General features: G+C 56.6%; 49 protein-coding genes (2 of these 49 cut by a window edge). 30 read left to right on the top strand and 19 right to left on the bottom strand.

Annotated features, from left to right (window positions below):
- The 15 genes from yaaA to AO242_RS22605 all read left to right on the top strand — a co-directional run.
- Window positions 1-176, top strand: partial view of a peroxide stress protein YaaA gene (gene yaaA, locus AO242_RS22535; RefSeq protein ID WP_099270420.1) — the final stretch only. The gene continues 604 nt to the left of window position 1, outside the view; only the last 176 of its 780 coding nucleotides appear in the window; its start codon lies off the left edge, out of view; it ends in the stop codon at window positions 174-176.
- A 933-nt stretch (window positions 177-1,109) separates the two neighbouring features.
- Window positions 1,110-2,426, top strand: coding sequence for a nucleotide sugar dehydrogenase (locus tag AO242_RS22540; protein WP_027898936.1), 1,317 nt, complete (start codon window positions 1,110-1,112; stop codon window positions 2,424-2,426).
- A 106-nt stretch (window positions 2,427-2,532) separates the two neighbouring features.
- Window positions 2,533-4,014 carry a mannuronan synthase gene (gene alg8 / locus AO242_RS22545; RefSeq protein ID WP_099270421.1) on the top strand — a complete coding sequence of 494 codons (1,482 nt, stop codon included), beginning with the start codon at window positions 2,533-2,535 and terminating at the stop codon, window positions 4,012-4,014.
- Window positions 4,015-4,056: 42 nt separating this feature from the next.
- Window positions 4,057-5,226, top strand: coding sequence for an alginate biosynthesis protein Alg44 (locus tag AO242_RS22550; RefSeq protein ID WP_027898938.1), 1,170 nt, complete (start codon window positions 4,057-4,059; stop codon window positions 5,224-5,226).
- A gap of 1 nt (window position 5,227) precedes the next feature.
- Window positions 5,228-6,646 (top strand): alginate biosynthesis TPR repeat lipoprotein AlgK, encoded by a 1,419-nt coding sequence (algK, locus tag AO242_RS22555; RefSeq protein WP_099270422.1) that lies wholly within the window; start codon window positions 5,228-5,230, stop codon window positions 6,644-6,646.
- On the top strand, window positions 6,643-8,124 hold the full coding sequence (locus AO242_RS22560; protein WP_099270423.1) for an alginate export family protein: 1,482 nt from the start codon (window positions 6,643-6,645) through the stop codon (window positions 8,122-8,124). The genes algK and AO242_RS22560 overlap by 4 nt, the downstream gene beginning before the upstream one ends.
- A 26-nt stretch (window positions 8,125-8,150) precedes the next feature.
- Window positions 8,151-9,773 carry a mannuronan 5-epimerase AlgG gene (algG, locus tag AO242_RS22565; protein WP_099270424.1) on the top strand — a complete coding sequence of 541 codons (1,623 nt, stop codon included), beginning with the start codon at window positions 8,151-8,153 and terminating at the stop codon, window positions 9,771-9,773.
- 13 nt (window positions 9,774-9,786) lie between these two features.
- Complete coding sequence (locus tag AO242_RS22570; protein WP_099270596.1) at window positions 9,787-11,226, top strand: alginate O-acetyltransferase AlgX-related protein; 1,440 nt, start codon at window positions 9,787-9,789, stop codon at window positions 11,224-11,226.
- A gap of 8 nt (window positions 11,227-11,234) precedes the next feature.
- Window positions 11,235-12,356 (top strand): mannuronate-specific alginate lyase, encoded by a 1,122-nt coding sequence (locus AO242_RS22575; protein ID WP_099270425.1) that lies wholly within the window; start codon window positions 11,235-11,237, stop codon window positions 12,354-12,356.
- A 203-nt stretch (window positions 12,357-12,559) separates the two neighbouring features.
- Window positions 12,560-14,137 (top strand): MBOAT family O-acyltransferase, encoded by a 1,578-nt coding sequence (locus AO242_RS22580; RefSeq protein ID WP_027898944.1) that lies wholly within the window; start codon window positions 12,560-12,562, stop codon window positions 14,135-14,137.
- A gap of 9 nt (window positions 14,138-14,146) precedes the next feature.
- Window positions 14,147-15,334: an alginate O-acetyltransferase gene (locus AO242_RS22585; protein WP_027898945.1), complete on the top strand. Its 1,188-nt coding sequence runs from the start codon at window positions 14,147-14,149 to the stop codon at window positions 15,332-15,334.
- A gap of 13 nt (window positions 15,335-15,347) precedes the next feature.
- The gene (locus AO242_RS22590) at window positions 15,348-16,016 is read left to right on the top strand and encodes an alginate O-acetyltransferase AlgF (protein WP_027898946.1); all 669 of its coding nucleotides are present in this window, start codon (window positions 15,348-15,350) and stop codon (window positions 16,014-16,016) included.
- Window positions 16,017-16,132: 116 nt separating this feature from the next.
- A complete protein-coding gene (locus tag AO242_RS22595) occupies window positions 16,133-17,584 on the top strand; it encodes a mannose-1-phosphate guanylyltransferase/mannose-6-phosphate isomerase (protein ID WP_099270426.1) in 1,452 nt (483 codons plus the stop codon).
- A gap of 344 nt (window positions 17,585-17,928) precedes the next feature.
- Window positions 17,929-18,393: a hypothetical protein gene (locus AO242_RS22600; RefSeq protein ID WP_027898948.1), complete on the top strand. Its 465-nt coding sequence runs from the start codon at window positions 17,929-17,931 to the stop codon at window positions 18,391-18,393.
- Between the two features lie 17 nt (window positions 18,394-18,410).
- Window positions 18,411-19,223 (top strand): SDR family oxidoreductase, encoded by an 813-nt coding sequence (locus tag AO242_RS22605; RefSeq protein WP_099270427.1) that lies wholly within the window; start codon window positions 18,411-18,413, stop codon window positions 19,221-19,223.
- Between the two features lie 189 nt (window positions 19,224-19,412).
- Here AO242_RS22605 and AO242_RS22610 read toward each other — a convergent pair whose 3' ends face one another.
- The 4 genes from AO242_RS22610 to AO242_RS22625 form a co-directional block, all read right to left on the bottom strand.
- Window positions 19,413-20,180: a hypothetical protein gene (locus tag AO242_RS22610; protein ID WP_141562237.1), complete on the bottom strand. Its 768-nt coding sequence runs from the start codon at window positions 20,178-20,180 to the stop codon at window positions 19,413-19,415.
- A 427-nt stretch (window positions 20,181-20,607) separates the two neighbouring features.
- Window positions 20,608-21,387, bottom strand: coding sequence for a hypothetical protein (locus tag AO242_RS22615; RefSeq protein WP_099270429.1), 780 nt, complete (start codon window positions 21,385-21,387; stop codon window positions 20,608-20,610).
- 227 nt (window positions 21,388-21,614) lie between these two features.
- The gene (locus AO242_RS22620) at window positions 21,615-22,394 is read right to left on the bottom strand and encodes a hypothetical protein (RefSeq protein ID WP_099270430.1); all 780 of its coding nucleotides are present in this window, start codon (window positions 22,392-22,394) and stop codon (window positions 21,615-21,617) included.
- A gap of 434 nt (window positions 22,395-22,828) precedes the next feature.
- Complete coding sequence (locus AO242_RS22625) at window positions 22,829-23,041, bottom strand: DUF6124 family protein (RefSeq protein WP_099270431.1); 213 nt, start codon at window positions 23,039-23,041, stop codon at window positions 22,829-22,831.
- 617 nt (window positions 23,042-23,658) lie between these two features.
- Here AO242_RS22625 and AO242_RS22630 point away from each other — a divergent pair.
- The gene (locus AO242_RS22630) at window positions 23,659-24,063 is read left to right on the top strand and encodes a hypothetical protein (protein WP_099270432.1); all 405 of its coding nucleotides are present in this window, start codon (window positions 23,659-23,661) and stop codon (window positions 24,061-24,063) included.
- Window positions 24,064-24,305: 242 nt separating this feature from the next.
- Entirely contained in the window at window positions 24,306-26,414 is a 2,109-nt protein-coding gene (locus AO242_RS22635; protein ID WP_099270433.1) for a hypothetical protein, read from the top strand.
- 245 nt (window positions 26,415-26,659) lie between these two features.
- On the opposite strand, the gene AO242_RS22640 is transcribed toward AO242_RS22635, so the two are convergent.
- The 5 genes from AO242_RS22640 to AO242_RS22660 are packed head-to-tail and all read right to left on the bottom strand — an operon-like array spanning window position 26,660 to window position 32,337.
- The gene (locus AO242_RS22640) at window positions 26,660-27,532 is read right to left on the bottom strand and encodes an efflux RND transporter periplasmic adaptor subunit (protein ID WP_099270434.1); all 873 of its coding nucleotides are present in this window, start codon (window positions 27,530-27,532) and stop codon (window positions 26,660-26,662) included.
- Between the two features lie 16 nt (window positions 27,533-27,548).
- Entirely contained in the window at window positions 27,549-27,749 is a 201-nt protein-coding gene (locus AO242_RS22645) for a DUF1656 domain-containing protein (RefSeq protein ID WP_099270435.1), read from the bottom strand.
- Window positions 27,739-29,913, bottom strand: a complete 2,175-nt coding sequence (locus tag AO242_RS22650; RefSeq protein ID WP_176560687.1) for an FUSC family protein — start codon at window positions 29,911-29,913, stop codon at window positions 27,739-27,741. The genes AO242_RS22645 and AO242_RS22650 overlap by 11 nt, the downstream gene beginning before the upstream one ends.
- 4 nt (window positions 29,914-29,917) lie before the next feature.
- Window positions 29,918-30,829: a hypothetical protein gene (locus tag AO242_RS22655; protein ID WP_141562238.1), complete on the bottom strand. Its 912-nt coding sequence runs from the start codon at window positions 30,827-30,829 to the stop codon at window positions 29,918-29,920.
- Entirely contained in the window at window positions 30,826-32,337 is a 1,512-nt protein-coding gene (locus AO242_RS22660; protein WP_099270438.1) for an efflux transporter outer membrane subunit, read from the bottom strand. The genes AO242_RS22655 and AO242_RS22660 overlap by 4 nt, the downstream gene beginning before the upstream one ends.
- A gap of 182 nt (window positions 32,338-32,519) precedes the next feature.
- Between AO242_RS22660 and AO242_RS22665 the strand changes: the two genes are divergently transcribed.
- Both AO242_RS22665 and AO242_RS22670 read left to right on the top strand, forming a co-directional pair.
- A complete protein-coding gene (locus AO242_RS22665; protein WP_027900201.1) occupies window positions 32,520-33,467 on the top strand; it encodes a LysR family transcriptional regulator in 948 nt (315 codons plus the stop codon).
- 193 nt (window positions 33,468-33,660) lie between these two features.
- Window positions 33,661-34,635 carry a 2-hydroxyacid dehydrogenase gene (locus tag AO242_RS22670; RefSeq protein ID WP_099270440.1) on the top strand — a complete coding sequence of 325 codons (975 nt, stop codon included), beginning with the start codon at window positions 33,661-33,663 and terminating at the stop codon, window positions 34,633-34,635.
- Between the two features lie 99 nt (window positions 34,636-34,734).
- On the opposite strand, the gene AO242_RS22675 is transcribed toward AO242_RS22670, so the two are convergent.
- Entirely contained in the window at window positions 34,735-35,634 is a 900-nt protein-coding gene (locus AO242_RS22675) for a DMT family transporter (protein WP_099270441.1), read from the bottom strand.
- Window positions 35,635-35,754: 120 nt separating this feature from the next.
- On the opposite strand from AO242_RS22675, the gene AO242_RS22680 reads away from it, so the two are divergent.
- The gene (locus AO242_RS22680; RefSeq protein ID WP_099270442.1) at window positions 35,755-36,636 is read left to right on the top strand and encodes an AraC family transcriptional regulator; all 882 of its coding nucleotides are present in this window, start codon (window positions 35,755-35,757) and stop codon (window positions 36,634-36,636) included.
- Between the two features lie 154 nt (window positions 36,637-36,790).
- Here the strand turns inward: AO242_RS22680 and AO242_RS22685 are convergent, their stop codons facing one another.
- The 3 genes from AO242_RS22685 to AO242_RS22695 are packed head-to-tail and all read right to left on the bottom strand — an operon-like array spanning window position 36,791 to window position 39,032.
- On the bottom strand, window positions 36,791-37,123 hold the full coding sequence (locus AO242_RS22685; RefSeq protein ID WP_099270443.1) for a DUF3325 domain-containing protein: 333 nt from the start codon (window positions 37,121-37,123) through the stop codon (window positions 36,791-36,793).
- A complete protein-coding gene (locus tag AO242_RS22690) occupies window positions 37,123-38,694 on the bottom strand; it encodes a PepSY-associated TM helix domain-containing protein (protein ID WP_099270444.1) in 1,572 nt (523 codons plus the stop codon). Before AO242_RS22690 ends, AO242_RS22685 begins: the two co-directional genes overlap by 1 nt.
- Entirely contained in the window at window positions 38,691-39,032 is a 342-nt protein-coding gene (locus AO242_RS22695; RefSeq protein WP_027899588.1) for a DUF3649 domain-containing protein, read from the bottom strand. Before AO242_RS22695 ends, AO242_RS22690 begins: the two co-directional genes overlap by 4 nt.
- Before the next feature lie 224 nt (window positions 39,033-39,256).
- On the opposite strand from AO242_RS22695, the gene AO242_RS22700 reads away from it, so the two are divergent.
- From AO242_RS22700 to fecA, 3 genes are all read left to right on the top strand, one after another.
- A complete protein-coding gene (locus AO242_RS22700) occupies window positions 39,257-39,760 on the top strand; it encodes a sigma-70 family RNA polymerase sigma factor (protein WP_099270445.1) in 504 nt (167 codons plus the stop codon).
- A complete protein-coding gene (locus tag AO242_RS22705) occupies window positions 39,757-40,734 on the top strand; it encodes a FecR domain-containing protein (RefSeq protein ID WP_099270446.1) in 978 nt (325 codons plus the stop codon). The genes AO242_RS22700 and AO242_RS22705 overlap by 4 nt, the downstream gene beginning before the upstream one ends.
- Window positions 40,735-40,937: 203 nt before the next feature.
- Window positions 40,938-43,292: a TonB-dependent Fe(3+) dicitrate receptor FecA gene (fecA, locus tag AO242_RS22710; RefSeq protein ID WP_099270447.1), complete on the top strand. Its 2,355-nt coding sequence runs from the start codon at window positions 40,938-40,940 to the stop codon at window positions 43,290-43,292.
- Between the two features lie 408 nt (window positions 43,293-43,700).
- Here fecA and AO242_RS22715 read toward each other — a convergent pair whose 3' ends face one another.
- Entirely contained in the window at window positions 43,701-46,199 is a 2,499-nt protein-coding gene (locus tag AO242_RS22715; protein ID WP_099270448.1) for a TonB-dependent siderophore receptor, read from the bottom strand.
- A gap of 250 nt (window positions 46,200-46,449) precedes the next feature.
- On the opposite strand from AO242_RS22715, the gene AO242_RS22720 reads away from it, so the two are divergent.
- On the top strand, window positions 46,450-46,878 hold the full coding sequence (locus AO242_RS22720) for an HPF/RaiA family ribosome-associated protein (protein WP_027899583.1): 429 nt from the start codon (window positions 46,450-46,452) through the stop codon (window positions 46,876-46,878).
- Between the two features lie 85 nt (window positions 46,879-46,963).
- Here AO242_RS22720 and AO242_RS22725 read toward each other — a convergent pair whose 3' ends face one another.
- Window positions 46,964-47,926, bottom strand: a complete 963-nt coding sequence (locus tag AO242_RS22725) for a FecR family protein (RefSeq protein ID WP_099270449.1) — start codon at window positions 47,924-47,926, stop codon at window positions 46,964-46,966.
- Window positions 47,923-48,468: a sigma-70 family RNA polymerase sigma factor gene (locus tag AO242_RS22730; protein WP_099270450.1), complete on the bottom strand. Its 546-nt coding sequence runs from the start codon at window positions 48,466-48,468 to the stop codon at window positions 47,923-47,925. The genes AO242_RS22725 and AO242_RS22730 overlap by 4 nt, the downstream gene beginning before the upstream one ends.
- Before the next feature lie 165 nt (window positions 48,469-48,633).
- Here AO242_RS22730 and AO242_RS22735 point away from each other — a divergent pair, with 165 nt between their 5' ends.
- Window positions 48,634-48,969 (top strand): DUF3509 domain-containing protein, encoded by a 336-nt coding sequence (locus AO242_RS22735; RefSeq protein WP_027899580.1) that lies wholly within the window; start codon window positions 48,634-48,636, stop codon window positions 48,967-48,969.
- 314 nt (window positions 48,970-49,283) lie between these two features.
- The gene (locus tag AO242_RS22740; protein ID WP_099270451.1) at window positions 49,284-49,613 is read left to right on the top strand and encodes a YXWGXW repeat-containing protein; all 330 of its coding nucleotides are present in this window, start codon (window positions 49,284-49,286) and stop codon (window positions 49,611-49,613) included.
- Between the two features lie 61 nt (window positions 49,614-49,674).
- Here the strand turns inward: AO242_RS22740 and AO242_RS22745 are convergent, their stop codons facing one another.
- Window positions 49,675-50,124: a phosphate-starvation-inducible protein PsiE gene (locus AO242_RS22745; protein WP_027899578.1), complete on the bottom strand. Its 450-nt coding sequence runs from the start codon at window positions 50,122-50,124 to the stop codon at window positions 49,675-49,677.
- Between the two features lie 356 nt (window positions 50,125-50,480).
- Here AO242_RS22745 and AO242_RS22750 point away from each other — a divergent pair, with 356 nt between their 5' ends.
- The 3 genes from AO242_RS22750 (at window position 50,481) to AO242_RS22760 (ending at window position 52,622) form a co-directional block, all read left to right on the top strand.
- Window positions 50,481-50,735 (top strand): YebG family protein, encoded by a 255-nt coding sequence (locus AO242_RS22750; protein ID WP_027899577.1) that lies wholly within the window; start codon window positions 50,481-50,483, stop codon window positions 50,733-50,735.
- A 386-nt stretch (window positions 50,736-51,121) separates the two neighbouring features.
- Complete coding sequence (locus AO242_RS22755) at window positions 51,122-51,697, top strand: sigma-70 family RNA polymerase sigma factor (RefSeq protein WP_241154061.1); 576 nt, start codon at window positions 51,122-51,124, stop codon at window positions 51,695-51,697.
- Window positions 51,690-52,622 carry a FecR family protein gene (locus AO242_RS22760; RefSeq protein WP_099270452.1) on the top strand — a complete coding sequence of 311 codons (933 nt, stop codon included), beginning with the start codon at window positions 51,690-51,692 and terminating at the stop codon, window positions 52,620-52,622. Before AO242_RS22755 ends, AO242_RS22760 begins: the two co-directional genes overlap by 8 nt.
- Window positions 52,623-52,707: 85 nt before the next feature.
- Here the strand turns inward: AO242_RS22760 and AO242_RS22765 are convergent, their stop codons facing one another.
- On the bottom strand, window positions 52,708-53,730 hold the full coding sequence (locus tag AO242_RS22765; RefSeq protein WP_099270453.1) for a Glu/Leu/Phe/Val dehydrogenase family protein: 1,023 nt from the start codon (window positions 53,728-53,730) through the stop codon (window positions 52,708-52,710).
- 171 nt (window positions 53,731-53,901) lie between these two features.
- Here AO242_RS22765 and AO242_RS22770 point away from each other — a divergent pair, with 171 nt between their 5' ends.
- Window positions 53,902-54,705, top strand: coding sequence for a SirB1 family protein (locus AO242_RS22770; protein ID WP_099270454.1), 804 nt, complete (start codon window positions 53,902-53,904; stop codon window positions 54,703-54,705).
- Here AO242_RS22770 and AO242_RS22775 read toward each other — a convergent pair.
- Window positions 54,702-57,671 carry the 3' portion of a dermonecrotic toxin domain-containing protein gene (locus AO242_RS22775; protein WP_099270455.1) on the bottom strand. 468 nt of this gene lie beyond the right edge of the window, so the window shows 2,970 of its 3,438 coding nt (coding positions 469-3,438); its start codon lies beyond the right edge, outside the window — the gene reads right to left on this strand; its stop codon occupies window positions 54,702-54,704. The two genes, AO242_RS22770 and AO242_RS22775, sit on opposite strands and share 4 nt — an antisense overlap.

Here is a 57,671-nt window from a genome sequence, read left to right on the forward strand (position 1 = left end):
AGATCATCAGCTTCTACGCCAAGAAGGCGCGGGGCATGATGAGCCGCTTTGTTATATCGGAAAAAATCAATACACCGGATGCACTGAAACAGTTCGACGTCGGGGGTTATCGCTTCAGCAAAGAGCAGTCAACGGCAACCCGTCTGGTATTCCTGCGAGACACGCCCGAATCGTAGCTCTTGGCTCCGCAGGAGGACCCGCTTTGACCGGGCAAGACGCTGGCGCTTTCGCGGCATTTTCACTGCCTGAAATGCTGCTTTTCCGGTCAAAGGCATTCCACAACATTCGTATTAACCCGTTTAAGGCAAGTTTATCCCCGCCACTATGCTATTTATCCCCTTATAAACGTCATGCAAATTGCACTTTGACAATTTACTGTCGCCAACTAACAGTCACCTTTTTTTAGTTAGTGTTTTTCTCAAAAAATTAACAAATTTTTTGTGTAGTAGCATTTGGCTTGTTCACAGTAGTAGCATCCTCACACCGACTCGGCGGCAACCCTTGCCCGACAAGGCCTGCAGCCCATATGACATCACCGTGCAATCACCTCATCCGAGCCTTCAAAAAGAAAAATTCTCAAAAAGAGGACGAGTGGCCCGGAACTTATCCCGGAATCAAACGCTCCTACATCCCGTAACAATTCTCGCCTTCCTTGTGAGAGATCACTTACAAGGGGTGTAGAAAATGTGGAAGTTGCCGTTCATCACACTGATCTCAGGATCAGCGACGGTAGGCAGTCGGGAGATTGGCTCACACTTACAAAGTTTTAGTCGTATGGCAAAGCACTGTTCAAGTGCAGAGCGCGACATTGAGGCATGGCAGCCCAAGGCTCTGGTCCGGGTCTGTCGGTATCAAGACAGCGTCAGCACCTAAAGGAGTGGTTTACCACATCCCAGAGCGAGGCCCTGTCGCTGTCACAGCCAGGTTACTTGCCGTTCAAGACTCAGCAGTATTTGAGATTGCCTTAGTTACTTCTGGCACTCGTCTTTTTTAAATATGCCTGTACTTGTTGTGAGACTTCTTTAAGTCCCACCTCCGAGTGCGCGATACCTGCTGGCCAAAATTCAATATCCAGCCAACTTAATGGCGTGTAAATCGAGGAGAGTACGATGCGTATCAGCATCTTTGGTTTGGGTTACGTCGGTGCAGTATGTGCCGGTTGCCTTTCTGCGCGGGGTCATGATGTTGTTGGTGTTGATATCTCCAGCGCCAAAATCGACCTTATCAATAACGGCAAATCGCCAATCGTAGAGCCTGGTCTGGGCGAGCTTCTGGACAAGGGTATTCGCACTGGCAAACTGCGTGGCACCACGGATTTTTCCGAGGCCATCCGCGCCACTGACGTGTCGATGATCTGCGTGGGTACTCCAAGCAAGAAAAACGGCGACCTGGAACTCGATTTCATCGAATCCGTTTGCCGCGAAATCGGCTTCGTACTGCGTGAAAAAGACACCCGTCACACTATCGTTGTGCGCAGCACCGTTCTGCCGGGCACTGTTGCCAACGTTGTGATCCCAATCCTCGAAGACTGCTCCGGCAAAAAAGCCGGTGTCGACTTCGGCGTTGCAGTGAACCCTGAGTTCCTGCGCGAAAGCACCGCGATCAAAGACTACGATCACCCGCCAATGACCGTTATCGGCGAGTTCGATAAAGCGTCCGGCGACGTGCTGCAAGCTCTGTACGAAGAACTCGACGCACCGATCATCCGCAAGGACATCGCTGTTGCCGAAATGATCAAGTACACCTGCAACGTGTGGCACGCCACCAAGGTCACCTTCGCCAACGAAATCGGCAACATCGCCAAAGCGTGCGGCGTCGATGGTCGTGAAGTAATGGAAGTGGTTTGCCAGGACAAGCAACTGAACCTGTCCCAGTACTACATGCGTCCAGGCTTCGCTTTCGGCGGTTCTTGCCTGCCAAAAGACGTCCGCGCCCTGACCTATCGTGCTGGCAGCCTGGACGTTGAAGCACCTCTGCTCAACTCGCTGATGCGCAGTAACGTTTCCCAGGTTCAGAACGCTTTCGACATCGTGGCTGCCCACGACACTCGCAAAGTCGCGCTGATGGGTCTGAGCTTCAAGGCCGGTACTGACGACCTGCGTGAAAGCCCGCTGGTAGAGCTGGCTGAAATGCTGATCGGTAAAGGCTTCGACTTGAGCATCTACGACAGCAACGTTGAATACGCTCGTGTTCACGGTGCCAACAAGGAATACATCGAGTCCAAGATCCCGCACGTTTCGTCCCTGCTGAACTCGGACTTCGACGCTGTGATCGAACACGCCGACGTGATCATCCTGGGCAACCGTGATGAGCGCTTCCGCGCCCTGGCCGACAAGGCTCCAGCGGGCAAGCAGATTGTGGACCTGGTCGGCTTCATGACCACCACTACTGCCGAAAACGCTAGCGCTGAAGGTATCTGCTGGTAAACCAGCGGCAAGCTACAAGCTTAAAGCGGCAAGCCAAAAGTTCAAGCTGCAACCCCCACTTGGGGCTTGCAGCTTGAAGCTTGCAACTGACCTAGGGATACCAGATATGCACAGGCTTAAGCATGGTCTACTACAGGCCGCAGGTTGGTTGTTCTACCTGAGTTTATTAGGGGCACTCGCAACCGCGTTGCCTACCAGTATCTTCGACTCACAGTCGAAGAACTTTATTTTCCTGATTGGCGCCGTGGGCATCTGGCGCTACTCGATGGGCGCTACGCACTTTGTGCGCGGCATGATCTTTCTCTACATCGTTTACCCGCACCTGCGTCGCAAAGTGCGCAAGCTGGGCAAGTCGGCGGACCCGTCTCACGTGTTCCTGATGGTCACCAGCTTTCGTATCGACGCACTGACTACCGCCCAGGTGTACAGCTCGGTCATTCGCGAAGCCATTGAATGCGGCTACCCGACCACCGTGGTCTGCTCCCTGGTAGAAATGTCAGACGAGTTGCTGGTCAAAGCGATGTGGGAAAAGGCCAACCCGCCTGCTCACGTCAAACTGGACTTCGTACGTATTGCCGGTACCGGTAAGCGCGACGGTCTGGCTTTCGGCTTCCGCGCAATCTCCCGGCACATGCCGGACGACCGTGCTGTGGTCGCCGTGATCGATGGCGACACCGTGCTGTCTGAAGGCGTGGTTCGCAAGACTGTTCCGTGGTTCCAGCTGTTCGGCAATGTCGGCGGCCTGACCACTAACGAGTTCTGCGAAGTCCGCGGCGGCTACATCATGAGTGAGTGGCACAAACTGCGTTTCGCGCAGCGTCACATCAACATGTGCTCGATGGCCCTGTCCAAGCGCGTACTGACCATGACCGGTCGTATGTCAGTGTTCCGCGCCACCGTCGTGACTGATCCTGAGTTCATCGCCGATGTTGAAAGCGATTCGCTGCATCACTGGCGTCTGGGTACGTTCAAGTTCCTGACCGGTGATGACAAGTCCAGCTGGTTCAGCCTGATGCGTCTTGGCTACGACACGTTCTACGTGCCGGACGCTACGATCAACACCGTTGAGCACCCGCCGGAAAAGAGCTTCCTGAAGGCCAGCCGCAAACTGATGTATCGCTGGTACGGCAACAACCTGCGTCAGAACTCGCGTGCATTGGGTCTGGGCGTTCGTCGTCTCGGGATCTTCACCAGCATCGTGCTGTTCGACCAGCGTGTGTCGATGTGGACCTCCATTCTCGGCCTCACCGTTGCGATCATCGCCAGCTTCAAATACGGCGGTGTGTTCATCCTGATGTATCTGCTGTGGATCGGGATAACCCGCTTGATCCTGACCCTGCTGCTGTCCTTGTCAGGGCACAACATCGGGCCGGCCTACCCCGTCATTCTTTATTACAACCAGATCGTCGGCGCACTGATGAAGATCTACGTCTTCTTCCGCCTGGACCGCCAGTCCTGGACGCGTCAAGACACCAAACTCAGCCGTGACATGGCCAGTTTCCAGGGTTGGTTCAACACCTGGTCATCTCGAACCATGACTTTCTCGGCTGGCACCATCTTCGTCGCAGTGCTGTTGACGATGGTTTAAACCGGGCCAACGGATTAATCGCTTAAGTAGGAAAAATTAGCCATGAATACAGCCGTGAATGCAAACGTCGTACACGAATCCGAAGCCCAGCGCCAACACGCCCGGGTCAAAATCCCGGCCAAGCTGCGCTTGCTCGAAGCCCCGAACGCGCCTCTGGTACAAGTTGAAGACTTGTCCGCTGGCGGCCTGAGCTTCGTCGCGCCTGCGCAGCAGCGCCCAACGGCAGGTGAAGTTATCAAGGGGCGCCTGCAGTTCCTGATCGACAACCTTGGCCTGGCCATGGACGTTGAGATGCAGGTGCGCTCCATTGATCCTTCCACCGGTCGCGTGGGTTGCCAGTTCCAGAATCTGGAAGCTCAAGACATCGCCACCCTGCGTCACCTGATCACGTCGCACCTGAGCGGCGACATCGTCAGCATGGGTGAAGTGCTGGCTACCTTGCAGCGTGACAACTTCACCAAAGCACGCAAGGTGAAAGGCAGCGGCGACGGCATGAGCGCTCTGGGTCGCCTGCGCGCAGTGACCTTCACCCTCGGTATCTTCATCGTCGGTCTGGCAGCATTCGGCTTTATCTTCAAAACCGTTTACGGCCTGTACTTCGTCAGCCACTCCTCGGCCGGCCTGGTCACCTTGCCAGCCATGGACGTAACGATGCCGCGTGAAGGCACCGTGCAGAGCCTGGTCGCGGTCAACACTCCGGTCGCCAAAGGCGCACCAATGGCCTCGTTCAACACCAGCATGCTGGAAATGCTCAAGGGCAGCCTGAACGGTGACGACCTGCAACCTGCAAAAATCGAAGAACTGTACGGCAAGCAAATGGCCGGTACCCTCACCAGCCCATGCGACTGTGTGATTGCCAAGCAACTGGTTTCCGATGGTCAGTTCGCTGCCAAAGGCCAGGTGATCTTCCAACTGGTACCGCGTAACACCGCAGCCAATGTTGAAGCCCGCTTCACCTATCGTCAGTTCAACGACGTCAAGCCAGGCACCCGCGTCAACTTCCAGGTAGCCGGTGAAGACAACATTCGCAGCGGCAAAATCGTCAGCAGCACCAACCTGAGCGAAACCGATCTGGCCACCGATATCCGCGTGCAGATCAAGCCTGACGAAGTGCTGGACACTTCCCTGGCTGGCCGTCCGGTTGAAGTCACCAGCGATCGTGGTCCATCGATGAACTGGCTGATCGACAAAGCCATGGCCGCGGGTCTCTAACATGCGTAGCCCATTACAACGATTGTCGAGCCCTACCCTATTGAGCCTGGCCGTTGCCATCGCGCTGACCGGTTGTGCCGGTCTGCCCGATCAACGCCTGGCCAATGAAGCCTTGAAGAACGGCGACACCGCTCTGGCAGAACAGAACTATCGGCAACTGGCGGACCTGGGCTACAGCGATGCACAGGTAGGCCTGGCTGACATTGCAGTGCAAAGCGGCGACCCGCAGCGCATCAAGGAAGCTGAAGCCACTTATCGCGCTGCTGCTGAAACGTCACCGCGTGCTCAAGCTCGTCTGGGTCGCCTGCTGGCGACCAAACCGGGCGCGACTGAAGCGGAACACCACGAAGCTGAAAGCCTGCTGAAAAAGGCCTTCGCCAGTGGCGATACCAGTTCGCTGACGCCTTTGGCCATGCTTTACCTGCAATTCCCGCACAGCTTTCCGAACGTGAATGCCCAGCAGAAAATCAGCGAGTGGCGTGCACAGGGTTATCCGGAAGCCGGTCTGGCCCAAGTGCTGCTGTACCGCACCCAGGGCACTTACGATCAGCACCTGGATGACGTGGAAAACATCTGCAAAAACGCACTGAGCAAAGTCGACATCTGCTACGTCGAGCTGGTGACGGTCTATCAGAAACGTGGCCAGAACGAACAGCGCACCGCCGTGGTCGAGCAACTGAAAAGTGCTTACTCCATTGGCGGCGTCGGCGCTCAGCGTGTGGACAGCGTAGCCCGCGTATTGGGTGATGCGTCCATCGGTACGCCCGATGAAAAAACCGCTCAGCAATTGCTTGAACAAGTTGCACCGGGTTACCCCGCTTCATGGGTAACACTGGCCAAACTGCTTTACGACTTCCCCGAACTGGGCGACGTCAACAAGATGATGGAATACCTGGATAACGGTCGTGCTGCGGACCAACCCCGCGCCGAGCTGTTGCTGGGTCGCCTGTACTACGAAGGTAAATGGGTACCGGCTGATTCACGCAAAGCAGAAGAGCACATGAAAAGAGCCGCCGCTGGTGGTGAGCTCTCCGCGCATTACTACCTGGGTCAGATCTACCGCCGTGGTTACCTCGGCAAGGTCGAATCGCAAAAGGCACTGGACGAATTGCTGATCGCTGCACGTGGCGGCCAGAACAGCGCTGACTTTGCCATTGCCCAATTGTTCTCCCAAGGCAAAGGCACCATGCCTAACCCGGTCAATGCCTGGGTGTTCAGCCAACTGGCGCTTCAGGCTCCAACGCCGACGCCGGCTGCCACTGATCTCGCGCAGGAAATCAGCACCGCCTTGCCCCCTGAAAAACTCGCCACCGCCCAACGGCTGTTGCAGCAAGAGAAAAACGTCCGGGGCATCACCAGCCAAAACGCGCTGGCCATTCAAGCCCTGAAAGAAGAAGACGGCGAGGACGCACCACTATGAAGTTGAATCCCCTGATGGCCGCAGGCCTGGGTCTTGGCTTTACCCTGCTTTGGGCTACGCCGACACTGGCGGCCCTGACCGAAGAGAAGAACTTTGGTCTGGAAGTAAAAATCAGCGGCCAGGCCGAAGACGACCGCGACCTGGGCACACGCTCCGGTGGCGATGTAAATGGTCTCGGTCTGGACCTGCGTCCTTGGGTCTACGGCGAACGCGGCGACTGGAGCGGTTATGCGATGGGTCAAGTGGTGACTGCCACTGACACCATTCAGACTGACCCTCTTGAACAAACCGACGCCGCAACCCAACAAACCACTCAGTCTCGTGGCAATGCCAGCGAGCGCGAAGTCGACAAGAGCTATCTGGCCTTGCGCGAATTCTGGATTGGCTACAGCGGCTTCACCGCCTACCCTGGCGAGATACTCAAAGTCGGTCGTCAGCGTCTGCGCAATGACGATGGCCAGTGGCACGACACGAACATCGAGGCCGTGAACTGGGTCTTCGACACCACACTGCTCAAAGCAGACGTGGGCGTGGCTCAACGCTTCAGCGAATACCGCACCGACCTGACTGAATTGTCGGCGCAAGACGAAGACCGTAAACACATTTTCGGTGACGTCAGCTACCAGTGGATGCCAGGTCAATGGGCAGGTGTGCGCGCACACCACAGCCAAGATGACGGCAACCTGAAAAAACCTGGCGAGCAACTTGACGATCTGGACAAGACCGCCAATGGCGATCTGACCTGGTTGGGCCTGCAGGCCAACAGCGATGCCTACAACCATCGCAACACCAACCCGATCAATTACTGGGGCAGCGTGACCTGGCTCTCCGGTGATCGCAGCCAGATTGCTGCCGACGCACAGCCGGACGGCACGTTCCAGGCAGGCGACAAGACCAACACCAACGTCAATGGCTGGGCCACTGACCTGGGTCTGCGTTTCCGTCTGGACCCGCAATGGCAAGTCGGCGCCGCCTACTCGCGCGCCAGCAAGGAATACGAACAGAACGGCCTGGAATCCAACCGTTCGAACTGGACCGGCACGCGCTCGCGTATCCACCGCTTCGGTGAAGCGTTCCAGGGTGAAATGGCCAACGTGGAAAGCGGCTCGCTGTTCGCCTCCTGGCAGATGCAGGATGAATACGACGCATCGTTGATCTACCACAAATTCCGCCGCACCGATGGCAATGCGCGCATTGGTACTTCGGGAATCAATGCTGTTGGCGAAGAGCGGCCAGGTGTTCTTTCATCCCTGCCACTGAGCACCGACGGTGAAAAAGACCTGGGTCAGGAAATGGACCTGGTCGTGACCAAGTACTTCAAAGGCGGTCTGTTGCCTGCGGCACTCAGTCAGTCGATGGACGAACCTTCAGCGCTCGTCCGTCTGCGTGCCGGTGTCTTCAAACCGGGTGATGCTTATGGCAGCGAAGTCGACAGCTACATGCACCGCGCCATTGTCGACGTCATCTGGCGCTTCTGATGCAACCGCGAAAGGAGTGCGATGAGATGAACAGTCAAGCAAGCAGTCTGCGCAACCGCGCATGGCCACAAGCACTGCTCGAAAGCGCAGTGCTGAGCGGCGCGCTGTTGCTCGCCAGCTCCGCCATGGCCGCCACAGTGCCGGTCAACCCGGTCCCGGCTCCGGTGAACGGTGCGGCAGTGGTCAAAGAGTTGCAGCAGGCCAAAAACTACACCATCAGCAGCCCGCCGGTGGAAACACTGCACCTGGAAAAACCCAAGCTGCCAGACCTCTCCGGCTATACCGCCGAAGCCGCTGCCAAGAAAATTGTCCGCACCAAAGCGGGCAAGGTTCGAGTGGCCCGAATGATGTCGGAAGTGGGTCTGAAAGAGTTTATCGGTGGCGATAACAAGATGGCCGAATGGGTTGCCCGTCAACAAGGCATCCCACAGGCAATCATCATCGAAGACGGCTATGTGACGGTTCAGGATCTGGCGAAAAAAGTCCCGAAGCAGTACCTCAGCGAAGTATCGCCAGGCACCTACGTGGCTCGCCTGCCGATTCTGGTCAAGGCTACCGGCATCTTCGAAGCCAACAAGAAAACCAAGGAGCTGCGCCTGTCTCAAGAGAAAGGTGCGTTCGTGGTCGTCGAAGGCAAGCTGTTCATGAGCGACACCCAGATGAATGGCTGGCGCGAAAAGGACAACACGCCGTCGACCTTCCGCAAGCCAGACGAATTCCGTCCGTTTCTGCTGTCCTGGGGTGGCTCTGAGGTCTACATCATCAACACCAAAATGGCGAGCCTGGGTTACGACCAGAGCAAGTCCTACGGTGTGAGTATTTCCCAGTACACGCCCAACATGGTCAAAGAGATGAACAAGCCCGATCCGACCGGCTGGATCGTCGGCTCGGAATTCTCGGACATGTGGTATGGCTTCTACTGCTATGAAACCAAAGATTTTGTGGTCAAAGGCAGCACCTACCGCGACAACATCATTTACGGCATCGACCCGCACGACCGTTCCCACGGTCTGATCATTGCCGAAAACGATGTCTACGGAACCAAGAAAAAGCACGGGATCATTATTTCCCGTGAGGTGAACGATAGCTTCATCTTCAACAACAAAACGCACAACAACAAGTTGTCCGGCATGGTTCTGGACCGTAACAGCGTCAACAACATCGTTGCCTACAACGAGGTTTACCAGAACCACACTGACGGCATCACCTTGTACGAAAGCGGCGACAACCTGCTGTGGGGCAACAAGGTCATTGCCAACCGTCGTCACGGCATCCGCGTTCGTAACAGCGTGAACATCCGCCTTTACGAAAACATCGCCATGGCCAACGGTCTGCTGGGTGTCTACGGACACATCAAGGATTTGAGCAACACCGACCGCGACATCGCGCTCGACCCGTTCGAATCCAAGGTGTCGCTGATTGTTGTCGGTGGTGAACTGACCGGTAATAACTCGGGCCCACTGTCGATCGATTCGCCACTGAGTATCGAACTCTACCGAGTGGCGATGCTGGCTCCGACCAAGAACAGCGGTATCAGCTTCGCCGGCATTCTGGGCGAACGTCAGGATGAAATCCTTGACCTGCTGGTACGCCAACAGAAAGCCGTGCTGATCGATCCGGTCGAAAGCCAGAAAGAACTTCAGGACTGAGAAGGTAATGTTTATGCACGCACACTTGATCAAATTACTCAGCCTGTCCGGCCTGACCGCAGCACTGATGGCAATCAGCAGCGGCGCACGTGCAGACGAGTTGCAAGCGCCCAACTTCACCGCGGAGCCCTGCTGCCAGCTGTGCCCGCAAGCGCATGACGCCAGAAACTACACCACGCGCTACCAGCAGAACTTCACCACGCTGGTGCAAGCAGAAGGTGACTGGCTGTTCCGTACCCAGGAAGACCTGCGTACCGAATTCAACACCACGCCAGAAGGCTATCGCCGCATGCAACAACTGCACGATGCCTTCAAGAGCAAAGGCGTTGAACTGGTAGTGGTGTATCAGCCGACTCGCGGCCTGGTGGATCGCAACAAACTGTTCCCTGCCGAACGCGACAAGTTCGACTATGAAAAAGCGCTGACCAACTACAAGGCCATGCTGGGTCGCTTCGACAAGATGGGCTACTGGGTTCCGGATCTGTCGCCGTTGACCAACGAGCAACAGGCCCATGATTTCTATTTCCGCGGTGACCAGCACTGGACGCCATACGGCGCCCAGCGCACCGCGAAAATCGTTGCCGAAACCGTGAAGAAAATCCCGGGCTACGCCGACATTCCAAAGCGTGAATTCGAAAGCCACGTTTCGGGACGCATGGGCAAAACCGGTACCCTGCACAACATGGCAGCGCAATTGTGCGGTAACACCTACGCGATCCAGTACATGGACCAGTTCACCACCGAGCCTAAAGGCGAGGCCGGTGACGGCGACCTGTTCGGTGATTCCGGCAACCCGGAAATCACTCTGGTCGGTACCAGTCACAGCGGCAAGAACTACAACTTCGCCGGCTTCCTGCAAGAGTACATCGGTGCCGACATCCTTAACGTTGCCTTCCCTGGCGGCGGTCTGGAAGGTTCGATGCTGCAGTACCTGGGCAGTGAAGACTTCCAGAAACGTCCACCAAAAATCCTGATCTGGGAATTCTCGCCGCTGTACCGCCTGGACCAGGAGACCATTTACCGCCAGATGATGTCGCTGCTGGATAACGGCTGCGAAGGCAAACCAGCAGTGATGAGCGCAAGCACCACACTGAAGACCGGCACCAATGAAGTGCTGGTCAACGGTAAGAATGGAATCAAGAACATCCGCAATGGCAGCAATCAGATCGACATCCGTTTTGCCGACACGTCGGTAAAAGTTCTGCAAGCCAGACTCTGGTACATGAACGGTCGTCACGAAGATCTGAAAATCGAAAAACCGGAAACATCCGATACAGACGGGCGCTTCTCCTTCGAACTGCGAACAGATGAAGACTGGGCTGACCAGCAGCTGCTCGCACTGGAAATCCAGGGTCCGGAAGCGGGCACTGCACCCCAGAAAGTCGAAGCGAAAGTATGCAAACGCAACGTGTTCCCGGGCACTGCGCAGCAAACTGCGCAAGCCGGGTTATGAGGCTACCTATGCACACTCCGAAACTGATGTTACCTACCCTGCTGTCACTGGCCATTATGGCCGGTGGCGCCGGGGCCGCCAGCGCCGCGAACCTCGTGCCACCCAAAGGCTACGACGCTCCGATCGAAAAAATGAAGACCGGCGACCACAACTTCAGCTGTGACGCCATTCCAAAGCCTTACACCGACAAGCTGGTGTTTCGCAGCAAATACGAAGGTTCGGACAAGGCGCGTGCGACCCTGAACGAAGCGTCCGAAGAAGCGTTTCGCAGTGCGACCAAAGACATCACCACCCTTGAGCGTGGCGTCAGCAAAGTCGTGATGCAGTACATGCGCGATGGTCGTCCCGAGCAGCTCGATTGCGCACTGAACATGATGACTACCTGGGCCAAGGCTGATGCGCTGGAGTCCAAGGACTTCAACCATACCGGTAAATCGATGCGCAAATGGGCGTTGGGCAGCATGTCCTCCGCTTACCTGCGCTTGAAGTTCTCCGACTCGCATCCGTTGGCCAACCGCCAGGCGGACGCGCAGATCATTGAAGCATGGTTCAGCAAACTGGCTGACCAGGTCATCAGTGACTGGAGCAACCTGCCGATGGAAAAAATCAACAACCACTCGTACTGGGCCGCATGGTCGGTAATGGCAACCGCTGTCGCCACCAACCGTCAGGACCTGTTCGACTGGGCGATCAAAGAATTCAAAGTCGCCGCCAGCCAAGTCGATTCGGAAGGCTACCTGCCGAACGAGATGAAGCGTCGTCAGCGTGCCCTCTCCTATCACAACTACGCCTTGCCGCCACTGGCGATGATCGCCAGCTTTGCGCAGGCCAACGGTGTAGACCTGCGTCCGGAAAACAATGGTGCATTGAAACGTCTGGCTGATCGCGTGCTGTCTGGCGTGAAAGACCCGGCTGCCTTCGCTGCTAAAAACGGTGAAAAACAGGACATGACGGACCTCAAGAAGGATCCGAAATTTGCCTGGCTGGAACCGTACTGCTCGCTCTACACCTGCAGCCCTGAAGTACTTGAAGACAAGCACGAAAAACAACCTTTCAAAACCTTCCGTCTGGGCGGTGACTTGACCAAGGTCTACGACCCTGAGCATGAGAAGGGCGACAAAGGCGGTTGATACACCAACCAACTGTAGGAGTGAGCTTGCTCGCGATGACGTCGGATCAAACAACCTGGATCTGACATGAGATATGCGGTGTTTGATATGCCGCTATCGCGAGCAAGCTCACTCCTACAGTGTTACGCGTTAACCCCCACATCGGTGTGGGGGGTTTGGGGGGGCTTTGGGCCCTTGACTGATGGATAAACGGAGATATCAGGATGGTGTTCTCATCCAACGTGTTCCTGTTCCTGTTCCTGCCGATTTTCCTCGGCTTGTATTACTTGAGCGGGCAACGCTATCGCAATCTGCTGCTGCTGATTGCCAGTTATGTGTTCTATGCCTGGTGGCGTGTGGACTTCCTCGCGCTGTTCATCGGCGTAACGGTGTGGAACTACTGGATCGGCCTGCAGATAGGTGCGGCAGGCGTTCGCACCAAGCCGGCTCAACGCTGGCTGTTGCTGGGCGTGGTGGTTGACCTCGGTATCCTGGGCTACTTCAAGTACGCCAACTTCGGCGTCGACAGCATCAACGCAATGATGACGTCGGTCGGTCTGGAGCCGTTCATCCTGACCCACGTGTTGCTGCCAATCGGTATCTCGTTCTATGTCTTCGAGTCCATCAGTTACATCATTGACGTGTACCGCGGTGATACCCCGGCCACACGCAACCTGATCGACTTCGCTGCGTTTGTCGCGATCTTCCCGCACTTGATTGCAGGCCCTGTGCTGCGTTTCCGTGACCTGGCTGACCAGTTCAACAATCGCACCCACACCCTGGACAAGTTCTCCGAAGGCTGCACGCGCTTCATGCAGGGCTTCATCAAGAAAGTGTTCATCGCCGACACCCTCGCCGTTGTCGCTGACCACTGCTTCGCGCTGGAAAACCCGACCACAGGCGACGCCTGGCTGGGTGCACTGGCTTATACCGCGCAACTGTATTTCGACTTCTCCGGTTACAGCGACATGGCCATTGGTCTGGGCCTGATGATGGGTTTCCGCTTCATGGAAAACTTCAAACAGCCTTACATCAGCCAGTCGATCACCGAGTTCTGGCGTCGCTGGCACATCAGCCTCTCCACCTGGTTGCGTGACTACCTGTACATCACTCTGGGCGGCAACCGTGGCAGCAAGTTCGCGACCTATCGCAACCTGTTCCTGACCATGCTGCTGGGTGGTTTGTGGCACGGCGCCAACATCACGTACGTAATCTGGGGTGCATGGCACGGTATCTGGCTGGCGATCGAGAAAGCCATCGGCCTGAACACCGCACCACGTACTTTTAACGTACTGCGCTGGGCCCTGACTTTCCTGATCGTGGTCACTGGCTGGGTCATCTTCCGCTCCGAAAACCTGCACGTTGCCGGCCGTATGTACAGCGCGATGTTTGGCTTCGGTGACTGGAAACTGTCGGAACTGAACCAGGCCAGCCTCACCGGTCTGCAAGTGGCGACCATGGTCGTGGCTTACGCAACACTGGCGTTCTTCGGTCTGCGTGACTTCTATGCCAACCGTCCTGCCGAAAAAGCTGCCAGCAAGAGCAACCCGGATCTGGGTGTTCAGGCTGACGGCCCTGCCACTGCGCAGCCAGGCATGATCAAAGCCGTACCGGGTGACAAACCAGGAAGCATTCACGAACCAGGCTACATCGTGGGTACTGAAGCTCAGGTACAGCCTGCTTACTGGGTTGCTGACTGGCCACGTTACGCAATGCGCGCACTGATCCTGCTGCTGTTCATTGCTTCGATTCTCAAACTGTCGGCGCAAAGCTTCTCGCCGTTCCTTTACTTCCAATTCTGAGGACCCGCCATGACCCGTTCATTACGCATCCTCTACATCACCCTGTTCCTGGCTATCCTGCTGATTCTGGGTATCTGGTCGCTGCGCAGCTTTGCCAGCTTCTCGACCACCCCGGAAACCACCGTGCTTAACGGTAAGTGGACCAAGGCGGCGGAAACTCATTACGACGAAGAGTTTCCGATCAAGCGTCTGGGCACCAACCTTTGGGCAGCGCTGGATTACAAGCTGTTCAACGAAGGCCGCCCGGGCGTTGTCCTCGGCAAGGATCAGTGGCTGTTCACTGATGAAGAGTTCGATGCCATCGCCAACGGTGACAAGAACGAAGCGGAAAACCTGGCAATCATCCAGGGCGTACGCGACGAACTGAACGCCAAAGGTACAAAGCTGGTGCTGGCGATTATCCCTGCCAAGACCCGCTTGTATCCGGAGCACATTGGCGACAACAAACCTGCCACGTTGCACACCGATCTTTATCAGCAGTTCCATGAGCACGCTGCGCAAGCCGGTCTGGTCGCGCCTGATTTGCTGACACCGCTGCAAGGTGCCAAGCAACACGGCCAGGTCTTCCTGCGTACCGATACTCACTGGACGCCGATGGGTGCCGAAGTTGTGGCCAAGCAGTTGGGCACGGTCATCGCAGAGCAGACGCCATTGAGCGGCGAGCCTGAGAAGTTCGTCACCCAGGCCAAGGAAACAGCGCCTTATAAAGGCGACCTGACCAACTTCCTGCCGCTTGACCCGCTGTTCAGCAACCTGTTGCCACAACCGGATCAACTGCAACAACGCAGCACTGACCCGGTAGCAGCAGAGGCCGAAGGCGATGACGCGCTGTTCGCCGACAGTGATGTCGCCGTTGGTCTGGTGGGCACCAGCTACAGCGCCAACCCGAACTGGAACTTCGTCGGTGCGCTTAAAGAGGCGCTGCACAGTGATGTTGTGAACTACGCGGAAGACGGCCACGGCCCGATCCTCCCGATGCTCAAATACCTGCAAACCGACGCGTTCAAAAACAGCCCGCCACAAGTATTGATCTGGGAATTTCCGGAACGTTATCTGCCCGTTCACAACGACCTTAAAGACTTTGATCAGCAGTGGATTGCACAGCTAAAAAAAGCTGCTCCTGAAGCGATCAAAACGCAACAAAACGTCGTTCAGAACGTCAAACCTTCCGACTCGCCAAACCAGGCCCAAAACTGAGAGGACTAAACAGATGAACCTACAGAATTCGAACACTCGTACTGCCAAGAAAAGCCTGCTGAAAACCTGCGCACTGGCTGCCGGTATCAGCCTCTTCACCCTGCAAGCATTCGCCGGTGACTCCGCCCTGTATGGCCCAACCGCACCAAAAGGCTCTACCTTCGTGCGTGTCTACAACGCCAGCAGCTCCGAGATCAGCGCTTCGGTTGGCAACACCAACATGAACGAAGTAGCACCACAGGGCAGCACTGCATTCAGCTTCATGCCACAAGGTGACTACACCGCCAAACTGGGCAGCCAAAGCGTCCCGGTGAAACTGGCAGGCGACCACTATTACACCCTGGTCAACAACGCCAGCGGCAAGCCACAACTGGTTGAAGAACCACCGTTCAAAAACAAGCAGAAATCCCTGGTTCGCGTACAGAACCTGAGCGACAAGGCACTGACCTTGAAGACTGCTGACGGCAAAACCGAAGTCGTAAAAACCGTTGCTGCCAAAGGCACCGGTGAGCGTGAAATCAATCCGGTAAAAGTCAGCCTGGCGCTGTACGACGGCGACAAGAAAGTGACTGACCTGAAACCGGTTGCCCTGGAGCGTGGCGAAGCCGCCGTGTTGTACATCACCGGTAGCGGCAGTGGCCTGTCTCCGGTATGGGTAAAACCACCGGTAGCGACTCGCTAATAAAGGATTAGTCAGTCGGCCCGCTGATGAGTGGGCCGATCGACACGGAACAAAAACAAGACAGAAACGACAGACCGACGTACAGCCCTATTTCGAAATGCTCTTGGAGAAACAACATGATTCCAGTGATCTTGTCAGGCGGTAGCGGTTCACGACTCTGGCCGCTTTCGCGTAAACAATTCCCTAAACAGTTTCTGGCGCTGACCGGGAACCACACCCTCTTCCAGCAAACCCTCGAGCGTTTGAAGTTCGAAGGCATGCAAGCACCGATCGTGGTTTGCAACAAAGAACACCGTTTCATCGTCAACGAGCAACTGAGTGTTCTGGGCCTCGAAACTCAGACCGTGATCATGGAACCGTTTGGCCGCAACACTGCGCCAGCCGTTGCCATCACCGCCATGCACCTGCTCAGCGAAGGCAACGACGAGCTGATGCTGGTCATGCCTGCTGACCACGTGATCGAAGATCAGAAAGCTCTGCAACGCGCACTGGCGCTGGCCACCGTCGCGGCCGAGCGTGGCGAGATGGTCCTGTTCGGCGTACCGGCTACCAAGCCGGAAACCGGTTATGGCTACATCAAATCCACTGCTGATGCACTGCTGCCAGAAGGCGTGAGCCGCGTATCGCACTTCGTCGAGAAGCCTGACGAACAGCGCGCTACCGAGTTCGTTGAAGCCGGTGGTTACTACTGGAACAGCGGCATGTTCCTGTTCCGTGCCAGCCGCTTCCTCGAAGAGCTGAAAAAGCACGATCCGGACATCTACGACACCTGCATGATGACCCTGGAGCGCAGCAAGCAAGAAGGCGACACCATCGACATCGACGAAGCCACCTTCGCCTGCTGCCCGGACAACTCCATCGACTACGCCGTGATGGAAAAAACCCAGCGCGCTTGCGTTGTGCCACTGACCGCTGGCTGGAACGACGTGGGCTGCTGGTCCTCGCTGTGGGCTGTGCAACAGAAAGACGCCAACGGCAACGTCACCAAAGGCGACGTGGTTATCCAGGACAGCCGCAACTGCATGATCCACGGCAACGGCAAACTGGTATCGGTGATCGGTCTGGACAACATCGTTGTCGTCGAAACCAAAGACGCCATGATGATTGCTCACAAGGACAAGGTTCAGGGCGTCAAGCAGATGGTCAACACGCTCAATGAGCAGGGCCGTAGCGAGACTCAGAACCACCTTGAAGTCTATCGTCCATGGGGTTCATACGACTCCGTCGACATGGGCGGCCGCTTCCAGGTCAAACGCATTTCGGTAAAACCGGGTGCCAGCCTGTCCCTGCAAATGCACCACCACCGCGCCGAACACTGGATCGTGGTATCGGGCACTGCACAGGTTACCTGTGACGAGAACGTGTTCCTGCTGACCGAAAACCAGTCGACCTACATCCCGATTGCCTCGGTTCACCGCCTGAAAAACCCAGGCAAGATCCCGTTGGAAATCATCGAAGTTCAATCGGGCAGCTACCTGGGTGAAGACGACATCGAACGTTACGAAGACGTTTACGGTCGCTCCGCTCAACTGGAAGCTGGCGTCAAGACGCAAACCATTGCACGTTAATCTGCTGTTTTAACTGCAATCGGCAACGAGCAGTACACCTCAACAACCTTTTGCGTACCCCATCCGCAGCAGGTTGTTGAGGTTTTTTTTGGCCTGCGTTTTTGTTGAATTGAAACGGATCAGTTCTGCGGAAAATTCTATGGTCGACTGCAAACATGATTTCGATCTCGCAGGACCGGCTGTAGCCGGGAGAGCAGTATTTCAGTTGAAGGAAATTTAGAGCGTGTCCCGGCCTCCTCCTGGCTGAAGCCGGTCCTACGGACAGCGACATCAACGGCGTACCATTAGCCGCCCCGCCCCGCTTTCGGTACGATGCGTGCTCATCTGTTCACGAGGCGCGACTCATGCTGTTCGGCGCATTGCTTATCATCACCTGGCTTGTCCTGTTGCTGCGGTATCCGGCCAAGGCCTTGCCTGTTTCATTGGCGGCGGCTGCGGGCCTCGGGCTTGTGGCGATGGTAGTCATCTGGCAAGACAGTCGCGAAACCCGCCGCCTGGAGCATTTGGGGCTGCGGATGAATTACGCCCCGGACCAATGCCCTGTTGGTAAGCCATTGCTGGTACTGATCGACAACACCAACGACGTCCCGCTGCGCGAACTGCGTTGGCGTGTGGCCGCGTATGCGCCTGGCGACACCGTCAACCTTACCGACGACGCCTACGCAGGCCCACGCTATCAAGGCCCCGGCGATTTACAGGCCGGTAGCCAATGGCAGGATTGTTTGCCGCTCCCTCCCCTGCGCCAAGGTTATCGCCCGCAGACGCTGGAGTTTCGGGCTGAACATTTACAAGGCAGTTTTTCGGACTAATTCAAAGGAACAATTCAATGCCCAACGTCCTGATCACCGGCTGCTCCAGCGGCATTGGCCGCGCCTTGGCGGATGCTTTCAAAGACGCGGGTTATGAAGTCTGGGCGACCGCGCGCAAGCCTGATGACGTTGCCGCGCTCAACGCTGCCGGTTTCACGGGCGTGCAACTGGATGTCAATGACGGTGTGGCATTGGAGAGATTGGCCACGGGATTTGAAGGGCTGGATGTGCTGATCAACAACGCCGGTTACGGCGCTATGGGGCCATTGCTCGATGGCGGCGTCGAGGCGATGCAGCGCCAGTTCGAAACCAACGTGTTTTCGATCGTGGGCGTAACCCGTGCGTTCTTTCCAGCACTGCGGCGCAACAAGGGCCTGGTGGTGAACATCGGTAGCGTATCCGGAGTGTTGGTCACACCTTTTGCCGGGGCCTATTGCGCCTCCAAGGCAGCGGTGCATGCGTTGAGTGACGCTTTACGTCTTGAGTTGGCGCCCTTCTCGATTCAGGTGCTGGAAGTTCAGCCGGGCGCCATCGCTACGAGTTTCGCGAAGAATGCCAGCCATGAGGCTGAATTGCTGATCCATGAGCAATCGCCATGGTGGCCGCTGCGTGAAGGGATTCGGGCACGGGCCAAGGCTTCGCAGGACAACCCGACTCCCGCCAGCGATTTTGCTCGTGATGTGCTGCGCGCAGTGCATCAGGCCCAGCCGCCACACCTCTTGCGATCAGGCAACGGCTCGCGAGTGTTGCCGTTGATGAGCTGGTTACTGCCCAAAGGTTTGCTGGATAAAAAACTGCGCCAGCGGTTTGGGTTGGATGAGAAGCTCTAAACGAGCCAGCAGCTTGAACCGCTAATCATCTGTAGGGTAGCTTGTTGGCGAGGCGGCACATCTGCCTCAGCCAGTCCGACTTCGCCAACAAGCTACCCTACAGAAAGGTGCGTTATCTGGACTCAGTCCGTAGGCGTTTAAGGCCGAATGTATTACTGAAAAACCCAGTAGGCACGCTATTGATCGCACTCATGTATTAATAATCAAATTATCAATCAACATGTACTCCACACCCTCCCAAACGCTCACCCCTATCGCCTTTATTTTTTGACCATTGCCGTAAACTCTCTGCCGAGGGCCTATGACAAATTGACTTTGAGCTATGACGCTACCCCGCTCATTGTAAGCAGTCCAGGATTCTGGTCCGTGGAAGCCAAAGCCTACCTGATATACACCAAATACAACCTCAATGGCTGACGTATTCAATAAGAAACGCACTCCCCCACCAAACCCTAAAGGTTCAAATCTGATACAGATGCCCTCGATAATAGATGGAGAGGGAGAGGGATCTTCTCGATACACACTAACGGCTCCCTGGTCAGGAGTCACATGTAAATTTGGAAAAGCACGTGAGCTACCTTCGGGGATGGGGCCCAGTACGCCTGTTTCAAAGTTTTCCGTTAACGTGGCAGTGATAACGGGTGAGGCAGAGGGTTTTATCGCGCCAGGATCGATGTTAATCAGCCATTGAAGTGAGCGGGGTTTATTGAGTTGCCTTACCGCATAGCTATGCTGCCCCGGCACAGCCTCCACAGCAACGCTCCATCTGCCGCGCGGGGACGCCCGAGTGATACTCAGATCGTTTTCGCCATCGGAGATTAGTAGATAAGCACCGGGCGCAGCCGTACCAGAAAGAAAAAGTCCGGTATCGCCACAAGTATCGCCATTGGGCGTGAAACCACTGGGACTGACTACTTGGGTGATGGACGGTGGAACAGATTGCGATTGAATCGTCATGGTATCAACTCCACTAATGAATGACACATGCCTGAGAAATTCTTGATGCCAGGCTCTGGATGATGCCTCTCAATCATTGTGAGTATTGGGAAAGCTGACTACTGTCAGAAATGACAGTGGTTAGACCGATTGGCTATTGCTGCCGCCTAAAACAGGGGGCAAGTTAATAATCGATACATGCGATGCGGATGGGTTTATTGTGCCGCCCTTTTCGCGAATGAATTCGCTCTCACGAAACAACATGCAAAACTACTGAATTGAAATGTATTTTCTGTAGGGGCTGCGAAGGCTGCGAGGCATTTTCCTGACACACCACTATCGCAGCCTTAGGCAGGTCCTATGTTTGTCGCGAGACAGCGTGGTGCCAAATACAGTCGCAGCTCGTAGCGGGATAGTACCTCACCTGCCTATTGCGCATCGCAGTAAACTACTCACACTCGCACTCATGTGTATAAATCAAAAACCGGTCAAACAGCATAAATTCAAGCCCACGCCCACCACTCAACACTATCGACTTTATCTTTTGCCCGTAGCCGTGAATGGTCTGCCACCTGTGATGTAGATCGCCGTAAGCGATAAGTCGACCTTGTTCATCGTAAGCACGCCAGGCTTGGCCCTCATCGAAGCCGCCCCCCTTCTGATAGATATTGAACTGCACATCAGATGCTGCCTCATTAAAAGTGAACCGTAAACTACCCGACCAACTGACGGGGCTGAATCTGATGCAGTTACCACTGACCTCCGTAGAAGGTGGAGGGTCTGCTAGATACACACTGATGTCTCCTGCTATCGCGGTGACGCTCAAACTTGGAAACTCGCGAGTACTGCCTTCAGGAATCAAGCCCGGCACACCTGTTTCGAAGTCTTCCCAATACGTAGCAGCAGCTCCAGGTGAGGTGTAGTGTTTCAGTGCGTGAGGATCTACGGTAATGACCCATTGAGGTGAGCGCGATTTATTGAGGTGCCTGATAGTATAAAAATGCTGCCCGGGTCCAGCCTGCACAGCAGAGCCCCAAGTACCGACCCGGGAAGCCTGAGTTACCGATATATCATTTTCGCCATCGGACACCAGTAGGTAGGTGCCCGGCGCTGCCGAGCCAGAGAGAAAAAACCCGGTATCGCTACTGGTACCGCCATTAACCGTGAGACCGCTTCGGCCTACTGCCTGGGTAATGGTGGGTGAAATAGACTGCGATTGAATTGCCATGGTATCAACTCCGTTGATGAATTATGCAGGCCTGATAAATCACTGATGCCAGTGTTCTGGTTAACGCCTCTCACTCCCTGGAGATACTGAGAAATCGCTTTAGCATCATGAGCGACGCGATACAGGTCAACGCGCCATAAAACAGACTGAAAGTTTAATAATTTGCTTAATCCTTAATACAATCCGTTACCAACACCTGAAACTTACCGACTGACTTCCAGCACTATCTACTTGCACTCACAGTCATAGGTATAGAAACTGACAAAATCAATTAGCATATACTCCAGCCCTACTCCACCGCTTACTACGATTGATTTAATTGTCAGCCCGTAGCCGTGAATATTTTGCCAAGGCGCGGAATCAAAATAGCCAAATGCGATGAGAAGACCTTGCTCATCATAAGCACGCCACGATTCCTTTTCGTGAATCGACTGTCCCTCATGGTAGCAGTTAAAGTACACATCAGAGGCTCCCTCGTTTAGATCGAACCGTACACTTCCCGACCACTCGAGAGGCCTGAATCTAATGCAGTTACCACTTATACCTATAGAAGGAGAAGGATCAGCCAGGTACACACTGATATCTCCAGCAATCGCAGTGACGCTTAAATTAGGAAATTTTCGCCAGCTCCCTTCAGGGATTTCACCCGGCACCCCCGTTTCAAACTCTTCAATCAACGCGTCAGCAGCCGGTGAGGCGTAGGGCGTCGTGGCATCAAGGTCTACGGTAATGATCCATTGAGGTGAGCGTGATTTGTTGAGGTGCCTGACAGTATAAAAATGTTGCCCGGGTCCAGCCTGCACAGCAGAGCCCCAAGTACCGACCCGGGAAGCCTGAGTTATCGATAAATCATTTTCGCCATCAGACACAAGTAGATATGCACCCGGTGCCGCCGAGCCTGAAAGGAAAAAACTGGTATCGCCACTGACACCGCCATTGGCCGTAACACCGCTCAGGCTTAATGCCTGGGTAATGGTGGGGGAAACAGGTTGCGATTGACTTGCCATGGTCTCAACTCCGTTGATAAATAACGCGGTCCTGACAACTCCTTAATGTCAGTCTGTTTGGGGGCCTCTTACAATTCTTGTTCATACAGAACACAGCTGACTACTGTCAGAAATGACAGTAGTTAGACCCATTAGCGATTGCAGGGTCGAAAAACACTGCTTTTAATAGTCGGTACATGCCGTGCAGATGAGTGCTGCGTGCCCTCTTCGCGAATGAACTCGCTCTCATAAAACAACATGCAAAACTACTGAATTGAAATGTATTTTCTGTAGGGGCTACCGAAGGCTGCGAAGCATTTCTCCTGACATATCGCCATCGCAGCCTTCGGCAGCGCCTACAGGGCTGGGCTACGCGTTACCGCGTTGTAGCCGTTGACGGTTTGGTCATTGCGGCTGTTGGCGGATTGAAACGCTCTCCCGGCAGGAGCCATGCATTACCTGGACTCCACCCGCGCCAGTGAGCGTTCGAGTTCGGCTTTGGCCATGCCTATCAGGTGCACCACCGAGAAGGCTAAATCGCGTTTCGGGCCATTAAGACTGTCGCCGGTTTCGTAGGCAGTGGCGGCGGCGCAACGCAGCAGGTCACTGACGTGATGCAGGGACTCTTCTAGCGTGGGTTGTGGTGGATCTGGAGTTACTTTGATCATCAGGGAAACCTCTTGCTTAAGGCCACCAGATGCACGCTGCTAAACGAAAAAAGGTGGCGGCTTTGAAACGGGTTAGCAGACCGGCGGTTCCCCCATTACCGGCGCACTCGAAAGTGCCCCGCACAAAGCCGCCATAGACGGAGCTTGCGCAGGAGGAACACGAAAGCAGGCTGCTAAACCCGATCGCTGATACTCAACGACGGACGCAGCCTAGTGCCCGAAATCCCCCTGCGCAAGGGCTCGGGATTTTCTCGGAAACTTCACTCAGAAGAAAGGGAAAAGGCCGCAGGAATGGGGTGTAGGACGGGGTTATTTGGTTAGCTGAAGTTACATAAAAGCCATCATTCGCATAAAGGCTGTGCATTTACCCATGGCGCCACGCGCTGTCGCGGCAAACATCGGACCTGTAGGAGCTGCCGAAGGCTGCGATCGCGGTGTCAGGGTGAATGCTTCGCAGCCTTCGGCAGCTCCTAAAGAAAATACAATTTCCCCACTCGTCGGCGACTGTCATTTATGACAGTACCGCCGCTTATTTAGCGGCAGTAGCATGAAGGCATAGATCAGGCGGCAAATTGCTGGCCAGTCTGAATATTCGGTAACTAAAAGGAATTAGAACAATGAAAGACTCTCAAGGAAGTTCATCCATTTCGATATCCACTGCAGAGTCGGCTAAGGCTCAGTTACCAAAGCCCTATATTAGAGAGTCACCGCTCGGCAGCAACGAGCTGCCACTCGCTACCGCCAACGGTGGGTTCAATGTGATCATTTCGGGGATGACAAGCGCGAGCTTTAACCGGGTGTACGTGTACCCTCTGAACGAAGCTGATGTTCCTTACCGCATTCCAATTAGGGATGCTTTTCTCCAGGTCGGCGTTGACGCTGTGCTCACGTACTCCGCAGAGTCCATTAACAACGCATTCCGGATTGGAGACCAAGTCAAGATCGATAGTAACTTTTGGCTCGTAGAGGCGGACATGTGGACTACAGGTCCAGAATCAGTCCTTTACACCATCACCCCTTGAAACCGTCAGGCCAGCACGACCGGGGGAATACTCCCTCGGTTACCTGACCCCCACTATCTTCAGCGCTTTTCTCACGACTGGACAAGCCCAAGTGTCATTCAGTCAGGCCGTGATCGCGCAGAAGAAGCGAAAAACCCTACAGCCTCTTCTCAGCGACATCTCTATATTTTTCACAGGAGATCCAACCATGATTTCAAGCAGAGCAATGGATGCACTGCAAGCGCCATCAAGGAGTGATAAAAATGGACGCTACCCTGTCAGCACCCTATCGGTTCGGCGACGAAAACAGCCCTGACCAGACAGTTTCGGTGCCTGCCGATATAAACCAGTTAGCCAATGACCTGGCCGAATTGATCGACGCGGTCTCGCAACCTCGATTACTTTCCCCTTTTGCTTTTATCGATGATTTCATTCGCACAGAAGTAAAGCGCTCAACGATGCATGAGCCGCACAAGGCGCTGTTCGCCAGCACCACGAAGATCAATGTTGAATACACCGACTCTCGTCACAGCGGACTCATAGGCGTCAGCCCTCCCCGCGCCAAGATCGCCACCTTTGAACTCCATCAGATAGTCACTGACTTTTTTCGCCACGACCTTAAGGGGGCAACCTCCATACGCATCCGCTGGCCGCCTGCGTTCCCGCCCGAATTGCGCGAGCTGTTCGACACGGTGAACCTGCAGGAGCGCTATATCAGTGAGGTCGAGGCGCACTTCAATCGTCCTAACGTCAAAGAACTTTCCCTGCTGCTCACGCGGCACGAACTGGATAACATTATCCGTCGATATCTGGAGCACAAAGCCTCAACCACGACCCTGATTGCACTCGCCAATGATTACCTGAACGGCTGGATCGAACCACAACTTGTGCAGTTCGAGGGCTCGTCGCGAGTGAAGCTGGAGCGGGCCGTATTTCTGCCAACGCCTGAATATTATGAAGACCAGACCGTTCAAGGCTTGTTGGTATTTCTCGGCAATGAACCCCAACAAAGGTCGGTCTACGAAATACCGCGTGATTTCGGTCAGTTTCGTGCGCAGATCGAAAGGCACGCCTCACTGCGCAATAAAGTGTTGGCGCGCATCCCGCTCTATCAGCGACTCAAGCCGGGTAATGACGAAGTCAAATATGTCCGCAGGTTCGAGACCAAGTATTACTGGGTGGCTCCTATCACCTTTCATGCAAGCCCCGACATCGCAAACGCCCTGTTTGACCTGAGTTATCAACGCTTGTTGTCTGATATCGATACGCTGGTGTCGACGGATGCAGAGCGCCTCACTGACTCGGCTCTAGAGTTCAGCGGCTATCTTCTGGCGGGCCTGTCGCTGGGTATCACGCTGCCGGTCAGTGTCAGTCTGGTGCCGATCAGGTTGATCGCAGCTTTCCTGCTGGGGGTCGCCTCGGCAGCCACCGATGCAGTGCGGGCAGAACTGGAAGACCTGCCCGAAGTGGCAGCTGATTTGTACCGTGCGGCTATCATCGGAGCACTCGCCGAAGTCCTCGGCCCTCTGGTGCTGAAAGTGGTCGGCAAAGGGCTTTCAGTAGTGGCCAGAACCCAGCTTGCACAGAAGCTCAAAGTGCTCCTCCACGCAAAAAAACTGCCATCTTCCGCAACGCCTTATTTGATCGATGCCCTGGAGCGCTCGAAGCACTCGGCCAGGCTGGGCGCGCTGGAATTGAAGCTGAACGCCGACTTTAAAAAAGGCCCGCAGGCCACGCAGCGATGGGTTGAAAAGCACGGGCATTTTTCGCAGCAGCTCATCGAGTCTTATGACATTACGGTGTACCGCGGTTTTGTTTTTCGCGGCGATACCCGCGCCCCCGAGGTCATCTTCAAAAAAGGTTTCAAGCTGCGAACACCTGCCGCCGATCTGCAAAAAGATATCCATCAGGCGACCGGCGTGCGCGGCGGATTTGGTGGCGGCCACGATGCGCTGGACCCCGATGGCAGAGGGATCTCCACATCAGTTTTTTATGATCAGGACCACGTTGGGGCTTTTACTTACGGAGGCGCTAAAGGGGGGCACACCTACCTTGTCGACGCGCGCAAGCTGGACGGTTATCACCTTTATGCCAATGACTTTGCTGCGCGCTATCCTCAGTCTCCCCGCTTGAACCTGGCTCCGGTCGAGATTAACTACGCAACCGATATACCGCCCTCGGCGATTGTCGGTGCCTACGACAAGGATGGCTTATTCATTCCCAACCTTGAGGGTTTACGCAGAACAGCGGGTATCAATCAGGCGCGACTTGAGCGAGAGCTGACCAAACGCACGTTCAACCGGGCGATTCAGAAAACCGCGGCTGACGAGGCCAGACTGGGGATTGAGGCGACACTTCGATTGTTCTCATGAAGCTCATCGCAGACAACGTCGAGCACCGTCAGGGTTAGATGATCTGCCAGATAGATCGGGGTTCCCTATCGCGAGCAAGCTCTGCTCCCACAGAATTTACTCAAATCTGTAGGACCGGCTTTAGCCGGGAGGGCGTTGGGACATCGCTAAATATCCTTCGCCAGAAATACCGCCCTCCCGGCTAAAGCCGGTCCTACGGGGTTAGTTAGGTTCTACTCGGTGTGCTGCCTTGAACCGAGTGATCGTTAACCGTCGGAACGCCCGACCTCTGGATTCACAATCACCGTACACGTAGTGCCCGCCGACAGCAGCACGTCGGCGGGCACTTCATCCAGATGGATCCGCACCGGCACGCGTTGCGCCAGGCGCACCCAGTTGAAGGTCGGGTTGACGTCGGCGATCAGCTCACGGCTCTCCGGATTGTCGCGGTCATAGATGCCGCGCGCGATGCTTTCCACGTGACCTTTGAGCAACTGGCCACTCATGAGCTGCATGTCCGCAGGGTCACCGATATGGATATGCGGCAGTTTGGTTTCTTCGAAGAAGCCGTAGACCCAGAACGAATTCATATCGACGACGGCCATCTTCGCCTCGCCTATGCGGGCGTAGTCACCGCGATGCACGTTGAGGTTGGTGACATAGCCATCTACCGCTGCCAGCACCCGCGTGCGGCGCAGGTTGAGCTCGGCAGCTTCAAGCCCGGCCAATGCCAGCTGATAATCGGCCTGGGCCGACACCGCAATGTTGCTCGCGTCATCGCGGCTTTCGGTTGAAATCACCAGATTGTCCATGTCGGCACGACGCCTGGCGTTGACCTTGCGCATCTCCCAGGTGGCCTTGCGTGACGCTACCAATGCCTGCGCCTGCTTGACCGCCACCTCGTAATGCTCGGGATCGATCTGCATCAACAGGTCACCCTTTTTGACCTGTTGGTTATCACGCACCGGCACATCGACCACTGTGCCGCTGACGTCAGCGGCGACGTTGATGATATCGGCGCGCACCCGACCGTCCCGGGTCCAGGGCGTGTCCATGTAGTTGACCCACAAGGTGCGGCCGATCCAGATGGCCAGTGCCAGAACCAGTAACGTGGCGATCAGACTGAAGAGCTTTTTCATCAGGGCTACTCAAGAATCAACGGTAAACGGTCAGCGCCATCGCGCCGAAAATGCAGGTAAACAGGCTCAGACGCAGCAACGCCGGATGCCAGAAAAAGCGGTACAGATCAAAGCCCGCCAGCAGTCGGTCAAGTGCCCAGGCAAGCACCAATGCGATCAAAAACAGGACGGTCACGCTGGGCATGTACAGGCCATGAAAAGCAATTTCACGAGGCATGAGTCAGTCCTTGCTGATGACCTTTGCGGGCATGCGCGGCCAGAGGTGATTGAGGGTCCAGCAGTGACGAGCGGATGAAGTGCAGGTAGCTCTTCACCCGACGCAGCACCGAGGTATCAAAGTGAGGCGCGAAGGGCTCGTCGCTGCTTTGCACACGATTGATCGCGTGATCAACGGCTGCCAGTGCGCGCTGCCAGTTGCTGTGATCCGGCTGGATGAACAGCCGGATCAACGCCCGCCCCATGACCCGAATCGCTACGCGCCAGGATTGCCATGACGCATACGCCGGATGGACCGGAAGGGTTTCCTGCTCGCGGCGCAGTTCGATGATCGCGTGGCCGATTTCCAGCACCAAGAACATCCAGTGCAGCAGCTCGCGTTGCACCAGCGGTTTGCCAGCCGCCAATCCGTAGGCCTGGTGCATGAGGTCGCGGGTCTGGCTTTCGAAACTTGAACCCAGACGATTCAGGGGCGCGCTGATGGCGAACACCACCTGACGACGCAAATCGCCCTCAAGTCGTTGCCACATCCAGCGCGCGTTCGGCGGCAAGATGATCGCGCCCGCAGCGGCACACAGCAGCATGCCGATGACCATGGCGATGTAGTCGTTGATGAAGGTGTAAGGATTGAAGATCGTCAGGTTGTCCGGCACCGAGCCGATGCTGAAGAAGATCAGTAATCCAAGCCCGTAGCCCGACCACTGCGGTCGCGAACCGAGGAATGCACCCAGCATGAACACTGGCGCAAGGCTCAGGCACAGCAGCGGGAAGCCATCGATGTTCGGGAAGATGAAAAAAGTTTCGATGAAGCCCAGCACCGCGCCGAGCAACGTGCCACAGGCCATCTGAAACGACATACGGCGCGGGTTGTTGGTGGTGGATGACAACGCCACGGTGGCAGCCGACACGAGAATCATGGTTGCGCCACTGGGCCAGGCAGTCGCTACCCAATAAGCACTCATGATCGCCAGAATGAACGTTGCCCGAATACCTGCCGCCGCCGCGGTCATCCAGCTGGTTTTGGGCAGGAACTCCTCTTCCCACTTTTCCCGGATGTGTTTGTGATCCGCTAGTGAGGCGTGGGTCTGCGCATAGTCGTGCATGTCGCTGACCAACCGGTACAGCAACTCGTAAGCGGTGTGGAAATCCAGCAGCTCGGCTTCGCTGGGCTGGAGCTCTTCCAGAGCGGCACGCTGGGCACGCACCCGCTCTGGCAGCTTTGCCTTGAAGGCTTCCAGTTGCTGGACCAGTTGCGCGGCATCCTCTGGGGTCAGAAAACGATTGGCGAAACCTTCGAGCAATTCGGCAAGGGCTGTGAGGCCCGGCTGCGCAGCAATAAAAACCCGGCTAACGCCATCGCTTCTTACGCGTTCGAGCAACTGGTGCAGCGCGTTGAAGCGGGTGGTGATGGCCATGAATTCGCTGTTCAGGCGGTTGAGTCGTCCGTTACGACGGCGCATGTGGGGATCTTCAAAAACCGTGACGCTGCGTAGTCCTTCCAGGCCGATGGCTTCTGCGACAAAGCGCACGTTGCCGGTTTCAAATGCATCCCGAGGGTTAACACCACGCAGGCCATCAGCGACGAAGCGAGCGAATATGCCAAAGCGTGAATACAGTGCGTTACGCATCGCCGCGCCTGAGCTTTGCGGCAGAATCGCTGCGGTGACAGCCGTGGAGCAAAGGATGCCGAGGCTGATCTCCAGCACCCGCCAGACAGCCGCCATGAACGATCCTTCCGGGTGCGCCAGTGCAGGCAGGCCGACCATCGCAGCGGTGTAGCCCGCGAGCACAAAACCGTAGGCGCGAAAGTTGCGGTAACGGGCAGCACCTGCCGAACAGAACCCCACCCACAGCGCGAGGCAGCCGAGGAACAGTTCGGAATTCTGCGCAAACAGCGCCATCAGCACGACCATTACCGTGGAGCCCGCCAAGGTGCCGAGCAGGCGATAAAAGCTTTTGGCAAAGACATGGCCGCTCTGCGGCTGCATGACGATGAACACCGTAATCATCGCAGTGCGCGGTTGAGGTAATTCCAGGCGCAGGGCCAGCCAGTAAGTGAGGAATGCGGCGATCAGCACCTTGAAGATGTAGATCCAGGTCACCCCGTCGCTGCGCGCCCAACTATTGAATTCCCGACGCCATGGGAGGGCGGTTATGCGGTTCATATAGCTATTCAAGACGCCGCATACCCTGTGGGATCGGTGCTTGGCTATAGCAGGCCCGCCATGCCCCACCTGCAGGAACGCAATCCCCGGTAGGAGGCAACTTGTTGGCGAGGCGGTCGAAGCGGCGCGTCAGATGAAAACCCTCGCGAACAAGTTCGCTCCTACCAGTATTGGGTTCGCAGGGAATCTCGATGCTGACCTGCATTGCCCCACCTGCAGGAACGCAATCCCCGGTAGGAGGCAACTTGTTGGCGAGGCGCGTTGAGCGGCGCGTCAGATGAAAAGCCTCGCGAACAAGTTCGCTCCTACCAGTATTGGGTTCGCAGGGAATCTCGATGCTGACCTGCATTGCCCCGCCTGCAGGAACGCACTCCCCGGTAGGAGGCAACTTGTTGGCGAGGCGGTCGAAGCGGCGCGTCAGATGAAAAGCCTCGCGAACAAGTTCGCTCCTACCAGGATTGGGTTCGCAGGGAATCTCGCGGCTGCCCTGCATTGCCCCACCTGCAGGACCGCACTCCCCGGTAGGAGGTAACTTGTTGGCGAGGCGGTCGAAGCGGCGCGTCAGATGAAAAGCCTCGCGAACAAGTTCGCTCCTACCAGTATTGGGTTCGCAGGGAATCTCGAGGCTGACCTGCATTGCCCCGCCTGCAGGATCGTACTCCCCGGTAGGAGGCAACTTGTTGGCGAGACGGTCGAAGCGGCGCGTCGTATGAAAAGCCTCGCGAACAAGTTCGCTCCTACCAGTATTGGGTTCGCAGGGAATCTCGAGGCTGACCTGCATTGCCCCACCTGCAGGAACGCACTCCCCGGTAGGAGGCAACTTGTTAGCGAGGCGCGTTGAGCGGCGCGTCAGATGAAAAGCCTCGCGAACAAGTTCGCTCTTACCGGGATCAAGGCGTTCAGTGGAGATATTCATTGGCCAAACACCGCCAGTGTGGCCGGCGTTTTCGGTGCCTGGGTTTTATCTTCGGCCGGTGTATCGCTGCCCGCGTCCAGGCCGCCGCCCAGCGCTACGACGAGTTCGGCATGGGCGCTCAGGCGGGCGGCCTGGACTTGTTGTTGGACCTGCTGCTGACGAAACAACAGAGTCTGGGCATTGAGCACGTTGAGGTAATCGGTGAGCCCGCGCTGGTAAGCGATCATTGCGATGTCGTAAGTCTTCTGCGCCGCAGCCACCGACTCGCTGGCGAACGCTTGTTGTTTGTCCATGGACTCACGGCGGATCAACTGATCGGAAATGCTCTTGAGCGCGGTTATCAGCGTCTGGTTGTACTGCGCCACCGCGAGGTCATAACCGGCAGAGGCTTCCCCCAACTGTGAACGTAAACGCCCACCGTCAAAGATCGGCAAACTCACCGCAGGCCCGGCGCTGTAGTTGAATTTTTTACCCGTCAGAAATTCCAGCATGCCGCCACCTGTGGCCATGTAACCCAGGTTGGCGATCAGATCGACGTTGGGATAAAACCCGGCATGGGCCACGTCGATACCGCGAGCCTGAGCAGCGACCGCCCACCGACTGGCCACCACATCCGGGCGCTGACCAAGCAATTGCGCAGGTAAAGCAGAAGGTAACTTCAGGGCCGTTTTGAGGGCCAGCGTCGGGCGATGGAGGTTGGCGCCCTCCCCCGGACCTTTGCCCGCCAGCGCGGCCAACTGATTACGACTGAGGGCAATGGCCTCATCCAGCGCGTCGATCTGCCGGTGGGTTTCCGGCAAAGGCGTTTCAGCCTGACTGACTTCAAAGTGGGTACCAATCCCGCCCTTCAAACGACGCTGGGCCAGATCAAGAATCTGTTGCTGCTGGGCGAGCGTCGCTTCGACGATGTCGCGCTGAGCGTAATTCAGTGAAAGCTGGATGTAGCCGCGAACGATGTTGTCCTGCAATTCGAGCTGCGCCTGACGTGCCTGGGCAGCGCTCATGTGAGCCAGGTCAAGCGCCCGTTCGGTTGCGTTGCTTTCCCGCCCCCAGAAATCCAGCGAGTAGCTCAACCCAAGGGACGCATTGTTGTCCCAGGTGGTGGTATTAGCGAGCGCGCCGGGACCGTAGAACTGATCAGTGGCCCAGTCATGCCGTTTGAGGGAAGCTTCACTATTGATGTGCAACGACTCGGCAGATTCAGCCATGCCCGCCATCGCTTTGGCTTGACGAACTCTCGCCGCCGCGATGGCCAGACTCGGCGCTCCGGCAGCGGCCAGGTCAATCCAGTGATCCAGTTGCGGATCGTTATAGGCGCGCCACCACTGAGCAACCGGCCAGTGCGCATCCCGCTCGGCACTGCGTATGGCAGCGTCGGTCGTCAGGCTATCGACAGGCAAAGCCTTGCCTTGTGGTGCGATACCGCCGGTTCCGATACAGCCGCTGATGACTAACGTTAAAGCCCAGACACTGAAGGGCGCGGCCCTTCTGATGATGCGACGCGGCACGGATGCAACTTCCCGACGTAAGGTGAGATGACTCAGGTGGCGCGATTCTAGGGGCGCATCAACGCCCCGATAAGCCAGAAGAACTGTGAATCTTTGTTACAGAATCGGAGATAATCATCAGTCAGGCTGACATGCGTCAGTTACTTCGTGTCACAATTTGCCATCTCTCCAGAGAACTGCCCATGGATACCCTGCAAAACATGCGCGCGTTCAGTTGTGTGGCTCAGGCCGGAAGCTTTACGGCAGCTGCCGTTCAGCTCGACACGACTACCGCCAACGTTTCGCGCGCCGTCTCAAATCTCGAAGCCCATCTGCAAACCCGTCTGCTTAACCGCACCACACGCCGAATCGCGCTCACAGAAGCCGGCAAGCGCTATCTCCTGCGGTGCGAACAGATTCTGGGGTATGTGGAAGAGGCCGAAGCCGAGGCCAGCGATGCTCATGCGCGGCCAGCCGGTCAGCTCAAGGTGCATTCGATGTCCAGTGTCGGTCAGCACTATGTGATCGATGCAATCGCCCGCTACCGACGCAATCACCCGGACGTGTCCTTCGACCTGACCATGGCCAATCGCGTGCCGGATCTGCTCGAGGAAGGCTATGACGTGTCCATTGTCCTGGCCAGTGAGCTGCCAGACTCGGGTTTTGTCTCGCAACGTTTGGGCATCACTTACAGCATCGCGTGTGCATCGCCGGAGTACGTCAAAAGCTTTGGCATCCCGCTCAAGCCTACTGACCTGCTCAACCACGCGTGCCTGCGATTGGTCAGCCCGGTGTTCCCGCTGGAAAAATGGCTGTTCGACGGCCCGGAAGGTCAGGAAATGGTCACGATCCATACCTCGCCATTTCTGGTCAACTCGGCAGACGCCATGAAGACGGCGATCAGCAGCGGCATGGGTGTGGGTATCTTGCCGATCTACTCTGCGATTGAAGGCCTGCGCAATGGCACGCTGGTGCGGGTCCTGCCCGAGTACCGCTCGCAGGAACTGAATCTGTACGCTATCTATCCGTCGCGCCAGTATCTGGATGCCAAGATCAAGACGTGGGTGGAATACCTGCGCGGCTCGCTGCCGGAAATCCTCGCCGCCCATGAAGCGGATCTGCATACGCATGCGATGCGGTCCATCGCCTGATCCTGAAATCTATTCCATGTAGGAGCTGACGAGCAACGCGAGGCTGCGATAGCGGTTCATCTGACACACCGCCATCGCAGCCTCGCGTTGCTCGTCAGCTCCTACAGGCCGATGTTTACGGCTCGACGACGGGAATGTTAGCGTGCTACTCATCTGTAACCCTTTATAAAAAGCGTGCGAGAGTAGCTACCCCATGAAAAAGACCGTACTTGCCTTCAGCCGTGTATCCCCCGAAATGGCCGAACGGCTGGAACAAGACTTCAACGTGATCGTGCCCGACCCGAAGCTGGGCGACCTGAATGCGCAGTTCAATGACGCACTGCCCAAGTGCCACGGCATGATCGGCGCAGGTCGTCAGTTGGGGCGTGAGCAACTGGCAGCCGCCACTCAACTGGAAGTGGTGTCGAGCATCTCCGTCGGTTACGACAACTACGACGTCAGCTACTTCAACGAGCGCGGCATCATGCTCACCAATACCCCGGACGTATTGACTGAAAGCACTGCTGACCTGGGTTTTTCCCTGATCATGAGCAGCGCCCGTCGAGTTGCCGAACTGGATGCCTGGACCAAGGCCGGCCAGTGGAAACGCAGTGTTGAAGCCGCGCAATTCGGCACGGATGTATACGGCAAGACGCTGGGTATCGTGGGTATGGGCAACATCGGCGCAGCGGTTGCGCGTCGTGGTCGCCTGGGTTTCAACATGCCGATCCTGTACAGCGGTAACAGCCGCAAGACCGAGCTGGAGCAGGAACTGGGCGCGCAGTTTCGCAGCCTTGATCAATTGCTCGCCGAGTCAGACTTTGTCTGCCTGGTAGTGCCGTTGAGCGAGAAGACCAAACACCTGATCAGCAGCCGTGAACTGGGCTTGATGAAGTCCAGCGCGATTCTGATCAACATCGCCCGTGGCCCGATCGTCGACGAAGCCGCGCTGATCGAGGCCTTGCAGAACGGCACCATTCGCGGCGCCGGGCTGGACGTCTACGAGAAGGAACCGCTGAGCGAGTCGCCGTTGTTCAGTTTGAAAAACGCCGTGACCCTGCCACACATCGGTTCGGCAACCACTGAAACCCGGCAAGCCATGGCGGACCTTGCCTACACCAACCTGCGTGCTGCGTTGCTGGGTGAGAAGCCGAAGAACCTGGTGAATCCGCAGGTCTGGAAAGATTGATGTAGCCCTGTAGGAGCTGCCGAAGGCTGCGATTGCGGTATGCCTGAAAAACGCTTCGCAGCCTGCGGCAGCTCCTACAGATAATGCATTTCCCTTACCTCAAGCCAGCTTCGCCCCCACCGGCACCACCACCTTCGGCTTTCTGAACACCAACACATTCCCCAGCATCACCAACACCAGCCCCATCAACGCCGGAGCCGTCCATTGGTAGCCTTCGGCAAATGCCGAGATGTTCAGCGCCACCACCGGGAACAGCACCGTGCAATAGGCTGCGCGCTCCGGGCCCATGCGGCCGACCAAAGTCAGGTAGGCGGTGAAGCCGATTACCGAGCCCGGAATCACCAGATACAGTAACGAGCTGATGTAACGGGTCGTCCACTCAAAACCGAACGGCGTACCGCTGAGCAAGCAATACAGGCTGAGCATCCCGGCGCCGTAGAGCATGCCCCAGGCGTTAGTGGTCAGCGGCCGTAGACCGGCTTTCTGCTGCATGCTGGAAAGCATGTTGCCGGCCGAAAAACACATCGTACCCAGTAACGCCAGGCCAAGGCCCATCAGTGTTTCCTGGCTGGCGCTGTGCCCGGACAGTTCAGGCCAGAACATACAGCCCAGACCAATCAAACCCAGCGCACCGCCGGTCAATACGTTGCGGGCGATTTTCTGTTTGAAGAAGATCCGTGCATTCAGGGCGTTCCACAGGGTCGCGGTAGAAAACACCACCGCAATCAACCCGCTGGGAATCCACTGACTGGCGGTCAGGAAACACATGAAATTGATGCAAAACAGGCACAGCCCCTGCGCAACGCAAAGCATGTGCCCACGCTGATTGACCTTCTGCAGCTTGCCACTGAGCAGCAGCATCGCAAACAACACCAGTGCCGCAAGGCCGAATCGGTAAACGATGGAAACCGCGATTGCCACTTCGCCCAGCTGCAACTTCAGTGCGATCCAGGTGGTGCCCCAGATCAGGACGGTCAGCAAATAAAGCGAAATGTTCATGATGCGGCTCCCGATTTGAGCCGTCATTCTGCGGCGAGCATGAACCGGGCATTTGCATAATCTTGCGCATTTGTTTCAGCGGTGCTGGCAGAGAGTGCTGTAAAGCGTAGGATGCGAGCCATGCCAGCCATCGAATCCATCCAGGTCTTCCAGGCCCTTAACAGTTCCCCTCATGCTCAACTGGAGCAGAGCGCGGTGCTGGGCGATGGTTTGGTCGCGGCTTTGTGGAACAACCGCCACGACTCCCAGGAGTATCACGGTCCGAGCCACCATACGTTGTCGTGCTACATCGACGGCGGCACGGGCACGTTTCGTCGCGACCGCCCCGATCAGAAAGGCAGCCCCAACAAGCTTTGCACCCTGCCCGCCGGGCACGAATCAGCCTGGGTGATCAATGGCGAGATTCGTCTGGCGCACCTTTACATCAGCCCGGAACAGTTCGCCATGGGTTGCATCACCCTGTTGGACCGTGAACCTCGTGAGCTGCAATTAAGGGAGAACACGTTTCACGATGATCCCGAGCAGGCCCAACGCTTTCGCCAGTTGATCCAGATGAACTGGAGTGAGCCCGGCGAGCGCTTGCTGACCAGTAGCCTGGCTCATGAAATGCTCAGCCGGGCCTTGTTCGATCAGGTGGGCATGCGTGAGGGTTTGCGTTTGAAAGGCGGGTTGGCCGCGCATCAGCGCCGACAGTTAGTGGATTTCATCGAAACCCATCTGGCCGAACCTCTCAGCCTTGGGCAACTGGCGGGGCTGTGTGCGCTGTCTGAATACCACTTCGCAAGGATGTTTCGCGAAAGCTTCGGCTTGCCGCCCCATCAATACCTGCTGGCCCGACGCCTCAACCATGCCCGACAGTTGCTGCGCACGACTCGCATGGCGTTCGGGGCAATCGCGATCGAGTGCGGATTTGCCAGCGCCAGTCATTTCAACAATCGCTTCAGGCAGGCAATGGGCGCGACGCCGGGGGAGTATCGGTTGGCGTTTGTCGGGAAGTTGTAACACCTAGCCGATTGAAATGCATTCCACGTAGGACTGGCTTCAGCCGGGAGGGCGTTTTCCGGATGACAGCATTGCTAAGGATGTACTGGCCCTCTCCCGGCTAAAGCCAGTCCTACAGGAATGAGTGCACCCAGACACCTCTTGAGAAACAGCATCACGCCAACAATCGATTAATCAAAATCAGCGGCCCCACCAAAACACCTGCCGCAGCAAGCACCAACACCAGCCGCGGCCCGAACGGGATCAGGAACACCAGCAGCAGCGCGCTGCCCATCAGCGCCGCGCACCACTGCACCAGCCCCAAGCCCAAAGATGTCGACGCCAGCGCCGCCCAGAGCGAAAGGCACAGGCACAGCCAGCCAACGACCTTCAGCATGCGACTGCGGCTGGCACTCAGCCTGCCGTGCAGCAACTCGCCGTAATGTTTAGTCATGGACAGGCACAGCGCGGTGAAGCCCACGTAGCACAGCAAAGTCGCCAGCAACATCAATGCACTTCCCCTTCAAGTCGACCTGTTGATAAAGGCCGCTCGACCACAATGGGCGGCACCGGGCGAAATTTCTTTGCGCCCCAGGCCATGAACAACCCGGTAAACAAAACGGTGAGGTCGAAGCCGATCAACACCCAGTCCTGGTTCTGCAGCGAAGCCAGCAGGTAATTGCCACTGGTGACGATGTCCAGCAACGGCAAACCGGTAAACAATACCGCGCCCAGCATCAACTGCTCACGCCATGCCTGACGGCCTTTGCGCAACAGCGCATGCAGCACTGAAAGGCCCCAGACGCTAAAGAACAGATTGATCTCCCAATCACTTCGCTCGGCCAGCCCGACCGGCAACAAGCGATTGGCCCAGAAGAATGCAGCCACGGCGATCATCAGCCCGGCCATACCGGCAATGTTCAACACTTCCACCAGTCGCAGCTCGAAAGGCAAGACCCCGGTTGTGGCATGCTTGACCTGCCGCTTGGCCAGCCACATCACCAGTCCGGTGCCAATCATGGCCGTTCCGGCAATGCCAAACACGAAGTACAGCCAGCGCAATAAAGGCCCGGCGAACTCCCCAAGGTGCAGCCCGTACATGGCGCCGGACACCAGCAATGGTCCGGAGCGCTGGGTCGGCAACGTCAGCACCTCACCACTTACCCCGTTGAACACCACGTTAATACCCGGATCGTGAATGACGCTGCTGCCAGCACCGGGAGACACCACGACCGTTGCGGCTGCATCACCCGGGTTATAGACCACCAGGCGCCCCACCTCTTTATCGGGCCATTGCTGCCCACCCGCGCGCACGATCGGCGCAAGGGGTGCCAGGGCAGCAGCCGTACCGGTTGCCTTGGTTGTATTGGTATTCGGAAAAACATCGGCGAAGAACGCCTGAGTGTCCTTGCCATAAGAGGCCACGATGCTCGCCGGCATGACCAACGACATGAAGATCACCAGGCTGCTGTAAGTGATCATCAGGTGAAACGGCAACGCCAGCACGCCGATTGCGTTATGCCCGTCCAGCCAGGAACGCTGCCCTTTTCGCGGACGAAAAGTGAAGAACTCCTTGAAGATTTTCTTGTGGGTGATGATCCCGGTGATCAGCGCGATGAACATCAGCATCGCCGCAATAGTCGACAACCAGCGGCCCCATGGATGCGGCATTTGCAGCTGGAAGTGGAACCGGTAGAAAAACTCTCCGCCCATGCTGCTGCGCGTCTGGATTTCTTCGCCGGTTTGCGGATCCAGGCTCTTGCGCATGAATGCGCCACGCTTGCCCTCTTGTTCTGCGGTCTGCCACATCAGCCCCAAGGCAGGTTTGCGCTCGTCGGGCAGATCGATAAACCAGCGCGTGGCATTCGCCGCATGTTGCTGCAGATAAGCCTGAGCCCGATCGACACTGGCCTCGGTATCGACCACCCGTGCCGGGATTTCAGGATGAGTCCAGCGGTTTATTTCGTCCTTGAAGTAGGACATTGTTCCGGTCAGAAATATCGCGAACAACAGCCAGCCAAAGACCAAACCAATCCAGGTGTGCAGCCAGGCCATGGCCTGACGAAAACCTTCCTTCATGACAACCACCGCCCCAGGCCGAAAATGGCCGCCAGAATGGCAGCGGGCAGCAGGATGCCCGCCCAGGCGCGCCAGGCAGTCCGGCAGGCAAAGCACCAGATCACTGCAAGCAAGTAAGCCACAAACGAAAGCATCATGCCGGTGACAACGGCATCAGCCCGGGACATCGGCACCCACTGGCTGATGCACACGCTGGTCAGCGCAGCGATCAGGTAACCACCGAACAGTGCAGCGACAATGCGCGAAGTGACCGCCAGCCGATAAGCCAGTGAGACACCGGCAGCTTTAGCTTTTCGCACGCGCTTTTTAACTTCAGGGGCGGCTTGCGGGGCGTCCATCGTCGCGTCGTTCATCAATGCGCGATCGTCAACAAGGGACGTCGCACAGTGAAACATAGGCGTTGAATCGGCATGGGGTAAGTCCTGATCGGGAGGCTATCGCACGGGACATTTTCTGACGTCGCGCACGAACAGAACGCAATATTAATGATAAATATTCTCATACGCAAAAGAGTCTGCCAGAATCCGCGCAATTAAATGGTTCATCGCGGACTGCAGCACCCATGTCTATTGCCCCATACGCGCTTAACGAAACTGTCGAAGGCCTGTATTACGCCCATCACAATTGGCTGACGGGCTGGTTGCGGCGTCGTCTGGGCTGCCCGCACAGCGCGGCTGATCTGGCGCAAGACACCTTCGTCAAAGTCCTGCTGGCCCGCGATACGCCTGAGATCATCGAACCAAGGGCGTTTCTGACCACCATTGCCAAGCGCGTGCTGTTCAACCACTACCGTCGACAGGACCTTGAGCGCGCCTATTACCAGACGCTGGCGGAAATGCCCGAGTGTGTCGCCCCTTCGGAAGAAGAGCGGGCAATCATTCTGGAAACCTTGCTGGAGCTGGACCAGTTGCTCGATGGTCTGCCGGTTGCGGTCAAGCAAGCCTTCCTGTTGTCGCAAGTCGATGGCCTGAGCCACGGAGAAATCGCCGCGCAACTGGGTATTTCCATCGCCACAGTGAAGCGTCATCTGAACAAGGCGCTGTTGCGCTGCTATTTCGCCTTATGAATTCGAGCAGCGAATCCCTGAACAAATCAGACATCGCACCGGCCGTGGCCGAGCAGGCGGTAAGCTGGCTGATTGAAATGCAGAGCGGCGCCCTCGCCCCGCTGCGCCAGCAAGCCTGGCAGTCGTGGTTGAACAGTAATACCGAACACCAGCGGGCGTGGGCGCATATCCAGCGGGTCAACCAGCGCCTGAGCGGGTTGTCCTCTCCGCTGGCGCATGCCGCGATCAACGCGCCGAGATCGAGCGGCCGACGTCAGGTCCTGAAACTACTGTTGCTGCTGGGCGCTGGCTCTGCGGCCGGGTGGGGTTTGCGCGATCAGCTCTCGTTGCAACCGTTGCTGGCCGATTACCACAACGGGGTTGGCGAGCAGCGCAAGATCGCGCTGGACGATGGCAGCGAGATCCACCTGAATACCGCAAGTGCCATCGACCTGCGCTTCGATGCTCAGCAACGCCTGATCAAGCTGTTGCAAGGCGAGATCATGCTGACGGTAGCCGATGATCCGCGTCCGCTGAAACTGATCACAGCCGAGGGCAACGTTCGGCCGATGTCGGCAGCCAGCCGCTTTGACGTTCGCCAGTTCGACGGTAAAACCCGACTGGCAGTGTTCAACGGCACGGTACAGATCACGCCGACAACGTTCACCGGTCCTGGCTTGCAGTTGCAGGCCGCCCAGCAGGTCGTGTTCAACCGAAATACGTGGGAGCCAGTGCGGGCGCTGGACGCCAACAGCGGCGCGTGGGCCGATGGCATGCTGGTGGCAGCGCATATGCGCCTGCAGGACTTCCTCGCCGAACTGAGCCGCTACCGCCGCGGCCATTTGCAATGTGATGCGAAAGTGGCGGACCTGCTGATTTCGGGAAGTTATCCACTGGCCAACAGCGAACGAATTCTGGACTTGCTGGAGGTTGCGTTGCCAGTGAAGGTCAAGCGGTTTACCCGGTATTGGGTGAGTGTTGAGGCGCGGGTTTAGCCAACACTGAACAGCTGTTGGAGCGAGGCTTGCCCGCGAAGAACGATAACGCGCAGTGCCAGATGCAACGCAGCGGCAGATTCGCGGGCAAGCCTCGCTCCAACAGAGCATTTAATTATTTTTCAAAACCGGTGAGCCGTTTTCGGTTCCTCGCGTGACAGACAGGGAAAGCACCTTAATCCTCTCGCCCAAGGACTCCCTGTATGTCAGTTCGCCCCAGCCGTTTGTCCCCCCTGTCCCGCTCGTTGCGGCATATCGTGTTTGGTGCCGGTCTGTCGCTGTGCAGCGTGCCACTGTTGCAGGCCGCTGATGTCGGCAGCAAGGCGTATCACATTGCCCCGAGCGCGCTGGAAACCGCACTGAATCAATTCGGTCGCGAAGCAGGTGTCCTGATTTCGTTTGGTTCGCAAATCACCAGCGGTCTGCAGAGCCGAGGGCTGGAAGGTCAATACACCCCTGAGCAGGGGCTGGCGGCGTTGCTCGAAGGTACCGGCCTGCAAGCCAGTCCCGATGGCCAGAATGGCTTTACTCTGCAACCGGTTAGCGCACAGGGTAATGGTCCGATTGAGCTGGGGGCATCCAACGTCGTCGGTGACTGGCTGGGCGAGGCGCAACAAACTGATGTCTTCGAGCATCCAGGTGCGCGGGACGTGATCCGTCGCGAGGAAATCGAGCGCATGGGTGCAAGCTCCGCACGCGAAGTGCTCAATCGCATCCCGGGCGTCAACGCTCCGGAAAACAATGGCACCGGCAGCCATGACATGGCGCTGAACTTCGGCATACGCGGCCTCAACCCGCGTCTTGCATCACGCTCGACGGTGTTGATGGACGGTATCCCGGTGCCCTTCGCGCCTTACGGTCAGCCGCAGTTGTCCTTTGCCCCGATCAGCATGGGCAACATGGATGCGGTGGACGTGGTTCGCGGTGGCGGCGCGGTGCGCTACGGCCCGCAAAACGTCGGCGGTGTCGTCAACTTCGTGACCCGTGCCATCCCTGACGAACCCACCCTCAAAGGCGGCTTCCAGACCGAAACCAGCCCTTCTTCCAGCCACGATGGTTTCAAGACCACGGGCAACGTACTCGCCGGTGGCACCGCCGACAATGGCCTGGGCGGCGCGATTCTGTACACCGGCGTGCGCGGCGGCGACTGGCGCGAACACAGCGACACGCAGATCGACGACCTGATCCTCAAGGGTAAATACCAGATCGACGAAGCCAACAGCGTTAACGCCATGGCTCAGTACTACGAAGGCGAGGCAGAGATGCCGGGCGGCCTCAACGTTGCCGATTACAAGGACGACCCGTACCAGTCGACGCGCTTGAAAGACAAGTTCTGGGGCCGTCGTACCATGGTCAATTTCGGCTATCGCTACGAAGAAGACGCGCGGGTTTTCACCGCCAATACGTTCTTCACCAAAACTCTGCGCAGCGGTTATCTGGAACAAGGCAGTTTCGTGTCGCTGTCGCCTCGCGAGTACTGGGTCCGCGGTCTGGAAACGCGCTTCTCTCAAGGCTTTGCACTGGGTGAAACCTGGCACGAAGTCGGCGTCGGTTACCGTTACATCAACGAAGCCGGCCATGAGATGCGTTACCGTGAAGACACTGTCGATAACGTCCTGCCGACCACTGGCAGTCGTTTCGACCGCGATACCCGAGGCGCCACAGAAGCCAATGCAATCTACATCGATGACCGTATCGACATCGGCAAGTGGACCATTACGCCGGGTATTCGCTACGAGATGATCGACACCGCGCAGTCCGATAACTTCAACAACCGCAAATACCAGGGCGACTACAAAACCGCCCTGCCCGCGTTGAATGTGCTGTATCACCTGACCGATAGCTGGAACCTGTACGCTAACACCGAAGGCTCGTTCGGCAGCGTCCAATACAGCCAGATGTCCAGCCGCATCGCCGGTGGTGAAGTCAAACCCGAGAAAGCCCGGACCTGGGAATTGGGCACGCGCTACGACAACGGTAACCTGCGTGCAGAGATTGGCGCGTTCCTGATCAACTTCGATAACCAGTACGAAACCAACCAGACCGACAGCAGCGTGATCGCCCGTGGCGAAACCCGTCATCAGGGCATCGAGACCAGCGTCAACTATGCGTTGGCTGGCCTGAATCCGGCGCTGGCAGGGTTTGATGTGTACGCCACGTATGCCTTCGTCGATGCGACGATTCGTGAGGACGGTCCGAACAAGGGCAACCGCGTGCCGTTCGCGTCGAAACACAAAGGCACTCTGGGTGTGGCGTATACCGAAGGCCCATGGAAGCTGAATCTGGACAGTTCGTACCAGAGCGACCAATTCGCCGACAACGCCAACACCCAGGCAGAAACCGCCAACGGTGCTGCGGGCAAGATCCCGGGTTACATGTTGTTCAGCACCCGCGCTGCTTACGACTTCGGCCCGCAATTGTCTGATCTGAACGTGGCCGTCGGGGTGAAAAACATCTTCAACCACGAGTACTTCACCCGCTCGTTTGACGACAACAACCGCGGCAAATATGTCGGCGAACCGCGCACGGTGTATGTGCAGACTTCTGTGGCGTTTTGATACATCGCGTCGCCTGCATCGCTGGCAAGCCCGGCTCCCACAGTGATCGCATTCCCCCTGTAGGAGCCGGGCTTGGTCTGGGCGGCATTCCGACGATGAACGATAACGCGGTGTGGCTTATGACTGCGTCTCATGCATCGCGGGCAAGCCCGGCTCCCACAGTGATCGCATTCCCCCTGTAGGAGCCGGGCTTGGTCTGAGCGGCACTCCGACGATGAACGATAGCGCGGTGTGGCTTATGGCTGCGTCTCATGCATCGCGGGCAAGCCCGGCTCCCACGGTGATCGCATTCCCCCTGTGGGAGCTGAGCTTGCTCGCGATGAACGATTACGCGGTGTGGCTTCTGCCTGCGTCTCATGCATCGTCGGAATGCCGCCCAGACCAAGCCCGGCTCCCACAGTGATGGTCTTACCAACGATACGTCGCACTGGCCTGCACGGTGCGTTGCGAGCCATACCAGCACCAGCCGTAACCGCTGCAGGACGCGACGTATTCCTTGTTGGCCAGGTTGGTGACGTTAAGCGCCAGGCGCAGGTTGTCCATCGGGTTGTAGAGGCTTGGAATATCGTAGTGCGCTGACGCGTCGAACAAGGTGTAGCCAGGCACCTTCAGCGAGTTGGCAGTGTCACCCCAGGTAGAGCCGACATAACGCGTACCACCGCCAACACCGAAGCCTTTCATCTGACCGTCACGGAAGGTGTAATCAACCCAGGCGGAGGCGGTATGACGTGGAATAGCCACAGATGTCTTGCCTTCAGCCGACTCGGTCGGACCGTTGGCAATGCCACTTCCCGGCGACACAACCACGGTGTTGTTGGATTTGGTCGTCCTGTTGTCCAGATACGCATAGGCCGCCGTGATGTCCAGGTTATCACTCAGGCTCGCCTTGCCTTCCAGCTCGAAACCTCGGGACTGCACCTCACCGGATTGCACCTGACACCGTGCACCGTTACACCGAGGCGCTGGATCCGGGTCGGGGGTCAGCACATTGGTTCTACGCAGATCGAAGATCGACGCGGTGATGAAGCTGTTGCTCCCTGGTGGCTGATACTTGATACCCAGTTCGTACTGCGTGCCTTCGGTTGGATCAAACGGTTTGTCACCTAAACCGGTGCCCGATTGTGGCTCGAAGGATTCGGAATAGCTGATGTAGGGCGCCAGACCGTTATCGAACAGATAGACCAGCCCCAGCCGTCCGGTAAAGGCTTCAGCCTCGGTCGCGCTTTTGGTTTTAACACCGGAGGCAATGGTCGTAGAGCTGTTAGTACTGTCTGCCCAGTCATAACGACCTCCGGCAAGAAACACCCATTTGTCCCATTTCATCTGTTCTTGCAGATACAGGCCTTTTTGTTGGCTGCGGCCTGTGGCGTCGGTGAGATAAGGTGGCACTGTCACCGGGCTGCCATAGACCGGGTTGAAGATATCCAGAGGAGCCCCGGAAGAGCCTAATCCGCCGGACGCTTTGGTGTGAGTGCTAGTGTTTTGATAATCGCCCCCAAACAGCACAGTGTGTTGCAAAGGCCCCGTGGCAAATTTAGCCTGGACCTGATTATCAATGGTGTATGAATCGATATTGGCATCAGTCGCTATGACGCTTCGGTTCAAGGTGCGGAAATCCGATTGGAGAGAGCTGTTGTAGATGCTGCGATAGAGCCCCTCACTGCGCATGTATCGAGTGTTCTGACGGATCGTCCAGACATCATTCAGGTGATGTTCAAAGAGGTAACCAAGCGCGTAATAATTACGGTCGCTTTTCTCGAAATCCTTCTCCCCGTCATAAAAATCGACGTCGATGTCACGACCGGTCGGGCTTCTCAATACCGAACCAAACGCAGGAACGGCACCATACGAAGCACCCTTCGGATCAGCCTGGTAATTAGCCAGCAGCGTCAGCGACGTATCCTCACTCGGACGCCAGGTAAACGCCCCGGCGATGGACTGGCGGCGGGTTTCCGTGTGCTCGACCTGCCCGTCGGCATCGTCGTATAAACCGGAAAGCCGGTAGGAATACACACCCTGATCATCAATCGGGCCGCCGAAATCGAAGGTCGTGCGCTTCTTGTTGAAGGTGCCATACGTCAGGCCGATTTCGTGAAACGGGGTTTCGGTCGGCAGCTTGCTGACCATATTCACCACACCGCTGGGGCTGGCCTGGCCATACAACACGGACGACGGGCCACGCAGGATTTCGACGCGCTCCAGATCAAATGCATCCTTCTGCGGTGAAGCATCTCGGCTGCCCGGCATGCGCAGGCCGTCCAGGTATGTCGCAGGCGAAAACCCGCGAATGCTCAGCTGATCCAGACGCGAAGCGGTCGCACCGCGTGTCTCCGGTACAACGGCTGCGGTGTAGCGCAGGATCTGATTCAGGCTCTGCGCGCCCTGCGCAGTCATCTGGTCCTTGGTCACGACCGAAATCGACTGTGGTGTTTCAATCAACGCGGTGTCGGTCTTGGTCCCGGTACGGCCGCGGGTGGCCACGTAACCGGCAACTGGCCCCGAAGCTGTTTCGCTGCGCCAGGCCCCCTGAATATCCGTCGCCCCCAACTCCATGGCCCCTGCCACGGCATCGGGTACGGCTTCAATGCGATAACGATTGGCCGACAATGCCGTTGCCCGTAAACCGCTGCCTGCCAACAAGCGCGCCAGAGCGACATTAGTATCGAAATCGCCCTGCAAGCCAGGGCTGCTCTTGCCACGAGTGAGAGCCGGATCGAAGGCCAGCGCCAGACTCGCCTGCTCGGCCAGACTGTTCAGTGCCTGGCTCAGATCACCGGCCGGAATCGAAAAATTTCGCACCGATGCCTGCGCGTTCGGCACGGATTCAGCAGCATTAAGCGGCGCGACGGCGAACGCCATGACGACGGCCAGAGCCAGTGGTTGCAGAGAATGGACAGCGCGTGACATGGACGATCCTTGGCTGGGAAATGAAGTACTCCTAGCCATGACGCACGCGCAAGGAAAACAGACAGTGAATGAGATGGATTAACATTCAAATACTGCACGCCTGATTTTTTGCCGCGAAATATTTCTTTCACGCCGGGGTTGAATTGTTCCTCGAGAAGCGCCAACACTGTGACTGAGGCGGACAAAAATGAACCTCCTGAACAGGAGCCCTGTCCGATCTCACAAGAGCAAGCCTTAGAAGGGAACAACTATGCAAATCCAGGTCAATTGCGATAACCACATCGAAAGCAGCATCCGACTGGAGGAGTGGGTACGTACCACTGTTGAAAGCACGCTCGAACGTTACGAAGAGGATCTGACCCGCATCGAAGTCCACATCCGCGATGAGAACGGTGACAAGCCCGGCCCGCATGATATGCGCTGCCAAATGGAAGCCCGACCAAAAGGTCACCAACCCATCTCCGTAACTCACAAGGCCGACACCCTGGATCAGGCCGTAGATGGTGCCGCAGTCAAACTTGATCATGCCCTTGAGCATCTATTTGGCAAACTGCGCAAAAAGCGCGCAGGAGCCCCGGTCGTTGACGACTCAGAGCTTGAATCGGAAAACCCCGACGCTCTGTTGCAAGAAGAATTTCTGGAGAAGGAGCAGGAAAAAAGCGTCGCCCAACTGGGTTGAGCCACGCATTAACCTGAATCACATTACGACCTCTTGAAAGAAGGGCGGACTTGCACAGCAGGTCCGCCCTTTTTCGTTTTCGGCTTTATCTGGCTGGAGTGACCCTCACGAACAGCGGCGTGTAGTGCTCGACCTTGATAGGCAGGTTATCCGCCAACGTAGCCAGAGCAGCGTCGGTGTCATCAAGACGGAACACACCGGAGACGCGTATCCCGCGAAGCGCCTCTTTATCAAACTGCAGAACGCCATGCCGCCAGGACTCAAGGGCCTGCAACACCTCGACCAGTGGCCGGTCATCCGCTTTGAGCATACCGCGCGTCCACGCAGCCGGATCATCATTGCCGATGGCTGTGGGTATCTGTACCACACCATCCTTGAGCATCGCCCGTTGACCGGTGTTGACCCGAACGTCGGTCGAGCGATCAGCATTGGCGGCGATCGCCGACTCGAGCACGCTGACCTGAACTGAACCGTCCTGCTCTTTACGCACCACAAAGCGCGTACCCAGCGCCGTTATGGTGCCTTCACGCGTCTTGACCACGAACGGTCGCTGCGGGTCTTTGGCGACCTGCACCCACATTTCACCGCGGTACAACTCAATGACGCGCTGCCGTTCGTCGAATTCAACGTCCAGTGCCGAGCCGCTATTGAGCTGCAACTCACTACCGTCGGTCAGCAAAATCTCACGCTTTTCGCCGGTTTCAGTGCGTTCGTCAGCCAGCCAGGCCGGCCCCTGATCAACACTGAACCAGCCAAAAACCAGCACACCCAACAAGGCAATAGCCTGCACCGGGCGATGGGAAATTCTCCGTTTGGCCGGGGGAAAAATCTTGCCCAATGCCTTCCTGGCGGGCTCGACGGGCAACTGCTCGAAGATGCCCATGACCGCTTGCATGCGGGTCACCGCCAGTGCATGCCGAGGGTCTGCATGACGCCATGTGTTGAAGGCCTGCCGGTCAGCGCTGCTCACGGCATCGTCCTGCAGCAACGCCAGCCACTGCGCGGCCTGGCCGATCATCGACTCCGAGGGTTCGTGCTCTACATTCATGACATGTGGCCCGAACCATGCACAGTCTTATAGCAATGCACCAATACGCTGGCCATGTACTGCTTGACCATGCTGGCGGACACACCCAACACCTTGGCGATTTCGTTGTAGCTCAAACCGTCCAGACGGTTGAGTAAAAACGCTTCGCGGGGTTTGGGGGGCAAGCCCTCCAGCATTCGGGAGATTTTTTCCAGCATCTGCAGGGCGGCGTGAATCGCCTCAGGGCTGGGGATATTGGCATCGTCGGCGCTGAGAGCCAACGCCTCTAGGTAGGCATGCTCGATCTTGCGACGCCGGGCACCGTCGATCAGCAGACGCGTGGCGGTGGTGGTCAGGAATGCACGAGGCTCTTTAAGGTTTTGCGGTTCAGCGAGCGTCAGGATTCGGATGAAGGCGTCATGAGCAAGGTCAGCCGCACGCTGCGAACAACCGAGCTTTTTACGCAGCCACCCATGCAACCAGGAGTGATGGTCACTGTAGAGGGCAGTAAATTGCCGGTGACGAAGGATCAGGTCGTCATCGGGTGCAGGAGTGTCGCGCATGTGGCAATGCTTCTTAAACACGAAAAATTATCATTAACGCGGAAGATGCCATTATTCAGTCACAACGGCAAGCGCAGGAATTTTCCGATTTTTCACTCAACCGTCGAGAACTAAAGGGTCAAACGCCCAGTCAATTTATGCAGTCCCTACTGGCAGGTACCGAAAATGGATAATCCTTTTCAGCAGATTACCGACGTATTTCATCCTGACTACCGGGTGAACCTGAGCATTCAAGGCCTCGACGGCAGCATTATGCTGACGCTGTCGAATGAAACGGGTGTGGTCGCCAAACGCTTGATCAGCGCCGCGCAGCGCAACGATCCCAAGCGTTTGAAGCGATTGATCGAAAGCGTGCAATTCGGTATCGCAATCGAGGAAGGTCACAGCGCTATCAAGATCCTGGCGGCCATGACCGACGGCGACGTGAAACGACTTGCGCCTCCACCCTCAAAGCTCGCTAATCTGCTGGCGACCCGCCCGCCAGTGTCGGTGGGGATTTGATGCCGGTTGAGTGCCTTTAAGCCTGTTTACGATAAATCATCACACCCCCATTCAGATCCTGCTGACGTCGACCGGCAGCAGGATCTGGATCTTGCGTGCGCATCGCCACACGCCTGAATAGCCCGCACCTACTCCTCCCCTCCCCGTCGTTCTCAGGCTGATGGCTCGCTTGTCAGGCACCCTTTCGTCTTCAGTCACTGTTCAGGCGAGGTACAGACAAGGATTGTTACAACATTACTGAGACTAGGTTGTTGGGTGACAGGATCCTCCTGTCGCAGCGTCACTCCACCGACGGATAACTCCGAGGAGGCAACATGTTCTTGCGTTATGTGGCACTGATTGCACTGATAACAGTGGCGTCCGGTTGCGTAGAAGAGCGAATCGTCCACCAACGAAGCCCGGTGCACCACGAGTACGTTGAGGTCGTGGCACCACAAGCCCCGCCTGAGCGCATTGTGGAAGTCGAACCCGCACCTCGACCAGGCTATGTCTGGGCACGCGGTTACTGGCATTGGGATGGAGCCCGTTATGTACCTGTGCGAGGCCATTGGGAAGCAGAGCGCCCTGGCTATCGCTATGAGCATCCGCACTGGGAACGAGCAGGAGATGGCTGGCATTGGCATGCCGGCGTGTGGCTTAACTAGCTATTGATAACGCCTGTCCTGCAAGGCCAATAGGCCAGGCAGGACACGCAATCCCATCCCCTCAGCTTTCCGACTTGTCCTTCACCGACGGAAAGCGCGACGAAGCAAATCGCACCACCAGAATCGCAAACGCCAGCAGCAGAATCCCGCCGCACAGGTAGATGATCCCCAGATCAGGCGGCGCATGATGGGACACGTCGCTGATCAGCAACCGCGTCAGAGCGGTGATTGCAACGTAGATCAAGAATCTGATTGGCATGTGGTTGGTCTTGAAATAAATACCCACCATCGCTCCAAGCTCCAGATAGATGAACAGCAGCAGAATGTCATCAACGCTGACGCTGCCTTTGCCGATCATCTCTATGAAAGCCAGGATCGCGCCGTATGCCGTGATCGCCCCAATCCCGAAAAGTGCCAGGTAATGGAAAGCCTCTACGCACAGATTGCCAAGCGAATCTGCTTGATCGTGCAGAGTCTTGCGTAGCTTTTCAGCCCATTTCAGTTCTGACATCTTCAACTCTTCCTGTACAAAAATTGAGCAACACTTACCGGTCAATATAATGCCGCTTTGTAGGTGAAGCCTCGTGGCGCGTGATTCTCAAGCAGGAACGAGGCCATTCGCCAGGGTTAAGAGCGCGGCGGGTTGTCGCAAGGCACACGAAGGGAGTAAAAAAGATGCGTGTTCGCCACTATTCAAGCCGCGACGATTGGCTTATGCTTACAACTGTATAAACAACCAGTATTCGCAGAACCAGATCTTGCATCGTTGCAGGTCGGCATTTTGACCTGCAATACAAGCGTTGACCGTTTCACAAGCACAACCGGGGGCGTTCCCCTCCAATACTGCACCTGATTACGAGGCCTCACATGGCTGTTGAAACCCTATATCGCAGTACCCGCGACTTGGAGACTACATTCGTGGATCGTAAACTCGCCGATGCACACGACCAGATGCTCGAACTGGCAGAGTCGCTGACCGAGATTCTGATGAAGAACGTACCGGGCCTGACCGAGAAACAAGCTGAAGACACCAGTATCTTCATGGCTAAAAACCGCGTTGTATTTGCCGCTGCGTTCAAGAACAACGCAAGTGCGCTGGCCGAGTTGGGTCAGGAAGGCTGAATTCTCACAGGCCTTCAGGAGCTCATGAACAATGCGATGCAGCGATAGCGTGTTGCCTGACACGCCGCCATCGCGGGCAAGCGCGCTCCTACAAGTCTCCGGTTGCTGCGCGACAGCGCGGCTGTCTGGACGACGGTGACGCTCTCATCAAACGAAATGCAAATTAATGGATTGAAATGCATTTTCTGTAAGAGCTGCCGAAGGCTGCGAAGCATTTCTCCTCATACACCGCGATCGCAGCCTTCGGCAGCTCCAGATCCAATGTTTGCCACGAGACACAAGGCAATCTCCTGCAAAAATAGTGGCATCCAGATTCACCAACACCAAAGCAATTGAGAAGCAGTCTCATCCATGATAGCCTCGCCGACACATTATCTGTGGCTGCCATGGGCGGCGAACTTTGCTTTTCAGAGCGTTTTGCCGTGCCCGATAAAGCCGCCAGGCTTAGCCTCTATCTTGCCCATCGTCCTGCGTTGATCAACTACGCCAAAGGGGTCTTGGGCGATCGAGCGAGCGCGGAAGATGTAGTGCAGGATGCCTTTCTGCGTTTCAGCGAGGCGACCAGCGCGGCACTGGAACAGCCCGCAGCTTATCTGTATCGAATCGTGCGCAATCTGGCGCTCGATACCATGCGCCGTCAGAACAGCGAAAACCGTCAGCAGCAGAGTCCGCCGCAATGGATGCAGCCCGGTCAGTTGCACTCTCCCGAACAGCAGTTCCTTCAGCAAGCAGACGTCAGTCGCGTAGCCGCGACCTTTGCCGACCTGCCTGAACAAACGCGTATTGCCGTCGAGATGCACCGGTTGGGTGGTTATACTCTGCAGCAAATCGCCAGCCACCTGAACATTTCGCTGTCCATGACTCACCGTCTGGTACGCGACGCCGTGGTTCAGCTGGCCTCCAGTATCGAGGTTGAACAGCCTGTTCAGGCCGTTCAACGCAAGGAGCGCCCACGTGCATGAGTTGACGCCTTCCAGGGCCAGCCTGGAACAGGCCAGTGACTGGTTACTGGAACTTCAGGCTGAACCCGCACGCTTCGAAGAATTCGATCACTGGTTGCATGCCAGTCCAGAACACCTCAGCGCCTGGGCTCAGGTCAATCGCGCCTGGTCAGCCATCGAGCAGCCCTCGACCACAGCCCACTGGCCAGCCTCCACAGCAGTCGTACAGCTCAAAGCTTCGCGCCGTAAATGGTCGATGCTTGCAGCAGCCTGCGTCTGCGTCATAGCCGTGGGCGTCGCGTGGCTGAACAACCCGGACTGGCAGGCTGACTACCACACGGGCACCGGGGAAACCCGTGTTGTGCAGTTGTCCGATGGCAGCCAACTGACCCTCGCCGCGCGCAGCGCCGTAGATGTGGATTACAGCGGCAACACCCGACACATTACGTTGCTCAGCGGTGAAGCACTGTTCGACGTGGCGCATGATGCCCGCCGCCCTTTTCAGGTCGACGCCAGTAACGTGGTTATCAGAGTATTGGGGACATCGTTCGACGTGGCGCGCAGTGAGACAGGTACCAAGGTCGAAGTCCGCGAAGGTGCAGTCGGGGTCAGTGCAAACGGTTCGCCCTATCGCCTCGGCGCAGGCCAGCGCCTGTGGTTCGACGCCCTCCAGGGTACCGTTCAGCAAACCGCAATTGCTCCCGACGAAGTCGCGACCTGGGTCAGCGGCCAGCAGTTTTTCGAAAACGCTACCGTGCAGGAAGTCGTCGAGCAATTACGCAAATATCAGCGTGGCTGGATTGTGATCGGTGACAACGCATTGGGGCAGAAGCGAGTGACGGGGCTTTATGATCTGCGCGATACGCAACGGGCGTTGCAGGCTCTGGCCAAGCCGATTGGTGGCACGCTGGTGCGCTATTCGCCATTGTTGACGGTGTTGAAGTAAAGGCTGACAAACTCGGTGAGATCCTACAGGGATTTCGTGTCCGGCTAAGCTGCCCGACAGACATCAAAGGCCACGCAAGCCTGCCCTACCCCTCTTTCAATAAATGCTCCGCCAACATGTCCGCTACCCGCGCCGGTGAGCGTTTTTCCGCCTGAGCATGCGCATATACCTCGGTCAATCGATGACCGATGCGAGAAAGATGAGCCGTGATGGTCCCCAGATTTTCACCTTGGTGCTGCAAAGCAACGTAAATAAGCCCGCCAGAATTAATCACATAATCCGGTGCGTAAAGAATGCCGCGGCTCTCAAGCTGATCGGCGACCTGCAGACTACTAAGCTGATTACTGGCACCACCCGCCACCGCCGCGCAGCGTAATTGCGCTACCGTCTGGCTGTTAAGCACGCCGCCAAGGCCACAGGGCGCAAGAATATCGCAGGGCGTGCTGAGCAACGCTTCACAGGCAATGGGATGAGCACCGAACTGCTCCATGGCCAACTGCACACGGCCCTGATCAAGGTCACTGACCAACAGGTCTGCTCCCGCGGCATGCAACTGCTCGGCTAGCGCATAGCCCACATTCCCCAGGCCTTGTATGGCCACACGCAAGCCTTCCAGATTGTCGCTGCCCAAGCGGGCCATTGCCGTGGTTCGAATGCCGGTAAAAACGCCCATGGCCGTGTGCGCAGACGGATCACCCGATTCGCTGGTGCTGGTCACGTGTCGGGTATGTTGAGCAATGCAATCCATGTCAACGCTGGAGGTGCCGCTGTCCAGGGCGGTGATATAACGCCCGTTGAGACTTTCAATAAAACGGCCGAACGACTCAAAGAGCGCCGCACGATTGGGAAGATGTGCCGGACGCATGATCACGGCTTTTCCACCGCCCAACGGCAGACCGGCGAGTACGGCCTTGTAGCTCATGCTTCGAGCGAGGCGGATGGCGTCTTCGATGGCGCTCTCTTCATCCGGGTAAGAAAGATAGCGACAGCCCCCCAGGGCCGCTCCTTTCCGACAATTATCAATGGCGATCACTGCTTTCAGGCCGGTTTCCGGGTCGACGACCAAATGCAGCGACTCGACACGTGATGTATGCATGAGTGCGAACATCTACGGTGCTCCGGTATGTTTTTATGAACCGAGTATAGGCGTTTCGAAAAAAAATGACCGACCGCTCGATACATGGAATGAAACATATTCACGGGGCTATTTGGCGCTGGACGAAAAGCATCAGTGGGTCTAAAACAGGTCATGACTGCCAAGGTCTGCTCGGAGAGCGACATGACACCACGCCAACACTGCCTGGCTTGCCTGCAACGAACACCGTGCGATGTTTTCGAAGCGGCGCTGTGGATATCCGCCGAGCATGATCAGCAGTTCACGCCCGAACTGGCGCTCAACTGCATGGATGACCTGTTGCGACAGGTCAGAGCCGCCCTGCCGGATTTACCCGTCTCGGAGCTTGCTCAGCCCTTACTGCGACAGCTCAATACACTTGGCTTTGCTCAGGACGACTGGAATCCGCCGAAACCGCACTCGGCGTTGTTGCATAAAGTCCTGGAGCGCCGTCGAGGCCAGCCACTCGGCCTGGCGCTAGTGGCGATGGAGCTTGCCAGACGTCTGGATATCAAGCTCGAAGGTGTGAGCTTCCCGGGGCATTTTCTGCTGCGGGTACCGGGTGCCGATCATCTGCTGGACCCCTGCGGCGGCCGCAGGCTTTATCCCAAAGACTGTCGTGAGTTGCTGGCACGCCAGTTCGGGCCGGACATGTCATTGCGCGCCGAACACATGGCACGAGCCACCGAAGTCAATATGATGCAACGCCTGTCGCGTAACCTGCGACATCTGCACCAGATCAATGATGACTTTCTGGCCGCTCTCAAGGACGCGAATCGGGTGATGGAACTGGGCCCGGCAACCACCGCCGACTATCTGGCCCGCGCCAGCTTGTATCGCACGCTGGAATGTCCCCAGGCCGAGCGTTACGACCTGGAGCATGCCTTGATGTTGAGTGACGACGCCGTTCAGCGCTTGAGACTCACCGAACGATTGGGCCAGTTACCTCATGGAAGGGCGATTCATTAAGCAAACCCGGGATGTGATTTGCGCAACGCCCATCCCAATGCTTTGTACCCCAGACCAGCGCTCGATTGTGCGAGGTCTTTTGCACCCGAAGCGCCAAGCACCAGGCCAAAGACGCCCCAGACATAATACGGACTCGCTGCGGCACGATCCCCATCAAGATAAGCCAGGTATCCCCGGGCAAGGCCAATGGAGGTATTGAGCAAGCTCCACGCCAGCGCAGCAGGCGGAAATGGAAGCAGCAGAATCGTGCCAGTCCACTTAACCAGTGTGTAAAGGTTTTCAGCGAAGGTCTCTGCCTTGCTGAGTGATTGTTCATCAACGTCCTGGATCATGCGCTGGATCATGGCGTCATGCAGGGTCTGCAAGTCACTAACCTCGTCATTGGTTCCAATGGTCAGCGACTTGAGCGCCAGCTGTGGATTTTTAACCAGTGCCGAAAAGAACGTGCCGATAGTAGGCTGATCTTTATAACTGACCCGATTGTAATAATAAGTATCCATCCCTGGAGAGCTCAGGGTGGAAATAAAAATACCGTAATTTCTGAAACGAATGCCGTCGGGCGCGTCAGGCGTATAAATCAGATTGTAATCGGCGTCATCGGTGCCATTGGTTTTAAAAGCGAACACCCCCTCGATCAAGCGTCCGTTGAGGTACAACTGGTTGAGCGAACTGTTACCTGAACCTGACGTCCCATTCCGACCAGAGTGATCCGGATAGACCGTCGCAAGCAGGCTTACAGCCCATTGATACTGCGCCTCGGTGAACCCTTTCTCCAGATAAGTGATGAGCACGTCACGCCGCATTTGATAAAAACTTCGTTGAGCAAATAGCGCCCTCCTCTTCGCATGCTCCGGATGCTGTCGGTCGCTGTAGTCTTCCTTGAGTATATCGATGTATCGCTCGCCAAGCGGCGCGTTCAGCACTTCTCTTATAACCGGCATGGACAACTCTGAAAGATCCTGCCCTATGGAAGAATACATGGGCGCTTGCTCATCCAGAGTGTAGATAAAGTCATTCATGAGCAACTGAGTCAGGGAGACCAGATCAGTGTGAGGGCCAAAATCAGGTTGAAGCCTTCGAGTGCGGCTACTCAAATCGAAATAAACCGTATCCGTATTGACGATCAGCTCGACCCCCTTTCTTTTCAAAACATTTGAGATGTATATCTCTCCCGAGAGACGGGCAAAATGACGATAGGAAATAAGCTGCATACTGTTTTTATAGCGTTTCTGCAGAAACTCGATCCGAGCTTCGCATAACGCCAACTGTCGGCGATATTTATAGGATGAGCTATTCCGTTCGCCCCCGACGACCCTGGGTAGTTCGGCCAATTGATAATCAAGTTTCTTGTTTATCAAGGCGGACATAATGCCCTGGAAGTCTGGCTCCGGCGTGGCAACAGAGCGCACATTCTCTTCCTTCCACAAGGTAGGCTTCTGACTGACGGCTTGCATAAAAGCGGCAATGGCATCCTGAAAAACGGGCGCAGATTGAGCGACTAGATACTCCCGGCCACTGGGCGTGGCGGACCATTTCGCCACTTCATGGTAGAGGTGACGCCAACTGCGAAACTCGATCATATCGCGCCCACCAGGCGCTCCGGGTGCGTAAAGCACATAGTGCTGATTCGTGCTGGTTTCTTCGCTGAACACAATGACATCGCGCAGCTGATTCCCCATCCTCCCGACTTCCAGCGCTACGGTTTTACGCGTAGCGCCTTGCTCTTGACGATCCCCCCGCAGCGCCCAGACCAGTTCCACGCTCTTGTCCGAAATATGGTGCTGTAGTTTTGCTGCCCAGGTACTCAGCGCCAGTCCACTGTCACGTTGATGCAACAGCGCTCGCTGGGTATCAGGTTGACGGTAACAAGCCTCAAGCGCTTGCCGGTACCGATGTCGCAAATCCAGATCAGCGATGAGCTCTTTGACAAACTCAAAGGTAAACTCCGGGTGACTGCTACCCCACGGCATCTCCACACGGGCGTCAGCTTCGGCAGCAATCAATGGCAGGCCATTCAACGCATATTCAAACAACGATTTGCGATAAACGGGACTCAAATCGCCTATCGGGGAAGACCATTGATCTTTCAATAAGATGAATACTTTTCGAGTGTCCACGCGGTAACCAAGATGCTGCCGAATATAGTCATCGATTTTCAGTAACGCATAGTCCTCCAGCGACTCCAGGCCCGCAAATAATCGGCTTGCCGCTTGAGCACGGCTACGGTATTCGCTGTCGAATACGTCGTAGTCAGCCTTTTCATTATCACTGGAGTGCTTCAACCAGCGTGGCGTATTCAAGACTTGCAGGCGCTGCATGTGCGAGTGAAAACTTAGCCGCCGCGACTCGTCGAGAGAGGCGAAAGTCTGAGACGTGTTTACCGCGTTAAGAAATCCCGAAACACTTTCGCCAGCGCTGCTCTTGATCAGAAAGTGAAGATCCTCCACTTGCTTGACCCGCAATGCCTTGACCAGACTGCTCACCAAATCAGAGGTCGGGCTGTACTGAACCTCAATGTCCGAGACCTCCGAAAACAGGTCGGCTTGTGACAGTAAAAGGTCTTCGAGCAAGGCGCTACGCGATCCTGGATCGGAGAATCGTTCGAGAAGTTTTTCGCTGAGCAATGCAAACGAGCTGAATTTTTCTACGCCGTGTCTGGCGGAGAGTAAAAACACTGACCCCAACCTGCTTGCCGGACTTGGCGTTTCGTAGGCCTGAGGTGTGAGGTTGATAACGAAAGTACTGTGCAACAAAGCAGGTGTATGACCCGGTTTGACCAATGAAACACGGTGTAGGCCTTCAGCCACGGGATTATTAAGTATCCACTCCAGCCGGGCTTTGTCCTGTTCGTCCAGATTGCCGTTAAGGTGGCTTATCTCCATCTCACTAAGAAATGCCGTGCCCTGCAGAGAAGCCCAATGCTTTTGACGTGTAATACGCTGCCCCGCAGAATCCGGATCTTTTAT

It is taken from the genome of Pseudomonas sp. ICMP 561, from assembly GCF_002699985.1.
Classification (GTDB): Bacteria; Pseudomonadota; Gammaproteobacteria; order Pseudomonadales; family Pseudomonadaceae; genus Aquipseudomonas; species Aquipseudomonas quasicaspiana.

Excerpts from the sequence above, each read along its gene's own strand:
- AO242_RS22735 (WP_027899580.1), top strand. The coding sequence starts at position 48,634 with ATGGATAATCCTTTTCAGCAGATTACCGACGTATTTCATCCTGACTAC.
- AO242_RS22645 (WP_099270435.1), bottom strand. The coding sequence starts at position 27,749 with ATGCCTCGTGAAATTGCTTTTCATGGCCTGTACATGCCCAGCGTGACC.
- AO242_RS22585 (WP_027898945.1), top strand. The coding sequence starts at position 14,147 with ATGACCCGTTCATTACGCATCCTCTACATCACCCTGTTCCTGGCTATC.
- AO242_RS22625 (WP_099270431.1), bottom strand. The coding sequence starts at position 23,041 with ATGATCAAAGTAACTCCAGATCCACCACAACCCACGCTAGAAGAGTCC.
- AO242_RS22675 (WP_099270441.1), bottom strand. The coding sequence starts at position 35,634 with ATGAACATTTCGCTTTATTTGCTGACCGTCCTGATCTGGGGCACCACC.
- AO242_RS22640 (WP_099270434.1), bottom strand. The coding sequence starts at position 27,532 with ATGAAAAAGCTCTTCAGTCTGATCGCCACGTTACTGGTTCTGGCACTG.
- AO242_RS22570 (WP_099270596.1), top strand. The coding sequence starts at position 9,787 with ATGCACGCACACTTGATCAAATTACTCAGCCTGTCCGGCCTGACCGCA.
- AO242_RS22765 (WP_099270453.1), bottom strand. The coding sequence starts at position 53,730 with ATGTTCGCACTCATGCATACATCACGTGTCGAGTCGCTGCATTTGGTC.
- AO242_RS22575 (WP_099270425.1), top strand. The coding sequence starts at position 11,235 with ATGCACACTCCGAAACTGATGTTACCTACCCTGCTGTCACTGGCCATT.
- AO242_RS22685 (WP_099270443.1), bottom strand. The coding sequence starts at position 37,123 with ATGTTGCTGGCGACTTTGCTGTGCTACGTGGGCTTCACCGCGCTGTGC.
- AO242_RS22720 (WP_027899583.1), top strand. The coding sequence starts at position 46,450 with ATGCAAATCCAGGTCAATTGCGATAACCACATCGAAAGCAGCATCCGA.
- AO242_RS22725 (WP_099270449.1), bottom strand. The coding sequence starts at position 47,926 with ATGAATGTAGAGCACGAACCCTCGGAGTCGATGATCGGCCAGGCCGCG.
- AO242_RS22560 (WP_099270423.1), top strand. The coding sequence starts at position 6,643 with ATGAAGTTGAATCCCCTGATGGCCGCAGGCCTGGGTCTTGGCTTTACC.
- AO242_RS22665 (WP_027900201.1), top strand. The coding sequence starts at position 32,520 with ATGGATACCCTGCAAAACATGCGCGCGTTCAGTTGTGTGGCTCAGGCC.
- AO242_RS22595 (WP_099270426.1), top strand. The coding sequence starts at position 16,133 with ATGATTCCAGTGATCTTGTCAGGCGGTAGCGGTTCACGACTCTGGCCG.
- AO242_RS22635 (WP_099270433.1), top strand. The coding sequence starts at position 24,306 with ATGGACGCTACCCTGTCAGCACCCTATCGGTTCGGCGACGAAAACAGC.
- AO242_RS22610 (WP_141562237.1), bottom strand. The coding sequence starts at position 20,180 with ATGACGATTCAATCGCAATCTGTTCCACCGTCCATCACCCAAGTAGTC.
- AO242_RS22670 (WP_099270440.1), top strand. The coding sequence starts at position 33,661 with ATGAAAAAGACCGTACTTGCCTTCAGCCGTGTATCCCCCGAAATGGCC.
- AO242_RS22680 (WP_099270442.1), top strand. The coding sequence starts at position 35,755 with ATGCCAGCCATCGAATCCATCCAGGTCTTCCAGGCCCTTAACAGTTCC.
- alg8 (WP_099270421.1), top strand. The coding sequence starts at position 2,533 with ATGCACAGGCTTAAGCATGGTCTACTACAGGCCGCAGGTTGGTTGTTC.
- AO242_RS22770 (WP_099270454.1), top strand. The coding sequence starts at position 53,902 with ATGACACCACGCCAACACTGCCTGGCTTGCCTGCAACGAACACCGTGC.
- AO242_RS22695 (WP_027899588.1), bottom strand. The coding sequence starts at position 39,032 with ATGGACGCCCCGCAAGCCGCCCCTGAAGTTAAAAAGCGCGTGCGAAAA.
- AO242_RS22700 (WP_099270445.1), top strand. The coding sequence starts at position 39,257 with ATGTCTATTGCCCCATACGCGCTTAACGAAACTGTCGAAGGCCTGTAT.
- algG (WP_099270424.1), top strand. The coding sequence starts at position 8,151 with ATGAACAGTCAAGCAAGCAGTCTGCGCAACCGCGCATGGCCACAAGCA.
- AO242_RS22745 (WP_027899578.1), bottom strand. The coding sequence starts at position 50,124 with ATGTCAGAACTGAAATGGGCTGAAAAGCTACGCAAGACTCTGCACGAT.
- AO242_RS22655 (WP_141562238.1), bottom strand. The coding sequence starts at position 30,829 with ATGAATATCTCCACTGAACGCCTTGATCCCGGTAAGAGCGAACTTGTT.
- AO242_RS22620 (WP_099270430.1), bottom strand. The coding sequence starts at position 22,394 with ATGGCAAGTCAATCGCAACCTGTTTCCCCCACCATTACCCAGGCATTA.
- fecA (WP_099270447.1), top strand. The coding sequence starts at position 40,938 with ATGTCAGTTCGCCCCAGCCGTTTGTCCCCCCTGTCCCGCTCGTTGCGG.
- AO242_RS22550 (WP_027898938.1), top strand. The coding sequence starts at position 4,057 with ATGAATACAGCCGTGAATGCAAACGTCGTACACGAATCCGAAGCCCAG.
- AO242_RS22755 (WP_241154061.1), top strand. The coding sequence starts at position 51,122 with ATGGGCGGCGAACTTTGCTTTTCAGAGCGTTTTGCCGTGCCCGATAAA.
- AO242_RS22540 (WP_027898936.1), top strand. The coding sequence starts at position 1,110 with ATGCGTATCAGCATCTTTGGTTTGGGTTACGTCGGTGCAGTATGTGCC.
- AO242_RS22630 (WP_099270432.1), top strand. The coding sequence starts at position 23,659 with ATGAAAGACTCTCAAGGAAGTTCATCCATTTCGATATCCACTGCAGAG.
- AO242_RS22750 (WP_027899577.1), top strand. The coding sequence starts at position 50,481 with ATGGCTGTTGAAACCCTATATCGCAGTACCCGCGACTTGGAGACTACA.
- AO242_RS22600 (WP_027898948.1), top strand. The coding sequence starts at position 17,929 with ATGCTGTTCGGCGCATTGCTTATCATCACCTGGCTTGTCCTGTTGCTG.
- AO242_RS22590 (WP_027898946.1), top strand. The coding sequence starts at position 15,348 with ATGAACCTACAGAATTCGAACACTCGTACTGCCAAGAAAAGCCTGCTG.
- AO242_RS22650 (WP_176560687.1), bottom strand. The coding sequence starts at position 29,913 with ATGAACCGCATAACCGCCCTCCCATGGCGTCGGGAATTCAATAGTTGG.
- algK (WP_099270422.1), top strand. The coding sequence starts at position 5,228 with ATGCGTAGCCCATTACAACGATTGTCGAGCCCTACCCTATTGAGCCTG.
- AO242_RS22730 (WP_099270450.1), bottom strand. The coding sequence starts at position 48,468 with ATGCGCGACACTCCTGCACCCGATGACGACCTGATCCTTCGTCACCGG.
- AO242_RS22715 (WP_099270448.1), bottom strand. The coding sequence starts at position 46,199 with ATGTCACGCGCTGTCCATTCTCTGCAACCACTGGCTCTGGCCGTCGTC.
- AO242_RS22580 (WP_027898944.1), top strand. The coding sequence starts at position 12,560 with ATGGTGTTCTCATCCAACGTGTTCCTGTTCCTGTTCCTGCCGATTTTC.
- AO242_RS22605 (WP_099270427.1), top strand. The coding sequence starts at position 18,411 with ATGCCCAACGTCCTGATCACCGGCTGCTCCAGCGGCATTGGCCGCGCC.
- AO242_RS22740 (WP_099270451.1), top strand. The coding sequence starts at position 49,284 with ATGTTCTTGCGTTATGTGGCACTGATTGCACTGATAACAGTGGCGTCC.
- AO242_RS22690 (WP_099270444.1), bottom strand. The coding sequence starts at position 38,694 with ATGAAGGAAGGTTTTCGTCAGGCCATGGCCTGGCTGCACACCTGGATT.
- AO242_RS22615 (WP_099270429.1), bottom strand. The coding sequence starts at position 21,387 with ATGGCAATTCAATCGCAGTCTATTTCACCCACCATTACCCAGGCAGTA.
- AO242_RS22705 (WP_099270446.1), top strand. The coding sequence starts at position 39,757 with ATGAATTCGAGCAGCGAATCCCTGAACAAATCAGACATCGCACCGGCC.